General features: G+C 62.7%; 51 protein-coding genes and 1 pseudogene (2 of these 52 cut by a window edge). 37 read left to right on the top strand and 15 right to left on the bottom strand.

Annotated features, from left to right (window positions below):
- The 5 genes from nrdE to ACNAOU_RS11995 form a co-directional block, all read left to right on the top strand.
- On the top strand, nucleotides 1–492 hold the final stretch of the coding sequence (nrdE, locus tag ACNAOU_RS12015; RefSeq protein ID WP_026267172.1) for a class 1b ribonucleoside-diphosphate reductase subunit alpha. It extends 1629 nt beyond the left edge of the window; only the last 492 of its 2121 coding nucleotides appear in the window; its start codon lies beyond the left edge, outside the window; the stop codon is at nucleotides 490–492.
- A 120-nt stretch (nucleotides 493–612) separates the two neighbouring features.
- Entirely contained in the window at nucleotides 613–1587 is a 975-nt protein-coding gene (gene nrdF / locus ACNAOU_RS12010) for a class 1b ribonucleoside-diphosphate reductase subunit beta (protein WP_011775019.1), read from the top strand.
- Between the two features lie 274 nt (nucleotides 1588–1861).
- Nucleotides 1862–2920 (top strand): iron ABC transporter substrate-binding protein, encoded by a 1059-nt coding sequence (locus ACNAOU_RS12005; RefSeq protein ID WP_422757015.1) that lies wholly within the window; start codon nucleotides 1862–1864, stop codon nucleotides 2918–2920.
- 4 nt (nucleotides 2921–2924) lie between these two features.
- The gene (locus ACNAOU_RS12000; RefSeq protein WP_179128429.1) at nucleotides 2925–4523 is read left to right on the top strand and encodes an ABC transporter permease; all 1599 of its coding nucleotides are present in this window, start codon (nucleotides 2925–2927) and stop codon (nucleotides 4521–4523) included.
- Nucleotides 4520–5686, top strand: coding sequence for an ABC transporter ATP-binding protein (locus ACNAOU_RS11995; protein WP_179128430.1), 1167 nt, complete (start codon nucleotides 4520–4522; stop codon nucleotides 5684–5686). Before ACNAOU_RS12000 ends, ACNAOU_RS11995 begins: the two co-directional genes overlap by 4 nt.
- Nucleotides 5687–5691: 5 nt before the next feature.
- On the opposite strand, the pseudogene ACNAOU_RS11990 reads toward ACNAOU_RS11995, so the two are convergent.
- Nucleotides 5692–6988: pseudogene (locus tag ACNAOU_RS11990) on the bottom strand (HNH endonuclease).
- Between the two features lie 94 nt (nucleotides 6989–7082).
- The gene (locus ACNAOU_RS11985) at nucleotides 7083–8171 is read right to left on the bottom strand and encodes a PDDEXK nuclease domain-containing protein (RefSeq protein ID WP_422757014.1); all 1089 of its coding nucleotides are present in this window, start codon (nucleotides 8169–8171) and stop codon (nucleotides 7083–7085) included.
- Between the two features lie 60 nt (nucleotides 8172–8231).
- Between ACNAOU_RS11985 and ACNAOU_RS11980 the strand changes: the two genes are divergently transcribed.
- Nucleotides 8232–8723 (top strand): DNA alkylation repair protein, encoded by a 492-nt coding sequence (locus tag ACNAOU_RS11980; protein WP_039241721.1) that lies wholly within the window; start codon nucleotides 8232–8234, stop codon nucleotides 8721–8723.
- Nucleotides 8724–8790: 67 nt separating this feature from the next.
- Nucleotides 8791–10296, top strand: coding sequence for an FAD-dependent oxidoreductase (locus tag ACNAOU_RS11975; RefSeq protein ID WP_422757013.1), 1506 nt, complete (start codon nucleotides 8791–8793; stop codon nucleotides 10294–10296).
- Here ACNAOU_RS11975 and ACNAOU_RS11970 read toward each other — a convergent pair.
- Complete coding sequence (locus tag ACNAOU_RS11970; RefSeq protein ID WP_422757012.1) at nucleotides 10293–11273, bottom strand: hypothetical protein; 981 nt, start codon at nucleotides 11271–11273, stop codon at nucleotides 10293–10295. The genes ACNAOU_RS11975 and ACNAOU_RS11970 overlap by 4 nt on opposite strands.
- Nucleotides 11274–11365: 92 nt before the next feature.
- Here ACNAOU_RS11970 and ACNAOU_RS11965 point away from each other — a divergent pair, with 92 nt between their 5' ends.
- From ACNAOU_RS11965 to ACNAOU_RS11950, 4 genes are all read left to right on the top strand, one after another.
- Entirely contained in the window at nucleotides 11366–11842 is a 477-nt protein-coding gene (locus ACNAOU_RS11965) for a DedA family protein (RefSeq protein ID WP_422757011.1), read from the top strand.
- A gap of 31 nt (nucleotides 11843–11873) precedes the next feature.
- Nucleotides 11874–12677, top strand: coding sequence for a thioesterase family protein (locus ACNAOU_RS11960; protein WP_422757010.1), 804 nt, complete (start codon nucleotides 11874–11876; stop codon nucleotides 12675–12677).
- Nucleotides 12677–13426, top strand: a complete 750-nt coding sequence (locus tag ACNAOU_RS11955) for a lipoate--protein ligase family protein (protein WP_422757009.1) — start codon at nucleotides 12677–12679, stop codon at nucleotides 13424–13426. The genes ACNAOU_RS11960 and ACNAOU_RS11955 overlap by 1 nt, the downstream gene beginning before the upstream one ends.
- An 84-nt stretch (nucleotides 13427–13510) precedes the next feature.
- Entirely contained in the window at nucleotides 13511–15838 is a 2328-nt protein-coding gene (locus ACNAOU_RS11950; protein WP_422757008.1) for an FdhF/YdeP family oxidoreductase, read from the top strand.
- A gap of 9 nt (nucleotides 15839–15847) precedes the next feature.
- On the opposite strand, the gene ACNAOU_RS11945 is transcribed toward ACNAOU_RS11950, so the two are convergent.
- The 3 genes from ACNAOU_RS11945 to ACNAOU_RS11935 all read right to left on the bottom strand — a co-directional run bounded on the left by ACNAOU_RS11945 (nucleotide 15848) and on the right by ACNAOU_RS11935 (nucleotide 17968).
- Complete coding sequence (locus tag ACNAOU_RS11945; protein ID WP_422757007.1) at nucleotides 15848–16486, bottom strand: MBL fold metallo-hydrolase; 639 nt, start codon at nucleotides 16484–16486, stop codon at nucleotides 15848–15850.
- Nucleotides 16483–17568 (bottom strand): S-(hydroxymethyl)mycothiol dehydrogenase, encoded by a 1086-nt coding sequence (locus ACNAOU_RS11940; protein WP_018777779.1) that lies wholly within the window; start codon nucleotides 17566–17568, stop codon nucleotides 16483–16485. Before ACNAOU_RS11940 ends, ACNAOU_RS11945 begins: the two co-directional genes overlap by 4 nt.
- A 142-nt stretch (nucleotides 17569–17710) precedes the next feature.
- Nucleotides 17711–17968, bottom strand: a complete 258-nt coding sequence (locus tag ACNAOU_RS11935; protein ID WP_018777778.1) for a mycoredoxin — start codon at nucleotides 17966–17968, stop codon at nucleotides 17711–17713.
- Between the two features lie 168 nt (nucleotides 17969–18136).
- Between ACNAOU_RS11935 and ACNAOU_RS11930 the strand changes: the two genes are divergently transcribed.
- Nucleotides 18137–18883 carry an SOS response-associated peptidase gene (locus ACNAOU_RS11930; protein ID WP_018777777.1) on the top strand — a complete coding sequence of 249 codons (747 nt, stop codon included), beginning with the start codon at nucleotides 18137–18139 and terminating at the stop codon, nucleotides 18881–18883.
- Nucleotides 18884–18886: 3 nt separating this feature from the next.
- Here the strand turns inward: ACNAOU_RS11930 and ACNAOU_RS11925 are convergent, their stop codons facing one another.
- On the bottom strand, nucleotides 18887–19276 hold the full coding sequence (locus ACNAOU_RS11925; protein ID WP_018777776.1) for a hypothetical protein: 390 nt from the start codon (nucleotides 19274–19276) through the stop codon (nucleotides 18887–18889).
- Between the two features lie 59 nt (nucleotides 19277–19335).
- Complete coding sequence (locus ACNAOU_RS11920; RefSeq protein WP_055975987.1) at nucleotides 19336–19872, bottom strand: TetR/AcrR family transcriptional regulator; 537 nt, start codon at nucleotides 19870–19872, stop codon at nucleotides 19336–19338.
- Between the two features lie 58 nt (nucleotides 19873–19930).
- Here ACNAOU_RS11920 and ACNAOU_RS11915 point away from each other — a divergent pair, with 58 nt between their 5' ends.
- The 7 genes from ACNAOU_RS11915 (at nucleotide 19931) to pdxS (ending at nucleotide 29410) form a co-directional block, all read left to right on the top strand.
- On the top strand, nucleotides 19931–20986 hold the full coding sequence (locus ACNAOU_RS11915) for an FAD-dependent monooxygenase (protein WP_422757004.1): 1056 nt from the start codon (nucleotides 19931–19933) through the stop codon (nucleotides 20984–20986).
- Nucleotides 20987–21067: 81 nt separating this feature from the next.
- The gene (locus tag ACNAOU_RS11910; RefSeq protein WP_039241704.1) at nucleotides 21068–21400 is read left to right on the top strand and encodes a DUF6504 family protein; all 333 of its coding nucleotides are present in this window, start codon (nucleotides 21068–21070) and stop codon (nucleotides 21398–21400) included.
- Between the two features lie 3 nt (nucleotides 21401–21403).
- On the top strand, nucleotides 21404–24904 hold the full coding sequence (locus ACNAOU_RS11905) for a DNA polymerase III subunit alpha (protein WP_306877347.1): 3501 nt from the start codon (nucleotides 21404–21406) through the stop codon (nucleotides 24902–24904).
- Nucleotides 24905–25032: 128 nt separating this feature from the next.
- Nucleotides 25033–27042 (top strand): threonine--tRNA ligase, encoded by a 2010-nt coding sequence (gene thrS, locus ACNAOU_RS11900; protein ID WP_055975978.1) that lies wholly within the window; start codon nucleotides 25033–25035, stop codon nucleotides 27040–27042.
- Between the two features lie 18 nt (nucleotides 27043–27060).
- Entirely contained in the window at nucleotides 27061–27654 is a 594-nt protein-coding gene (locus ACNAOU_RS11895) for an HIT family protein (protein ID WP_026267169.1), read from the top strand.
- On the top strand, nucleotides 27644–28270 hold the full coding sequence (gene pgsA / locus ACNAOU_RS11890; RefSeq protein WP_422757003.1) for a phosphatidylinositol phosphate synthase: 627 nt from the start codon (nucleotides 27644–27646) through the stop codon (nucleotides 28268–28270). Before ACNAOU_RS11895 ends, pgsA begins: the two co-directional genes overlap by 11 nt.
- 213 nt (nucleotides 28271–28483) lie before the next feature.
- A complete protein-coding gene (pdxS, locus tag ACNAOU_RS11885; RefSeq protein ID WP_020608520.1) occupies nucleotides 28484–29410 on the top strand; it encodes a pyridoxal 5'-phosphate synthase lyase subunit PdxS in 927 nt (308 codons plus the stop codon).
- Nucleotides 29411–29469: 59 nt separating this feature from the next.
- On the opposite strand, the gene ACNAOU_RS11880 is transcribed toward pdxS, so the two are convergent.
- Nucleotides 29470–31482 carry a M3 family metallopeptidase gene (locus ACNAOU_RS11880; RefSeq protein WP_422757002.1) on the bottom strand — a complete coding sequence of 671 codons (2013 nt, stop codon included), beginning with the start codon at nucleotides 31480–31482 and terminating at the stop codon, nucleotides 29470–29472.
- A gap of 72 nt (nucleotides 31483–31554) precedes the next feature.
- Between ACNAOU_RS11880 and ACNAOU_RS11875 the strand changes: the two genes are divergently transcribed.
- On the top strand, nucleotides 31555–32820 hold the full coding sequence (locus ACNAOU_RS11875; protein ID WP_422757001.1) for a CapA family protein: 1266 nt from the start codon (nucleotides 31555–31557) through the stop codon (nucleotides 32818–32820).
- A 3-nt stretch (nucleotides 32821–32823) separates the two neighbouring features.
- Here ACNAOU_RS11875 and ACNAOU_RS11870 read toward each other — a convergent pair whose 3' ends face one another.
- Both ACNAOU_RS11870 and ACNAOU_RS11865 read right to left on the bottom strand, forming a co-directional pair.
- Nucleotides 32824–33597 (bottom strand): type 1 glutamine amidotransferase, encoded by a 774-nt coding sequence (locus tag ACNAOU_RS11870; protein WP_422757000.1) that lies wholly within the window; start codon nucleotides 33595–33597, stop codon nucleotides 32824–32826.
- Complete coding sequence (locus tag ACNAOU_RS11865; protein WP_422756999.1) at nucleotides 33594–34922, bottom strand: MurT ligase domain-containing protein; 1329 nt, start codon at nucleotides 34920–34922, stop codon at nucleotides 33594–33596. The genes ACNAOU_RS11870 and ACNAOU_RS11865 overlap by 4 nt, the downstream gene beginning before the upstream one ends.
- Nucleotides 34923–35024: 102 nt before the next feature.
- Here ACNAOU_RS11865 and pdxT point away from each other — a divergent pair, with 102 nt between their 5' ends.
- From pdxT to ACNAOU_RS11820, 9 genes are all read left to right on the top strand, one after another.
- Nucleotides 35025–35726: a pyridoxal 5'-phosphate synthase glutaminase subunit PdxT gene (gene pdxT / locus ACNAOU_RS11860; protein WP_422756998.1), complete on the top strand. Its 702-nt coding sequence runs from the start codon at nucleotides 35025–35027 to the stop codon at nucleotides 35724–35726.
- A 3-nt stretch (nucleotides 35727–35729) separates the two neighbouring features.
- Complete coding sequence (locus tag ACNAOU_RS11855) at nucleotides 35730–36485, top strand: YebC/PmpR family DNA-binding transcriptional regulator (protein ID WP_018777762.1); 756 nt, start codon at nucleotides 35730–35732, stop codon at nucleotides 36483–36485.
- 44 nt (nucleotides 36486–36529) lie between these two features.
- Nucleotides 36530–37099, top strand: a complete 570-nt coding sequence (gene ruvC, locus ACNAOU_RS11850) for a crossover junction endodeoxyribonuclease RuvC (protein WP_064722285.1) — start codon at nucleotides 36530–36532, stop codon at nucleotides 37097–37099.
- A 90-nt stretch (nucleotides 37100–37189) separates the two neighbouring features.
- On the top strand, nucleotides 37190–37834 hold the full coding sequence (gene ruvA / locus ACNAOU_RS11845; RefSeq protein WP_422756997.1) for a Holliday junction branch migration protein RuvA: 645 nt from the start codon (nucleotides 37190–37192) through the stop codon (nucleotides 37832–37834).
- A complete protein-coding gene (gene ruvB, locus ACNAOU_RS11840; protein ID WP_422756996.1) occupies nucleotides 37827–38903 on the top strand; it encodes a Holliday junction branch migration DNA helicase RuvB in 1077 nt (358 codons plus the stop codon). Before ruvA ends, ruvB begins: the two co-directional genes overlap by 8 nt.
- A 145-nt stretch (nucleotides 38904–39048) precedes the next feature.
- On the top strand, nucleotides 39049–39432 hold the full coding sequence (gene yajC, locus ACNAOU_RS11835; RefSeq protein ID WP_018777758.1) for a preprotein translocase subunit YajC: 384 nt from the start codon (nucleotides 39049–39051) through the stop codon (nucleotides 39430–39432).
- Between the two features lie 114 nt (nucleotides 39433–39546).
- Nucleotides 39547–41298, top strand: coding sequence for a protein translocase subunit SecD (gene secD / locus ACNAOU_RS11830; protein ID WP_055975962.1), 1752 nt, complete (start codon nucleotides 39547–39549; stop codon nucleotides 41296–41298).
- Nucleotides 41298–42287, top strand: coding sequence for a protein translocase subunit SecF (gene secF / locus ACNAOU_RS11825; protein WP_422756995.1), 990 nt, complete (start codon nucleotides 41298–41300; stop codon nucleotides 42285–42287). The genes secD and secF overlap by 1 nt, the downstream gene beginning before the upstream one ends.
- A gap of 162 nt (nucleotides 42288–42449) precedes the next feature.
- Complete coding sequence (locus tag ACNAOU_RS11820) at nucleotides 42450–44843, top strand: RelA/SpoT family protein (RefSeq protein ID WP_018777755.1); 2394 nt, start codon at nucleotides 42450–42452, stop codon at nucleotides 44841–44843.
- Between the two features lie 10 nt (nucleotides 44844–44853).
- On the opposite strand, the gene ACNAOU_RS11815 is transcribed toward ACNAOU_RS11820, so the two are convergent.
- The 3 genes from ACNAOU_RS11815 to ACNAOU_RS11805 all read right to left on the bottom strand — a co-directional run bounded on the left by ACNAOU_RS11815 (nucleotide 44854) and on the right by ACNAOU_RS11805 (nucleotide 47907).
- Nucleotides 44854–45465, bottom strand: coding sequence for a hypothetical protein (locus tag ACNAOU_RS11815; protein WP_110504694.1), 612 nt, complete (start codon nucleotides 45463–45465; stop codon nucleotides 44854–44856).
- A 93-nt stretch (nucleotides 45466–45558) separates the two neighbouring features.
- Nucleotides 45559–47046 (bottom strand): DUF349 domain-containing protein, encoded by a 1488-nt coding sequence (locus tag ACNAOU_RS11810; RefSeq protein WP_422756994.1) that lies wholly within the window; start codon nucleotides 47044–47046, stop codon nucleotides 45559–45561.
- A gap of 66 nt (nucleotides 47047–47112) precedes the next feature.
- Complete coding sequence (locus tag ACNAOU_RS11805) at nucleotides 47113–47907, bottom strand: peptidylprolyl isomerase (protein WP_422756993.1); 795 nt, start codon at nucleotides 47905–47907, stop codon at nucleotides 47113–47115.
- A 206-nt stretch (nucleotides 47908–48113) separates the two neighbouring features.
- Here ACNAOU_RS11805 and hisS point away from each other — a divergent pair, with 206 nt between their 5' ends.
- From hisS to ACNAOU_RS11790, 3 genes are all read left to right on the top strand, one after another.
- The gene (gene hisS / locus ACNAOU_RS11800) at nucleotides 48114–49469 is read left to right on the top strand and encodes a histidine--tRNA ligase (protein WP_018777751.1); all 1356 of its coding nucleotides are present in this window, start codon (nucleotides 48114–48116) and stop codon (nucleotides 49467–49469) included.
- A gap of 110 nt (nucleotides 49470–49579) precedes the next feature.
- Nucleotides 49580–51373, top strand: a complete 1794-nt coding sequence (aspS, locus tag ACNAOU_RS11795) for an aspartate--tRNA ligase (RefSeq protein WP_018777750.1) — start codon at nucleotides 49580–49582, stop codon at nucleotides 51371–51373.
- Nucleotides 51374–51459: 86 nt separating this feature from the next.
- Nucleotides 51460–52236: a GNAT family N-acetyltransferase gene (locus tag ACNAOU_RS11790; protein WP_039241683.1), complete on the top strand. Its 777-nt coding sequence runs from the start codon at nucleotides 51460–51462 to the stop codon at nucleotides 52234–52236.
- On the opposite strand, the gene ACNAOU_RS11785 is transcribed toward ACNAOU_RS11790, so the two are convergent.
- A complete protein-coding gene (locus tag ACNAOU_RS11785) occupies nucleotides 52200–52844 on the bottom strand; it encodes a Vms1/Ankzf1 family peptidyl-tRNA hydrolase (protein ID WP_051088496.1) in 645 nt (214 codons plus the stop codon). The genes ACNAOU_RS11790 and ACNAOU_RS11785 overlap by 37 nt on opposite strands.
- Nucleotides 52845–52885: 41 nt before the next feature.
- Between ACNAOU_RS11785 and ACNAOU_RS11780 the strand changes: the two genes are divergently transcribed.
- The 5 genes from ACNAOU_RS11780 to alaS all read left to right on the top strand — a co-directional run.
- On the top strand, nucleotides 52886–54328 hold the full coding sequence (locus ACNAOU_RS11780; RefSeq protein WP_422756992.1) for a replication-associated recombination protein A: 1443 nt from the start codon (nucleotides 52886–52888) through the stop codon (nucleotides 54326–54328).
- Between the two features lie 190 nt (nucleotides 54329–54518).
- Nucleotides 54519–55139, top strand: coding sequence for a 30S ribosomal protein S4 (rpsD, locus tag ACNAOU_RS11775; protein WP_018777746.1), 621 nt, complete (start codon nucleotides 54519–54521; stop codon nucleotides 55137–55139).
- A gap of 158 nt (nucleotides 55140–55297) precedes the next feature.
- Nucleotides 55298–55672 (top strand): DUF948 domain-containing protein, encoded by a 375-nt coding sequence (locus ACNAOU_RS11770; RefSeq protein ID WP_018777745.1) that lies wholly within the window; start codon nucleotides 55298–55300, stop codon nucleotides 55670–55672.
- A 22-nt stretch (nucleotides 55673–55694) separates the two neighbouring features.
- Nucleotides 55695–55925: a hypothetical protein gene (locus ACNAOU_RS11765; protein ID WP_026267164.1), complete on the top strand. Its 231-nt coding sequence runs from the start codon at nucleotides 55695–55697 to the stop codon at nucleotides 55923–55925.
- 114 nt (nucleotides 55926–56039) lie between these two features.
- A protein-coding gene (gene alaS, locus ACNAOU_RS11760; protein WP_018777743.1) for an alanine--tRNA ligase crosses the window boundary here: on the top strand, nucleotides 56040–57671 show its 5' portion. It continues 1047 nt past the right edge of the window; 1632 of the gene's 2679 nt are visible here — the first part of the coding sequence; the start codon lies at nucleotides 56040–56042; the stop codon falls past the right edge of the window.

Here is a 57671-nt window from a genome sequence, read left to right as displayed (position 1 = left end):
CGCGAGCTCTTCGCCGGCCACCACATCCCCACCCAGGATGACTGGCGCGAGCTGAAGGCATCCGTCATGGAGCACGGTATCTACAACCAGAACCTCCAGGCCGTTCCGCCTACCGGTTCCATCAGCTACATCAACAACTCCACCTCGTCGATCCACCCGGTGGCCGCCAAGATCGAAATCCGCAAGGAAGGCAAGATCGGCCGCGTCTACTACCCGGCTCCGTACCTGACCAACGACAACCTGGAGTACTACCAGGATGCCTATGAAATCGGCTACGAGAAGATCATCGACACCTACGCCGCTGCCACGCAGCACGTGGACCAGGGTTTGTCCCTGACGCTGTTCTTCAAGGACACCGCCACCACGCGTGACATCAACAAGGCTCAGATCTACGCATGGCGCAAGGGCATCAAGACGCTCTACTACATCCGTCTCCGCCAGCTCGCGCTGGAAGGGACCGAGGTTGAGGGTTGCGTCAGCTGCATGCTGTGATCGACCTTCAACGGTTGATAAATTGCGGCAGTTGCCGCGCTCATAACTGAAAGCACGACGGCGGGTCACCACCCGCCGTCGTACGCTTACCTTAAGAACCCAACGCTAAAAGGGGATGAAATGACCGAAAAGGTCAAGCTGCTGACACACGTCGAGGCCATCAACTGGAACAAGATCCAGGACGACAAGGACGTGGAAGTCTGGAACCGGCTGGTCAACAACTTCTGGCTTCCGGAGAAGGTGCCGCTGTCCAACGACGTCCAGTCGTGGCACACGCTCACGCCGGATGAGCAGCAGCTCACCATGCGTGTTTTCACCGGCCTCACCCTGCTGGACACCATCCAGGGCACGGTGGGCGCTGTCTCGCTGATCCCGGATGCGATCACTCCTCATGAAGAAGCCGTGTACACCAACATCGCTTTCATGGAATCCGTGCACGCGAAGTCCTACTCGTCCATCTTCTCCACCCTGTGCTCCACCAAGGAGATTGACGACGCTTTCCGCTGGTCGCTCGAAAACGAGAACCTGCAGAAGAAGGCGCAGATCGTCATGGATTACTACCAAGGCGACGATCCCCTGAAGCGCAAGGTCGCTTCCACTCTGCTGGAAAGCTTCCTGTTCTACTCGGGCTTCTACCTGCCCATGTACTGGTCTTCACGCGCCAAGCTCACGAACACCGCCGACCTCATCCGCCTCATCATCCGTGACGAGGCCGTGCACGGCTACTACATCGGCTACAAGTTCCAGAAGGGCTTGGAGAAGGTTTCCGAGGCCCGCAAGCAGGAAATCAAGGACTACACCTTCGAACTGCTCTTTGAGCTGTACGAAAACGAAGTCCAGTACACCCACGACCTCTACGACGGTGTCGGCCTGGCCGAGGACGTCAAGAAGTTCCTGCACTACAACGCCAACAAGGCACTCATGAACCTTGGCTACGAGGCCATGTTCCCGGCTTCGGTCACCGACGTGAACCCGGCCATTCTGTCGGCCCTGTCCCCGAACGCTGACGAGAACCACGACTTCTTCTCCGGCTCGGGCTCCTCCTACGTGATCGGCAAGGCCGTCAACACGGAAGATGAGGACTGGGAGTTCTAGTTCGTCCAAGTGATCGGAAATCTGCTCGGGATCAGCTGCGGAAGCGGCTGGTCCCGAGTTTTTTTGTGCTCTGAGCGGCCCGGTGACCGCCAAGCGTTTGAAGTATTAGGTCATGTAAGACTTGCGTAATTATGGTGATACTGATCACTTTTAGGCCATCCGGCTTTGCAGGTAGGCAAGCCTTACCTACTCTTACAGGAGCACGCCTTCCCAACACTCAGGCCTGCACGGACGAAGGTCCCCAAGAGTTTTTGTTCGCAGAAAGAAGTCCCCCATGAACATCCCCAAGAAAGCGCTGGCCGGAATCGCCCTTGCGGCAACCGCAGCACTTGGCCTCAGCGCCTGCGGCTCCAACGCCGGCAGTGCCCCCGCTTCTTCCGGTTCCGCCTCCGGAGGCGCAGTCTCCGGTGAAATCACCGTCTACAACGCCCAGCACGACACCCTGACCAAGGAATGGGTGGATGCCTTCACCAAGGAGACCGGCGTTAAGGTCACCATCCGACAGGGCTCGGACACGGAATTGTCCAACCAGATCGTCCAGGAAGGCCAGGCTTCCCCGGCTGACGTCTTCCTGACTGAGAACTCTCCGGCAATGGCGCAGGTAGAGAACGCAGGGCTTTTCGCCGACGTGGACAAGGCAACCCTTGAGCAGGTCCCCGCTGAATTCCGTCCGTCCACCGGCAAGTGGACCGGCATCGCTGCCCGCTCCACCGTCCTGGTGTACGACAAGAACAAGATCAGCGACGACCAGCTGCCCAAGTCGATGCTCGATTTGGCCAAGCCGGAGTGGAAGGGCAAGTGGGCAGCGTCGCCGTCCGGCGCCGACTTCCAGGCTATTGTTGCCGCGCTGCTTGAGCTCAAGGGCGAAGCTGCAACCGAGGAATGGCTCAAGGGCATGAAGGAAAACTTCAAGGCCTACAAGGGCAACAGCACGGCCATGAAGGCAGTCAACGCCGGTGAAGTCGACGCCGCGCTGATCTACCACTATTACTACTACGGCGACCAAGCCAAGACCGGCGAAAACTCAAAGAACGTCACCCCGTACTTCTTCAAGAACCAGGACCCGGGAGCTTTCCTTTCCGTCTCCGGTGGCGGCGTCCTCAAGTCCGCCAAGAACGCGGCCGCTGCCCAGGCATTCCTGAAGTTCATCACCGGCAAGCAAGGCCAGGAAGTCCTGAAGAACGGCACGTCCTTCGAATACGCCATCGCCTCTCAGGTGGATGCCAACGCCAAGCTCGTCCCGATCAAGGACCTGCAGGCTCCCACCGTGGACCCGGCCAAGCTGAACTCCGCCAAGGTCACCGAGCTGATGACCAAGGCAGGGCTCCTCTAGTTCTGTGATCACCGACCTCCCGGCTTCCCGACCACAAGGAACGGAAAGCACGACGACGGCGGGCAAGGGCAAACGCCCTCGCCCGCCTTTCGGCGTTTCCACCGTGTCCATCCTGGCAGTGCTGATAGCCCTGTTTTCGCTTCTTCCGCTGGGCTACGTCGTCTACATGACCGTCGCGACCGGCTGGGACACCGCCGTCCAGCTCATCGTCCGCCCGCGCGTGGGTGAGCTGCTGCTCAACACGATCCTGCTGACCGTCATCACCATCCCGCTGTGCTTGCTGCTGGGGGTCGGTGGTGCGTGGCTGGTGGAGCGGACAACGCTCCGGGGGCGCCGCTGGTGGGCCGTTGCATTGGCTGCCCCGTTGGCTATCCCTGCATTCGTCAACAGCTACGCCTGGGTTTCGGCCGTGCCGTCCCTTGAGGGGCTGTGGTCCGGGGTGCTGATAGCGACCCTTTCCTACTTCCCGCTGGTGTACATACCCGCCGCTGCCACGCTTGGCCGCCTGGACCCGGCGATCGAGCAATCCGCCGCCTCCCTTGGGCTGGGTCCGTGGGCAGTGTTCTTCCGGGTGGTCGTGCCCCAGCTCCGCATTGCCATGACGGGCGGGGCCCTGCTCGTTGGACTGCACCTCCTGGCCGAGTACGGCGCCTTCGCCATGATCCGCTTCGACACTTTCACGACGGCGATCATGGTCCAGTTCCAGTCGACGTTCAACGGTGCCGCCGGCAACATGCTGGCCAGCGTCCTGGTGGTGCTCTGCCTGTTCCTGCTCCTTGCTGAAGTGAAGAGCCGCGGAACGGCGCGCTATGCACGCATCGGATCGGGTGCCCAAGGCAAGACCACGCAGCTGCCGCTGGGTGGTTACCAGCTGCCGGCCCAACTGAGCCTCTTGGCGCTCACTGCGCTGGCATTCGGGTTGCCGCTCTGGTTTGTCCTGAAGTGGGTGATGGCAGGAGGCGCCGAGGTCTGGGAGGCGGAGGAATTCCTTCCGGCACTTCTTCAGACCCTCCTGTACGGGGCTGTCGGAGCGGCTGTGACCACTGTGGTTGCCTTCCCCATGGCTTATCTGGCTGTCCGGCACCCCAGCTGGTTCAGCAAGCTGCTTGAACTCTCCAACTACGTCACCAGTTCCCTTCCGGGAATTGTCGTTGGCCTGGCCTTTGTGACCGTCAGCATCCGGGTGGTGCCAGGTGTCTACCAGACGGCAGGAGTCCTCGTTGCGGCCTACGTGTTGCTGTTCCTTCCCCGGGCGTTGGTCAACCTGCGCTCCGGCCTCGCGCAGGCTCCCAAGGAACTCGACGAAGCTGCGCAATCCCTGGGCAAGGCCCCCTTGGTGTCGTTCTTCAAGGTGACGCTGCGGCTCACGGCCCCGGCCGCTGCCGGGGGAGCGGCCCTGGTATTCCTGGCCATTGTCAATGAACTGACGGCCACGCTGCTCCTGGCGCCCAACGGTACACGGACCCTGGCCACCGAATTCTGGAGCAAAAGCAGCGAGATCGACTACACCGGGGCAGCTCCCTATGCCTTGCTGATGATCCTGCTCTCGGCTCCCATGACATACCTGCTTTTCCAACAGTCCAAGAAAGTAGCCGGACAGTGACAGAACAAGCCCCTTCCCGACTGCCGTCGCCCCGGGTGGCACCCTCCGTGGCCCCGACCACGAACTCACACCTGGACATTTCCGAGGTCACCAAGAATTTCGGTTCCCAGGCTGTCCTTAAAGGAGTGAACCTCTCGGTCGCCCGCGGCGGGACCACCGCCATCGTTGGCCCGTCCGGCTCCGGTAAAACCACGTTGCTTCGGCTCATCGCGGGCTTCGAACATCCGAACACCGGTTCCATCAGCTTGAACGGCCTTCCCGTGGCAGGAGAAGGAGTCAAGGTCCCGGCGCATAAACGCCACGTCGGGTACGTTGCCCAGGACGGTGCACTGTTCCCGCACTTGACCGTTGGACAGAACGTCGCCTTCGGTTTGGATGCCGGCAAGCTCGACGGCGGCCGCCGGGCTGTGCGGGCCCGTGTGGAAGAACTGTTGGACATGGTCTCCTTGGACCCCGCCATGGCAAAGCGACGTCCGCATCAGCTCTCCGGCGGGCAGCAGCAACGCGTCGCCTTGGCCCGTGCGCTGGCACGCGAACCGGAACTGATGCTCCTGGACGAGCCCTTCTCGGCCCTCGACGCAGGCCTGAGGGTGGCCACCCGCCGTGCCGTGGCGAAAGTTCTCAACGCCGCAGGAGTGACCACCATCCTGGTCACCCACGATCAGGCAGAGGCCTTGTCCTTCGCCGACCAAGTGGCCATCATGCGTGGCGGGCGGCTGGCCCAGATCGGCAACCCCTTCGTGGTGTACACCCGTCCGGCAGACCGGGCCACGGCAGAATTCCTGGGCGAAGCAGTCATTCTCGACGCTTGGATGGAGGGCTCCCTGGCGACGTGTTCCCTCGGTGGCATTGCCGTCCGGCGACCACCGGCCCAGGGGAAGGTCCAGCTCATGCTGCGCCCGGAACAAATCCGGATTGCCCCGGATGGCCCGATCCGTGGCGTTGTGGTCGATACCGACTACTTCGGACCCGAAACAACGGTGCGCATCAAGCTGGGCGCTTACACGGCCCTGGATGGGGCCGGGCAGGGCCAAAGCCATCGCTACCCGGGCGGTGGCGAGATCATCACCATCCGGCACTGGAACGCGTCGATCACCAGGCCGGGCACGGAACTTTGCCTCCGTGTGGTGGGTGAAGGAGTGGCTTTCCCTGTAGGGGAGTAGCCAGCTCAGGTGCCACCTGCCGTGACACGCAGGTGGCCCGGCAGGGGAGGAGCCTGGGAACGGTAGCTATGCCCGGTGGGCGTCCGGACTTCCAAGGTATGGACGGAGTCGGTGTCGTTCCGGCCCGGCTCTGTTTTGCTGCTCCAACCCGGGTTTTCTTTAGTGTGGTTGCAGGCTTCGCAAAGTCCGGCGCCGTTGTCCAGCGAGGTGGATCCGCCACGACGCCAGGGGACTATGTGGTCGATGTGCCGAATGGGCGCGTCGCAGTACGGTGTCCGGCACAGGTTGTCACGAACCTCAATGAAGCGGCGCATTCCCTGCGGAAAGAAGCGGGACCGCGAGTCCTCGGCGATGAGCTCCCCGGTGCCGGGGGCTGTGTAGAGGCGGCGAAGCCAAACATGGAAATCACTGTCGGGATCGCCGAGGGTCTTCGTTGTGGATACAAGGTCTCTGGCCCACTGGGCGGGGACAACCCCATAGCCGGTCAGCCGCGCCGGTTCGGAGTCGTTGGCCAGGAGGGTGCGGTCTGTCATCACCAGCTGCAGGTCAATCCCGGAATAGCCGGCGGATGAACCGGTGATCCGCTCAACCAGGGTGTCGGCCATAACTTGGCCCCGACCGCGTTGCTCACCACCAGGACGGGACCGGGCTGAGTCGGCGGACCGCGTGAGTGCCGAGTAGGCTGCGACGCCTTGGGCTACAGGAAGCAGGGCGGTCAGGATGGTCATAGTGTCAGGTGCCGGCCGCAGACTCACGGTCCTCTCATTCGCGGCACGTGCAGCCCGCTGGGTTACCGAACGCGGATCACGGCGATAGGCTGCGGCTTTCGCAGCGGCAACGATGGCCTTGTCCCCGGCGCCTTCGAAGGTTCCGGTATCCGGCGCGAGCTCTTCATCCACGGCCGCCCGATCCTCAACGGACAAGCAGGCGGTCTCCTTGAGGAGGAGGGTGGCTCTCCACTCATTCAACGGTCCCGCATCCACGGCGGCCATGGTGTGTGGCATCTCCGTGACCAATGCCCGGGCCAAGCCAAGGAGTCGGGAGCCACGGTTTGGGGATTCCCGCCGGGCGAGCGCCACTTGCGCGCCTACACCCTTGCCACGTTCGGAAGCCGGGACTCCGGCCTCAGCCTGCTCAGCGCGTTGGGCAAGGTCGAAGCCACAGTGATTTTGGCCTGAAGTCCCGAGATGGCCGACTTCAGTCTTCCAGTAGCCGCAGTTGGTTGATCAGATCCCTGCTTATCGAGCTGGGAGTGGCTGAGCCTGGAACGGCGGGAAACTCCCGGTCAGACGGAACCGGCATCAGCGCGGCGCTGACTCCTGCACCCACTGGTGTCTCCGGCTTTCGTCCCGTGTTCCTACTCTGACAGGAGGCACCGACATTATTAGCCGACGGGCTAACCCCGTAGCCGGGCAGCGTCACTTGCCAGCTCGGCTTCCAAGGCCTCAATGCTGGGCAGGCTCGCAACCAACTCCTCGGGCAACGAGTCGGCCAGGGAAGTCCGCCACTCCGCGATGCCCACAGGTGCGCTGAAGCCGCGTAAGGCGTACTCGGCCACGACGCTGTTCTTCTCCTTGCACAACAGCAACCCGATCGTGGGTTTGTCGTCAGGGTGCGCCATGAGGTCATCCACCGCTGCCATGTACATACCCAACTGGCCGAGGAAGCCGGGCTCGAACTTCACGGCCTTCAGCTCGATCACCATGTAGCAGCGCAGTTTCAGGTGGTAGAACAGCAAGTCGGCGAAGAACTCGTCACCGGCAATCTCCAGACGGACCTGCTCGCCCACAAAAGCAAAACCCTGGCCCAGTTCCAAAAGGAATTTCTCCACGTGCTTCACCAACTGCAGCTCCAGGTCCCGTTCGGTGTGACGGTCAGTCATGGATAGGAAGTCAAAGACATAGGGGTCCTTGGTTGCCTGCTGGGCGAGGTCCGAGTCCGCGGGGACCATGGTGGCCTTGAAGTTGGTGATCGCTTGCCCTGACCGCTCGTGCAGGCGGGTGGAGATCTGGTGCGTCAGCACGTTGCGCGACCAGCCATGCCGGGCAGCCGCCGCTGCGTACCAAAGCCGCGTTGCGGCGTCGTCGAGCTTTTCGAGCAAGGCGATCTGGTGGTACCAGGGCAATGTTGCAAGCGGCGCTTGCAACATTGGAAAGTCGGGCCATGCCTGGGCGAAGCTCTTCATGTAGCGCAGGTTCCTGGGGGAGAAGCCCTTGGCTTCAGGGAATCTGGTGCGGATGTCGGCGGACAAGCGGGTGACCACCTTTGCTCCCCAGCCTTGCTCGGATTCACGCTCGGCGAGCTGGCGTCCGATGCTCCAGTACGAGTTCAGCAACTCCGAGTTGGCAGCGGCCTGGGCGCGGGTCCTGCCCACCCGGATTTCCCGGGCCACGGTGTTGAGCAGTGTGGGGTACCAATCGGGCATGGAGGACGCAGCCGGCACGCCTGGAAACGAGGCCTCGGTTGCGAGCTCTTTGGACGGCATGTTGCTCCTGTCGATTGCTGGTGTCATCACGCTAAGACCGGGCACTGACAAAATAGACGGGTGAGTGAAGCTGGCGAATTCGTGGACTACACCCTGCAGATGGAATCGACGTGGGAGCGGGCAGAAGAGGCCAGTGCGCGTCTCGGCGAAGCCTTGAAAGTGTATGGCGCCTCCGTGGGGGCCGTTCGCGGGACAATCCGGGATGCGCTGAAGCGTTACAAGAACCTCGGCCATGACGAGATCACGGCGCTCAGCTCCGAATTGTGGGAACAGCCGGTCTTTGAGCGCCGTCTGGCCGCGGTGGTGTTGCTGCAGAGCAAAGTAGGTGTCCTCATTAACACAGACCTCACCCGGATCGAAGGCTTTATCAGGCAGTCCGGCACCAGGGAGCTGGTGAACCCGCTTGCCACTGATGTGGTGGGTCCGCTGCTGGCACGGCTGGAAGGCCGGGCAAGGGAACGCGCTGAACGCGTGCTGGAGCGCTGGGCTGAAGATCCCGACCCTGAGCTTCGGCGAGCAGCGGCATTGGCCTCAGGTGCTGCCACCCCTTGATAAGCATCAGAGACCGGCCTAGCGTTTCCCTACCGCGTGCCAGCGGAATTGAGAGGCAGGTCGATCCATGAAATCGCTGTGGTTGGACAGGGAGTCCCGCTTTGCATCCGATGCCGTCCCCGAAGAAAAGCACTTTGACACGATAGTTGTGGGTGCCGGGTTGACGGGCATGGTGGCGGCTTTGTTGTTGTCCCGTTCCGGTCAGCGCGTGGTGGTCTTCGAGGCGCGCACCTTGGGGGCGGTGACCACCGGCAACACCACGGGCAAAGTGAGCCTCCTGCAAGGTGGGGCGTTGTCGGCCCTGCGCGGCCAATATCCGCTCAAAGTGGTCCGGGCCTATGTCGAAGCCAACAAGACGGGGCAGGCGTGGCTCACCCAGTACATGGAGCAGCAGGGCGTCCCCTTCCAGCGCCGGACCGCGGTCACCTTCGCCACCACCGACGACGGCGGCCAGCGGCTCCGGAAGGAAGCTGCCGTTTCGCGGGACGCGGGTTTGGATGTCCATTTCAGCCGCGATCCCGGATTGCCGTTCCCGGTTGTGGAGGCGCTGGAGCTGGAAGACCAGGCCCAGATCCACCCCATGGATGTCCTGGAGACCCTCGCCAGTGATATCCGGGAACACGGTGGCCTGATCGTCGAAGGCGTGCAGGTCCGGAATGTGGGCTCAGAACTGCCCCTTGGGGTTTCCACCAGCCGGGGCACGTTTACGGCCGACACTGTTGTGGTGGCCACGGGAACGCCCATCCTTGACCGCGGCCTGTACTTCGCCAAGCTGGAACCCAACCGTTCCTACGCGGCCGCCCTTCGCATGCCGGGCCACATACCCCAAGGGATGTACCTGTCCATCGACGCGCCCACCCGGTCCCAGCGTACCTATCCCGCTCCTGACGGCGAGTTGCTCCTGGTAGGCGGGTACGGCCACACCGCGGGCCGCGCGATGTCGCCGCAGTCGCATCTCGATGACCTGCTGGGATGGGCCAACCAGCACTACCCCGGCGCCGAGGTCACCCACAGGTGGTCGGCACAGGATTATCAGGCAACCAACCTCATGCCGTTCTTCGGCAAGCTGCCCCGTGGACGCGGAAGGATCTTTTTCGGCACCGGCTACAACAAGTGGGGGATGAGCAACGGCGTCGCCGCTGCATTGTCCATCACCTCTGACATTCTGGGCGGTCAGTCCGACTGGGCCACCACCATCCATCACCGGGTGACGTCACCCCAAGGGGCCCTTCAAGCCGTGAGGCTCAACGCCAGTACCGCGAAACGAATGATCGAAGATAAGGCGAAAGTCAGAAAGAACCCCGAAATTACAGACGAGACGCATCCACCCGAAGGGACCGGCGTCGTTGGGTTGTACAAAGGCGAACCCGCCGCGGTTTCCACCGTGGACGGCAAGGTCTGCATGGTCTCCGCCAGCTGTGCCCACTTGGGCGGCCTGCTGACCTGGAACGACGCCGAGAAATCATGGGACTGCCCGCTTCACGGTTCAAGGTTCACGCCCGAAGGGACATATCTTGAGGGGCCGGCAACCCATGACCTGGACAAGACGGTGGGCAAGAAGACGAAGGGCTAGCCAAGCCGGTCGACGCGGCGCTGGGCCTGGTCTGCGCTGCGTCGGAGTTGGGTTGCCGTCCTGACTGCGAGCTTCTTGCCGGACTCCGCGGAGTCCGCATCACGCGCAAGGCCAATGAGGTCGGCTTCCAGCGACGCCAGGCGTTTCTTCACCTCGGCAATTTCCGCCTCGACGTCCGAGCGCCGGCGAGCCAGCTCGTTGACGGCCTCCCACGCCGCGGAAGCCTTCTTCTCGGCGTCCTGTGCCTCCCTGTCGGCGGCCTGGAATTCGTCCTGGGCCTGCTTCAAGGCAGCCTGACGTTTTGCCGCGCGGCGATCGGCCAGGGAAGTTGCTTGTTCCTTGGGTGCTTGTTCCTTCGGTTCCTTTTCCTTGTTTGCCGCTTCCTTGGCAGCAGCTGCTTTCTTCCGGACTGGCTCCGCGGCCGGCCCTGCTTCGGTCCCCGCCGCGCTGCCGGAGCCAGCGATGTCCTCCGCAGAGGCCGCTGCGACGGCGTCCGTCAGGTCTACGGACTCGAAGCCACTTCCGCTCAGCCCCCGCACCAGCCTCCCCGTGCCTACGGCCCGCGCGGCTCCGGCGTCGGCCATGGCTGCCCTGAGTGTTTGTTCCACGTCCGATGCCGCGGCCGCGCTCAGTGGCGCGCCCAATTCATCGGCAAGTTCCTTTGCGGCGTGGACGGAGGACGTCAATTGCCCCTGCCGCTGCTGGCTGAGCTCGCGGAACGCCGCGGCATCCGATTCTTCCTGGGCGGCGCGCAGGGAGGCGCCGAAACGCACGACGCCGTCAATCACCTCCGGCCTGTGGGCTGCCAGCATGTTGATGGCCCAGGCGCCGGCGGCCGGCTTGGGCAGGCGGCCAATCTCTTGTGCGAGTTCCTTGTTACCGTCTTCTTTGGCCACGCGCACCAACGACGTTCGTGCGGAGGTGAAGTCGCGAGGCAGCACGGCATACAGCTCCTGGGCGGCCTCATGGAGATCCATGGATCCATCCTAGGGTTCCGTTACTGCCGTTGCCGTGAGCGAATCTTCAAAGCGCCGGGGCTTAGGGTAGCCTAAGTCGAGTGGACCAGATCATGAGTTTGCCCTTCGGCGTCGCCTTGGCAGCGCTGTTCGCCATCGTCATGATCCGTGTCAATGTCACGTACTGGATTGGTCGTGGGGCAGTTACCGGCTTTTCCCATACCCGTTTCGGCGCATCGCTGGAGCGGCCCAAAGCGGCCCGCGCCCAAGTCCTCATACAGCGATGGGGACCCTACGCCGTCGTGCTTTCTTTCCTGACCATCGGCCTGCAGACGGCCATCAACCTGGCCGCCGGAGTGGCGCGCATGCCGCTGAGGCGCTACCTGCCGGCCGCCATAGCGGGATCGATGATCTGGGCTTTCCTCTATGCGACCATTGGGCTCGCAGCGCTTGAGGCATGGCTGGCTGTCGCCGCAACATCGCCGCTTGGAGCGGCCATCGGCTTGGTTGTGGTGGCTGCCGCGGTTGTCTGGGTAGTTGTGATCCGCAGGCGTCGGGCGGCACGCAAATCACCGGATACAGTGGTCTGAGTTCTACTGCTGGATCGGCGAAAGGCTCGGATTGACTACTGCATTACCGGAACTGGCGGACGGTGATTTCTACTACGAATCATTGGGTGATGGCCGTTTCCGCTCGACGATCCACGCCCAAGGCGCCTGGAATCCGCACGAACAACACATGGCACCGGCCTCGGGCATCCTCGCCGATGCCCTGGTTCGGCATGAGCCCAGGGGCGATGTCCGTCTTGCCCGGATCAGCTATGAAATCCTGGGCCTCATCCCCGGTGGCGAGTTTCAGGTCACCACCTCGACGCTGAGGCCGGGAAAGACCATCGAACTGATTCAGGCTGAACTTTCAGCAGCCGGTCGCGTGGCCATTCGGGCTGCGGCCTGGCGGATGATCACCAGCGATACCAGCGCGGTTGCGGCGGTGGAGGACGAACCCCTGCCTGCCCCGGACGAATGCAAGCCCTGGGATGGTGCCAGCGTTTGGCCAGGCGGGTATATCCGGTCCCTGGAGATGCGTCTTGCCGAGGGGCACCGACCCGGTTCGGGAAAGGTCTGGATCCGGACGTCCCATCCGCTGACGGACCAGGCGGACAGCACGGACCTGGCCAGGCTGATGGGCCTCGTGGATACTGCCAACGGTATTGCGGCACGTGTTCCGCCTGGCGAAGACAGCTACATCTTCCCGAACGTTGACCTGCAGATCCACATGTATCGCTCGCCCTCCGGCGAATGGCTGGGCATGGACAACAAGGTCTCGTTTGGCGCCGATGGAATCGGGTTGACCTCCACGGTCCTTCATGACGTCCACGGGCCCTTCGGCAGGGCCGAGCAGATCCTGACGCTGAGGAAAAGCTGATGCAGGCAGCCGCCGAAACCCCCAAGCAACTCACGGTTTACCGGCAACAGGAATCCCTCGGAGCTGCCGGCGACCTCGATTTTGCCCTGGAACTGTTGAAGCGTGCCCGCGGTGGCCAGCTGGGCCCTTCCCTTCGCTTGTACCGTCCCGAACCCACGGTCGCGTTCGGCCAGCGGGACGCCAACCTGCCGGGATTCGCCGCTGCGGAAACAGCCTGCCGGGAGCTGGGCTTCGAGCCACTCATACGCAAGGCAGGAGGCCGTGCTGCGGCCTATCACCAAGGCAGCCTGGTGATAGACCACATCGAGCCGCATCCGGACGCCATTGTCCGTGCAAAGGCGCGCTTCTCGGAGTTCGGGGAGCTGCTGGCCAGTGCCCTTCGCAGCGTTGGCGTCCATGCCGCCGTCGGCGAGATCCCGGGGGAGTACTGCCCGGGTGAGTTCAGCGTGTACGGCGAGGACCCTGATTTTCCCGCCCACCGGATCAAGCTCATCGGCACCGCCCAGCGGGTGGTCTCCGGCGGCTGGTTGTTCAGTTCGGTGATCGTGGTGGAAAACTCCGGGCCCATCCGGGACGTGCTCACAGCCAGTTACGGCGCACTCGGCCTGGAGTGGGACCCGGCAACTGCCGGCGCTGCCAATGATCTGGTGCCGCATCTGGATGTCACCACCGTGGAGGCCGCCGTCGTCGAGGCTTACCGCGGTTATGCGGACGTGGTCGACGGCGACTTCCGCAGTCTTGCGGGTTGACCGCCTCAGCTTCGTTGAGCCTGTTGCACGCCGGGTTTAGGCTGGGGTGATCAATTACCCAATCACGCGAATCGCGGTGTAGCGATGGGCCGGAAACAGCATCCCATAGAGGATTCCGACGCGGAACTCAGCGTCGGTCCACCCAAACGGTCCGCTGGTGGTTTGCCGAGCTTGACTGAGACACTGCCGCACGCCATGTCGTCCATGGGGCCGGTGAGGGCCTGGAAGACACTCCGGGCTGTCAACCAAAAAGAAGGCTTTGACTGCATGAGCTGTGCGTGGCCCGATCCCCCCGAACGCAAACGTGCTGAATTTTGTGAGAATGGCGCCAAAGCCATCGGCTGGGAGGCGGAGCCTCTGAGGATCCCTGCCGCTTTCTGGGCGGAAAATACCTTGGCTTCGTTGGCGCACCGGCCGGAGTATTGGCTCGGCCAGCAGGGCCGTCTGGTGGAACCGGTGTACAAAGCTGCAGGCGCGGACCGGTATGTGCCCATTGGCTGGGACGAGGCGTTCGGAATCATCGCACAGGAGTTGAACGCCCTTGAGTCGCCGGACCAGGCTACGTTCTATACGAGCGGGCGGACCAGCAACGAGGCCGCCTTCCTCTACCAACTGTTCGTACGGGCTTTCGGGACGAACAACCTTCCCGACTGCTCAAATATGTGCCACGAGTCCACTGGCGTTGCCATGGGCGAGACGATCGGTGTAGGCAAATCAGCGATTACGTACAAGGATTTCGCGGCATCGGACTTGATCATCATCATGGGACAGAACCCGGGCACCTGCCATCCACGGATGCTGACCGCGTTGGAAGAGGCCAAACAGGCGGGCGCGAAGATCGTGGCCGTGAATCCCCTGCCGGAAGCGGGCCTGATCAATTTCCGGAACCCCCAGCGTCCCCGGGGCCTGGTTGGAAAGGGCACGGACCTGGCGGACCAGTTCCTGCAGATCCGCTTGGCCGGCGACATGGCGTTGTTGCAAGCAGTATCCAAGCGGGTCCTTGATGCTGAAAGCGCGGCGCCCGGGACAGTCCTGGACAGGGCCTTCATCGATACCCAATGCCAGGGTTTCGTGGGTTTTGCCGCGCACCTGGCAACACTGGGCGAAAGCGAAGTCCTTGCCGCGACAGGGCTGAGCAGTGACGAAATCGATGAACTCGCTGGAAGCTACCTCCACGCCGGAAAAGTCATCATCACCTGGGCCATGGGGCTGACCCAGCATAAGAAGGCCGTGTCCACCATCAAAGAGATCATTAACCTCCTGCTGCTGCGCGGTAACATCGGCAAGCCGGGGGCCGGTCCGTCTCCCATCAGGGGCCACAGCAATGTCCAGGGCGACCGGACCATGGGCATTTGGGAAAAGATGCCACCACGGTTCCTTGCCGCCCTGCGGGATGAGTTCGGCTTCGATCCGCCCCGGAATCCCGGCGTTGACGCAGTGGACAGCATCCGCGGTATGCGGGACGGCAGGATCAAAGTGTTGGTGGCGCTCGGTGGCAACCTCGTCCACGCGATTTCGGACACCGCGGTGGCGGAGGAAGCCGTCAGGCGGACGCGCTTGTCCGTGCAGATCTCCACCAAGCTGAACCGGTCACATGTGGTGGTTGGTGAGCAAGCGCTGATCCTGCCCGCTTTGGGACGCACGGAGATAGACCGGCAGGCTGGGGTTGCGCAGTTCGTCACTGTGGAGGACACGGTCTGCGCGGTGCACAGCTCCGCCGGTACGTTGGAGCCGATCGCTGCCGGCGTGATGTCCGAGGTCGCCATTGTTACCCGTTTGGCTGAAGCGGTCCTTGGCGGCAAGGTGCCGGTTGATTGGTCGGGTTTGCGGTCCGACTACGACGCCATCCGCGACCATATCGCGCACGTTGTGCCAGGTTTTGACGGCTTCAATGATCGTATTCGCCAGAAAGATGGCTTTGTTTTGCCGCACGGACCCAGGGACAGCCGGACGTTCCCGACCCCCTCCGGAAAGGCCATGTTCACGGTCAATGATCTGGAGACCATCGAGCTGCCGAAAGGGCGGCTGATTTTGCAGACCATCCGGTCCCATGACCAGTTCAACACCACGATGTATTCGTTGAACGACCGCTACAGGGGTATCAGGAAGGGGCGCATGGTTCTGTTCGTCAATCCCCAGGACCTTGGGGAGTTGGGTCATGAGGACGGCTCCTACGTGGACGTTCACAGCGAGGCCGACGACGGCGTGGACCGGGTTCTGCGTAAACTGCGGGTGGTTGCGTACCCGACCGCCAGGGGCTGCGCGGCTGCGTACTACCCCGAAGCGAACGTTCTCGTCCCGCTGGACTCGACAGCAGACGAAAGCAACACACCTGCTTCGAAGTCGGTGATTATTCGCCTTGAGCCGGCCGCCGCCCCGGAGTTCGAGGGGGCGGCCGGCAAGGAGGGTTGAGGCGCAGTGTCAGTGGCCGCGAGCTATCCATTCATCCAGGTGCGGTTTCTCCGCGCCGATGGTGGTGGTGTCGCCATGGCCCGTGCGGACAACGGTCTTTTCGGGCAGTGTCAGGAGTTTGGTCCTGATGGACTCGATGATGGTGGGGAAGTCGCTGTAGGAACGCCCTGTTGCGCCTGGTCCGCCCTGGAAAAGGGTGTCTCCGCTGAAGAGCGTGCCTTCGCTGGGCAGGTGGAAGGACACCGAGCCGGGTGAATGACCGGGCGTGTGGATTGCCGTGAGCTGTGTACCGGCCACAGTGAACTCCTGGCCGTCCGTGATGGCCGCGTCAGGGTTCTGCCCGGGGAACACCGTTTCCCACAGCATCCAGTCGTCCTGGTGCAGGTGGATGGGTGCTTTGACCAGTTCGCGGAATTCGCCTGCCGAGCTGATGTGGTCGTCGTGTCCGTGCGTGAGCAGGATTGCTGTGACCGTGCGGCCGTTCACGGCGTCCAAGATCGCGGCAGGGTTGTGGGCGGGGTCTATGACGATGCATTCGGAGTCGTCGCCGATGATCCAGACGTTGTTGTCCACGTCCCAGGTGCCACCGTCCAGGGAGAAAGTTCCGGACGTGACGACGTTGCTGATGCTGAGGTTATCGGTGCTCACAGTTCAACCACCGATCGCAGGACGGCGCCGTGGTGCATTTTGTCGAAGGCCTCTTCCACCTGGTCGATGGTGATGCGTTCGGTGACGAAGGCGTCCAGGTCCAGCTTGCCTTGTTTGTAGAGGTCCACCAGCATGGGGAAATCGCGGGACGGCAGGCAGTCGCCGTACCAGGAGGATTTGAGGGACCCGCCGCGGCCGAAAACGTCCAGCAAGGGCAGTTCGAGGGTCATCTCCGGCGTGGGAACGCCGACAAGGACGACGGTGCCGGCCAGGTCGCGTGCGTAGAAGGCCTGCTTGTAGGTTTCGGGACGTCCGACGGCGTCGATCACCACATCTGCGCCGAAGCCGCCGGTGAGAGCACGGATTTCCTCGACGGGGTCCCCTGCGGAGGAATCAACGGTATGCGTGGCGCCCAGGTCCTTGGCGCGTTCGAGCTTCTTGGCGTCGATGTCCACGGCGATGATGGTGGTGGCGCCGGCGAGCGCGGCGCCGGCGATGGCTGCGACACCCACGCCACCGCAACCGATGACGGCGACTGAATCGCCGCGTTTGACTCCGCCGGTGTTCAGGGCTGCGCCGAGCCCTGCCATGACACCGCAGCCGAGCAGTCCAACGGCGGCAGCGTCGGCGTCGGGGTCTACTTTGGTGCACTGGCCTGCGGCGACCAAGGTCTTTTCGATGAAGGCTCCGATGCCCAGCGCCGGGGAGAGTTCGGTGCCGTCTTCGAGGGTCATCTTCTGGGTGGCGTTGTGGGTGTTGAAGCAGTACTGGGCCTGACCGCGTTTGCATGCGCGGCAGTTGCCGCAGACGGCACGCCAGTTCAGGACAACGCGGTCGCCGGGGGCTACTTCCGTGACGTCAGGGCCGACCGCGCTGACCACGCCGGTTGCTTCGTGGCCCAGCAGGAAGGGGAAGTCGTCGCTGATGCCGCCGAGCTTGTAGTGCAGATCGGTGTGGCAGACGCCGCTGGTGAGGATGTCCACCAGGGCTTCGCCGGGGCCGGGTTCGGGCACAAGGATGGTTTCGAGGGTTGCGGGTGCGCCTTTGGAGCGGACGACGACGCCTTTGACTGCGTGGACCATTGGAGTGGTTCCCTTCGGGCTCGCGGAGGGCGGGCCCGGTTAGTGCAGCAGGGCCCGCTACGGATTCCCATTCTGTCTATCACAGGTGGCAGACAGTGTGCGGATTGTTCCGAGCGGGCCCAGCGGCCGTATGCGGATGGACCTAGGCGGCGAGGCGGCTTTCCACCTCGGACGCCGAGGGGTTGGTCGCGGCCGTGCCGTCCGGGAAGAGGACGGTGGGTACCGTGCGGTTGCCTCCGTTGAGCTGCTCGACGAGTTCGGCCGTGCCATCTACTTCTTCGATGTTGATCTCGGTGTAGCCGATGCCCTTGGCGTCCAGCTGCTTCTTCAAGCGGTTGCAGTAGCCGCACCAGGTGGTCGAGAACATGGTGATGGTGCCGGAGTCGGGAGTGAAATCCACAGAGCTCTCCTCAGTATTTGTCGTTTGCACGGAGTGGTTCGTTCGTAACAACGGTAACCCGGTGCCGAATAATTCCCGTCCGGCGACGAAGACGGGTTGCCTCACAGGCCCACGCTGGTGCGTTTTCCCGGGAAAGGGCAGACTGTTGCCATGTGTGGACGTTACGTAATGGCCCGTGCGGTGGGAGACCTGCTTGCCGATTTTGATGCCGAACTTGAGAACGAGATCGCCCTGGAGAAGTCCTGGAATGTTGCCCCGACGGACGCGGTTCCGATCGTTTTGGAGCGGTTGGTCGATGACAACGTCAAGAGGCAGCTCCATGTAGCCAAGTGGGGGCTGGTGCCTTCCTGGGCAAAGGATCCCAAGGGCGGGGCGCGGCTCATCAATGCCCGCAGTGAGACCCTTCTGGAAAAGCCTTCCTTCAAGAAGGCTGCTGTGGCCCGCCGGTGTGCGGTGCCGGCTGACGGCTACTACGAGTGGAAGAAGGGCGAGGGAAAGAACAAGCAGCCCTATTATGTTCATCCGGGCGACGCGCACGGTCTGGTGTTTGCCGGTTTGTATGAGTGGTGGCGGGACCAGGCGGCACCGGCGGACGATCCGGGCCGCTGGCTGCTGTCGATGTCCATCCTCACCGCAGACACTCCGACGGCGGACTCGGCCCGAACACGGCGCAGCGCCTCCGTGTTCGACGAACTCACTGCGCTCCATGACCGTGTTCCGTTGCCGATGAGCACAGAGACAATGGAGGCATGGCTGGATCCGCGGGAGAAGGACGCCGCAGGGCTGGTGGACATGGTCCGTTCGAGGGCGCACGATGCTGCTGCTGACTGGACGCTGGACCCGGTGGGGACCGCCGTCGGAAATGTCCGCAACAACTCACCGGAACTTATCGAACCGGTGGAAGGACTCTTCTGAGAGTCAGAGTGCTTCGTTCACCGGTACGCCGGACTGGAATTCCCGGCCGTCAGCTTCGCTGAAGGCGGTCATGACGTGGCCTTTGCTGAGTCCGTGGATGGCGGACATGGGGAAGTTCCCGGTGATGACGTTGCCGGAATGCTCCACGCCTTTGATGTCGTAGTTTTCCTCCGCGCTGAGCGAGTGGTTGAAGGAATAGAACGAAATCGCTTCGCCGTTCATGAACTCGATGCCGAGCCGGCGCTGTGAGGAGTAGTCTTCGCTGGCAGCAACAAGGCCCACGACGTAAGCGCCGGAGCCTGGTATGTTGCCGTCAATTTCGAATCGGGCCACGAGGTGGTCGTCCGCGGCGGAGATGTTGACCTGCTTCAGGAGTGCGTCATTGGTGCTCATGCCACAATCCTGCTCTGCGGACCGGCTGCCGTCCACCCCTCCGGGTCATCCAGGGCCGCTCACCCTTCCAGGAGCAGTTGGATGTTCTTGGCGACAGCTGCCTTGTCGACGCCTTTGCCCTTGCGTGCGGTGAGCAGGTGCAAGGCCAGGCCGTCGCTGTAATCGGATACCGCTTCGGCGCGGGCCCGGGGATCGGATAATCCCAGGCGTTCGAGCAGCTGCGCCAAAGCGGAGACCAGCCGCTCATGACCGGCGGCCACTGTTTCGGGCTGGTCGAGGGCGAAGACGAATCGCGCCCTGGTGAGCGGGGCGTTCGTATCGGTGAGTCCCATGACCGCAGCGGCGAGCTGCTCCGCCAAGGCCGCCGTCGTCGTCGGAAGCTCCCTGTGGTCACCTTGCAGCAGGAGGCTGTCCAGTTCTTCAACGCGGTCGACGGCGGCACCCACCAGGGCGGCGCGGTTGCGGAAGTAGTTCGACGTGGTTCCGAGGGCGACGCCGGCCCGGGCATCGACGGCACGGTGGGTCAGTCCTTTGAGGCCCTGCTCGGCGACGACGGCGAGCGCGGCGTCGGCTAGCTGGGTTCGTCGGTCGGCCATGGCCAAAGTCTAGCTTCACTCCCTGTTGTTACTACAAATGTAGTAGTATAGTGTGGGCATGAAAAAGGTGAACATCATCGGTGGGGGCATTGCCGGCCTGGCGCTCGCAGCAAGACTGGACCCGGGCGCGTTCGATGTCACGGTGTACGAACAAAGGCCCCAGCTGCCAACCGTGGGGACAACACTGGCCATGTGGCCCGGAGCCCAGGATGCCTTGTCGAAAATCGGAATCCTCGGTCCTGTGCGGAGCCGGGGATCCGTCATCACAGCCGGAGCCCTGCGCAGCCCCCAGGGAGAAGCGGTGCTGTCCATGGAAGGGGGAGGGCTGGTGGGCATATCCCGGCCCGAGCTGCTGAGGCTGTTGAGCACGGCGGTGCCGTCATCGGTAAGCCGCGTGGTGGGCAGGGTTGACAGTGTTCCGGGTGGAGCGTGGCTGACCGTGGGTGCGGACGGGGTCAACAGTGTGGTCCGGCGAAGCCATTGGGGCCAACGGAGCGCCGCCAGGCCAACCCCGTACCTGGCCGTCAGGGGAGTGGTCCCAAGCACGCCCCAGGCCGGTGATGTCGGCGAGTACTGGGGCAGGGGAGAGATCTTCGGCCTGGCACCAGCGGTAGGCGGAACCAACTGGTATGCCTCCTACCGGTCGGATCTTGGACCGGACAAGGTGGATGTCCTCGAAGCCCTGGACGTTACCCGGCGCCGCTATGCCGGATACTCGGAGGCCGTAAAGGCTGTTCTTGCCCAGGCGTCACCGGAAACCTCCCTGGCCCAACGCATCTGGACAACCCCGCCATTGGCCCGCTACTCCCGGGGCAACGTGGTGTTGGTGGGGGATGCTGCCCACGCCATGACACCAAACCTGGGCAGGGGCGCCTGCGAAGCGCTCATCGATGCCGTGACGTTAGGGGACCTGCTCAACGAACAACCCCTGGATTCCGCGCTCGCCGCCTATGGCAGAAAGCGCGTCCTCCGCACCCAGCAGCTAAGGCTCGCCTCGGCCCTTATGGGAAGAGTCGCGCTGGCGCAAGGAATGCAACCGTGGCGTGATGGCTTGCTGAGGCGGGTTGGAAAGCGTGTCTCCAAGGCTTCTGCACAGGCGGGAACTTCGAAGTAGGTTTTGCCCGTACGTCGGCGTAAACTGGAATTGTTCGAACATACTTTCGAATCAAACCGGACCGGCGTAACGAGGTGTGAAATGGGGCTGTTCAGCGAGTCCGTCGGAGTGATCTGCACGGAAACAGGCCAGCCACAGGAAGTTCAATGGAAAGGGGCGCATTACACCGTCACCAACGAGCCCGTCCGTTGGTTCGAACGCCGCCAATGGTGGGTCGAAGAAAACCGTGCACCCATCGGCGGCGGCGCAGGCCTGGTCGACCACGAGATCTGGCGGGTCCAGCTTCAACCACAACAGAGCGGCCAAGCCATCACACTGGACCTGGTTCGGCACCTCGGCAGCGGCCGGTGGAGACTGCTCCGCATCCACGACGCCGCCCCGGCCCGATCCGTCGAACCAGACGAAGCAGCGTGAACCTTGAGCTTTACCCACCTGCACGTCTCAACCGCCTTCAGCGCGCACTACGGCGTCTCCTGGCCCGACGAACTAGCCCAAACAGCCGCAGCCGACGGAGCAACGGCGCTCGCCTGCACAGACAGGGACGGCCTCTATGGCACCGTCAAACACCTCAAAGCCTGCATGGACGCAGGCATCGACCCCATCGTCGGCGTTGACCTGGCAGTCTTCGACGACGACGGCGACCACCGCACCCAGGTCGCGGGCCGCGTCGTCGTACTGGCCCACGGCCATAACAACGGTGCCGGATACCGGGCACTGTGCCGCTTGGTATCGGATGCCCACGCACGCACCTCGGGAAAAGCCGGAGGAGCAGTCCCCGTAGCAGTAACCAGGGGAGAACTTGCCTCCAGGACCCTGGACCCCACAACCCTCAAACCCGTCCTCACGGTCATGATCGGACCGGACTCCGATGTCGGAAGAGCCATGGGCGGACGAAAATACCTGAGGCCCAGAACCCTCTTCAAACAATGGATCGACGCCATGCCACCAGGCACCATCGTCGCTGAAACCGTGTCCCACCTCAGCGCACCGGGCGAACCCCTCAGCACAGCCCATGCCGTCCGCATGCTCAAACTCGCCCTCGAATACAACGTCCCGGCCATCCTCAGCAACGCCGTGCGCTATTGCGCCCAGGACGGCGCGGCAACCGCCGACGTCCTCGACTCAGCACGCACCCTGAAATCCCTCCCCGAGCTCTCCACCGCGCCCATGCTCCAACCCACCGGGCAGGGATGGCTGAAAAACCGCCACCACATGCTCCAGCTCGGCAAAGAAATCATGAACGCAGCAGGCCTTGGGCAAGCAGACTTGAACAAACTGCTCACCAACACTGAAGCGCTCGCCGACAAATGCCGGATTGACCCCGTTCCGGACATGGGATGGAAACAACCCGTCGTGCCCGAGGCCTCCATCATTGGCATCGACAACCACCCCATGGTGGAACTGACCCAACGCTGCGAAGCAGGAATCACCAGACGTTTCCCCGGCCTCAGCACGGAAGCGGAGAACCGGGTGCGCTCGCGGTTGGAGCACGAACTCGGGATCATTGGCAGGCTCGGCTTCGGGTCCTACTTCCTTACCGTGGCAGAGGTTTCCAAGATGATCCTGGACATGGGCGTCAGGGTTGCCGCACGTGGCTCAGGGGCCTCCAGCCTGGTCAATTACCTGATCGACATCAGCCAGGTTGATCCCATCCGCCACGACCTCATTTTTGAACGGTTTCTGTCCGGACGCCGGTCAACACTTCCTGACATTGACATCGACGTCGAGAGCGCGGAACGCCACAACGTGTACCGGAAGATTTTTGATCGGTTCGGGTCTGAACGGGTGACCCTCATGAGCATGCAGAACGGGTACAGGGCGCGTGGTGCTGTCAGGGATGCCGGTATGGCGCTGGGGATGGATGAAGGCGAAGTCAGCGATATCGCCAAGCAGCTCTGGAGATTCTCCGCAAGGAAATTCCGCGAAGCGCTGGTGGAAAAGCCTGAGCTTCGTGACTTTGCTGGCCGGGTGGAACGCGGAGGAATGGAGGAGAACCAGCAACTCGACCTCCTGGTGGACCTGACCGAAAGGCTGGACCGGCTGCCCCGGCACATTTCCATGCACCCTTGTGGCGTCATCCTGGGAGATGCCACCCTCCTTGACCGGACCCCTGTCCAGCCCAGCGGCCTTGGTTTGCCCATGAGCCAGTTCGACAAACACGACATGGATCCCATGGGCATGCTCAAACTGGATGTCCTGGGGGTACGGATGCAAAGCGCAATGGCCTTCGCCGTAAGGGAGGTAATCCGGCTGCATCCTTCCAAAGCCGAAGTGGTTGCTGCAGGAAGGCACCCGGCAGGACCGGAAGGCTCAGGGCCGGACTTCATTGACGAGGACGGGAGGATTGAGCTCAACGCCGTTCCTTTCGACGACGAGCCAACGTTTGAACTGATCCGCAGCACCCACACATTGGGGTGTTTCCAGATCGAGTCGCCGGGTCAACGGGAACTCATCGGGAAGATGGCCCCGCGTGAATTCAACGACCTCATCATTGATATTTCTTTGTTCCGGCCCGGGCCCATGAAGTCGGATATGGTGCGTCCCTTCCTGGAGCACAGGCACGGTTTTGCACCTGAGGTGTACCCGCATCAGGACCTCAAACCAGTTTTGGAGGAAACCCATGGTGTGACGGTGTTCCATGAGCAGATCCTGAAGACCTTCGATGTCATGACCGGGTGCGGACTGGCAAGGGCTGATGAATTCCGGCGGGCACTCGGTGATGAAGTCCGTGAACCCGAGGTGGAGAAGTACTTCCGTAGGGAAGCGATCAGGAACTACACCCCTGAAGTGGTGGACAAGGTCTGGGGCACGCTCAAGGCCTTTGGCAGCTTTGGGTTCTGCAAGGCACACGGGGCTGCCTTTGCTGTTCCTACCTACCAGTCGGCCTGGCTGAAAGCCCATCACCCCGAAGCCTTCCTGGCGGGCCTGTGGGAGCATGATCCCGGGATGTACCCCAAGCGGCTATTGGTGGCTGAAGCCCGCAGGCTCGGTATTCCCATCCTGCCGCTGGACATCAACCGGAGCCAGGCTGAGTACAGGGTTGAGAAAATCGTGGAAGGCCCGGACCATGGCAAACTCGGCATCCGGTTGAGCCTGTCGGGTATTTACGGGCTCTCAAAGGCTGAGCTGAAGAGGATCGTTGCCGGGCAGCCCTTCGATTCTTTGGCCGATCTGAGGACCCGGGCCAGGGTGAGCAAGCCAAACATCAAAAGACTGGCCCAACTCGGCGCCTTTGATGCCCTGCACAAAGACTCCGGTGGAAAGGCGAACCGTGCTGACCTTGTTCAGCATCTCCAAGCCATGCAGAACAATCCCTCAAAAAAACCGAACGGTGTCATCGAAGGGCAGTTGTCGTTTGCACTGGGAGATGTCGAGCTGAAGAACCTCGCCCCGGAACTTCCTCCCACCACAATGATTGAAAATGTCAGGGCAGAGCTTGACCTCATGGCCGTGGATGTCAGCGAACACTTGATGGAAAGCCACCGGCCCCTCCTGGCGAAATTGGGAGTGACGACGGCCGACCAACTCCTTGGCTTGCGCAACGGAACGGAGGTCCTGGTGGCCGGGGTGCGCGTTGCCACCCAAACCCCTCCCATGCGCGGTGGGCGGCGGGTGGTCTTCATCAGTATCGATGACGGCACTGGATGTGTGGATTCGGTTTTCTTTCACGAAGCCCAGGAAGAATCGGGACCGTTGCTGTTCGGCACACGCTTGCTGCTGATCCGGGGAACCACCAGGAGGACAGGTCCCAGGGGAATCAGCCTGAGCGCGAGCAAGGCCTGGGACCTTGGCCGGCCCGAATCGCTTCCTTATCCGGAACTCATCCGCGGCGGTGAAGTGCCGACAGACGAATACACGATTCCCGGCCCCCTCCACGGCATTTCACGGAACCTTGCCATTACCGGGCTGGGAAGCTGAACACCCTGAATCCCGGCCCGGCGTGCTGCTTTGGCCGCCCTCGCCGGAGCGGATACGATTGACGGTGGCTGGCTGTGGTCCCCGTACGCCACAAGCTATGAAGCCTTAACTATGAATAGGAGACACCCGTGTCAGATGCCCAACAGATCACCCTCATCGTCGATGGCGAAGAGACAAAGGTGACGGAAGGGACTACCGGCGCGGAACTCTTCTTCGAGCGCCGCGACGTCGTTGTAGCCCGTGTCAACGGCGAACTCAAGGACCTCGACCAGGTCCTCCCCCCCGACGCCGACGTCGAAGGTGTCACCATCGAATCTCCCGATGGCCTCAACGTCCTCCGTCACTCCACCGCGCACGTCATGGCCCAGGCCGTGCAGCAACTGCGCCCTGATGCCAAGCTTGGCATCGGCCCGTACATCACTGACGGCTTCTATTTCGATTTCGATGTCTCCGAGCCCTTCACTCCGGAAGACCTGCGCCAGCTGGAAAAGATGATGCAGAAGATCATCAACCAGAACCAGAAGTTCGTCCGCCGCGTGGTCACCGAAGACGAAGCGCGCGAAGCCATGGCCGGCGAACCCTACAAGCTGGAACTACTCGGCAAGAAGAACGACGCCTCCGACGCCGCTGAAGGCGTCAACGTCGAAGTCGGCGCCGGTGACATCACCATCTACGACAACGTGGACAGGAAGAGCGGCGAAAGCGTTTGGTGCGATCTGTGCCGCGGTCCGCACCTTCCGAACACCAAGATCATCGCCAACGCTTTTGCGCTGACGCGTTCTTCGGCCGCCTACTGGCTGGGCAACCAGAACAACCAGCAATTGCAGCGTATCTACGGAACCGCGTGGCCTACCAAGGAAGCACTGAAGGCCTACCAGGAGCGCATCGCCGAAGCTGAGCGCCGCGACCACCGCAAGCTCGGTGTCGAGTTGGATCTGTTCTCCTTCCCGGATGAACTGGGCTCAGGCCTCCCGGTGTTCCACCCCAAGGGCGGGATCATCCGCAAGGCGATGGAGGACTACTCCCGCCAACGCCACGTGGACGCCGGCTACGAATTTGTCTACACACCCCACATCACCAAGGGTCACCTGTACGAGGTCTCAGGCCACCTGGACTGGTACAAGGACGGTATGTTCCCTGCCATGCAGGTGGACGCCGAATTCAACGAGGACGGCACGGTGCGCAAGCCGGCCCAGGACTACTACCTGAAGCCGATGAACTGCCCCATGCACAACCTGATCTTCCGCTCTCGCGGCCGGTCATACCGTGAACTTCCGTTGCGCCTGTTCGAGTTCGGTTCGGTGTACCGGTACGAGAAGTCCGGCGTTGTGCATGGACTGACACGTGTTCGCGGCATGACACAGGACGATGCCCACATTTACTGCACCCGCGAGCAGATGAAGGACGAGCTCACTACCACGCTGAACTTCGTCCTCGGCCTGCTCAAGGACTACGGCCTGGACGATTTCTACCTGGAACTGTCCACCAAGAACGAAGAGAAGTTCGTTGGTGACGACGCCGCCTGGGAAGAAGCCACCCGTACTCTTTCCGAGGTTGCAGCCGCTTCCGGGCTGGAACTCGTGCCGGATCCGGGTGGAGCCGCGTTCTACGGCCCGAAGATTTCGGTTCAGGCGAAGGACGCGCTGGGCCGGACCTGGCAAATGTCCACCATCCAGCTGGACTTCAATCTTCCCGAACGCTTCGAACTGGAATACCAGGCGGCCGACGGAACGCGCCAGCGTCCCGTCATGATCCACCGGGCGCTCTTCGGTTCTGTTGAACGCTTCATGGGTGTGCTCACCGAACACTATGCCGGGGCCTTCCCGGCCTGGCTTGCTCCGGTCCAGGTAGTTGGCATTCCCGTGGCCGAGGCATTCAACGACTACATGTTTGACGTCGTCGGGCAGTTGAAGGCTGCAGGCATCCGTGCCGAGGTGGACATTTCCTCGGATCGCTTCCCGAAGAAGATCCGTACAGCCAGCAAGGACAAGATTCCCTTTGTATTGATTGCCGGCGGTGAGGATGCCGAAGCGGGCGCCGTGTCATTCCGGTTCAGGGACGGCAGCCAGGATAACGGTGTTCCCGTGGAAGAAGCGGTCCGCAGGATAGTCGACGCCGTAAAGAACCGCGAGAGCTGACGGAACGGAAAAGTGACGGTGCAGGAGAACACAGGCGCGGCAGCTGACCTTCCGGGCGACGCAGACGTAACCGATGATTTCGGACTCGCAGGCGTTCCGGATGCGTTTCAGCGCCTGTGGACTCCCCACCGCATGGCCTACATCAAGGGCGGGCAGGATCAATTCAAGAACAAGGATGACTGCCCGTTCTGTGTAGGGCCGACCCGCTCTGACGAGGAATCGCTCATCGTCCACCGGGGAAAGACCTGCTACGTGGTGCTCAACCTGTTCCCGTACAACCCGGGCCACCTGCTGATTTGCCCCTACCGCCACGTCCCCGACTACACGGATATTACGGTGGAAGAGACAGCGGAGTTCGCTGATCTTACCCAGACCGCCATGCGTGTGCTCCGGAAGGTTTCGAATCCCAGCGGTTTCAACCTGGGCATGAACCAAGGTGTTACCGGCGGCGCGGGCATCGCTGCCCATCTTCACCAGCACGTAGTTCCGCGCTGGGGCGGGGACGGCAATTTCTTCCCCATCATCGCCCAGACCAAAGCCATCACGCAGACCTTGGACGAGGTCCGGAAACTAGTGGCCGAAGCCTGGCCGGGGGAGTCGAATGCTCAATAGGCATGCGCGCGGCTTCTTCACTTCACTCTTTACCCCTTTGGCGCGCTGGCTCCTGAGGATCGGCGTGTCACCTGACGCGGTCACTATTGCGGGCACCGCCGGCGTCATCCTGGGCGGACTCATCCTCTACCCCTTGGGCCACTTGTGGTGGGGTTCTGTGGTGGTTGCGTTCTTCGCTTTCTCGGACGTCGTGGACGGCATCATGGCCCGGCTGCAAGGCAGAAGCGGCGGTTGGGGAAACTTTCTTGATTCCACGTTGGACCGCCTGGCCGACGGCGCCATTTTCGCGGGCCTCACTATCTGGTTCTTCACCGGAGGCAAGGACGCCGCAATCGGGACGGCCGCCGTCGTCTGCCTTGTCCTCGGCATGGTTGTCTCTTACGCGAGGGCCAAAGCCGAATCACTTGGCTACCACGCCAGCGTTGGGATTGCAGAACGGGCCGAACGACTCGCATCGGTCCTGTTGATTGCCGGGCTCACGGGCCTGGGACTTCCACCCGTGGTGCTGTTTGCAACCCTGGTCCTGCTGGCACTGGCCAGCGTTGTCACGGTAGTCCAAAGAATGGCTACGGTCCGCAAGCAGGCCATGGCAGAGGCCGAGGGAACTGGCATCTGACCAGAGTCGGCTCCCGCCGATTGTGCAGGTGTCCTACCACACCCCTGTTTGTTGCCCTGCAAGGCGGTAATGAATGTACTGCCGCCATGCAACGTGCGACTACTATTACTAGTACTTGGTCACCTTGACCTGAAACCCGGTGTGCGCTGAACGCGGTCGTGTGCTGCGCGTGCCTCCGGCAAGAAGGTCGTTTATCTACCCATAGGGGTTTTTGTGTCTACACCAGATGTAAGCAACGAAGCCGGTTCGTCCGCGAACAGCGTCACGGGCAGCAGCCGCGTTAAGCGGGGCATGGCTGAGATGCTCAAGGGCGGCGTCATCATGGACGTCGTTAACGTCGAGCAGGCCCGCATCGCCGAGGATGCCGGTGCCGTGGCTGTCATGGCGCTTGAGCGTGTCCCGGCTGATATCCGCGCCCAGGGTGGCGTGTCCCGCATGTCCGATCCGGACATGATCGATCAGATCATCGCTGCCGTGTCCATCCCGGTGATGGCCAAGGCCCGTATCGGCCACTTCGTCGAAGCCCAGGTCCTGCAGTCCCTCGGTGTTGACTACATCGATGAGTCCGAGGTCCTGACCCCGGCGGACTACATCAACCACATCGACAAGTGGAACTTCACTGTTCCGTTCGTGTGTGGTGCCACCAACCTGGGTGAGGCTTTGCGCCGTATCAACGAGGGCGCGGCGATGATCCGGTCCAAGGGCGAAGCCGGTACCGGGGATGTTTCCAACGCTACCGGTCACATGCGCAAGATCCGTTCGGAGATCGCCAAGCTCGCCGCCCTGCCCGAGGACGAGCTGTATGTTGCGGCCAAGGAGCTCCAGGCCCCGTATGAGCTGGTCAAGGAGATCGCTGCCACGGGCAAGCTTCCGGTGGTGTTGTTCACTGCCGGTGGCATCGCGACCCCGGCTGATGCTGCGATGATGATGCAGCTCGGCGCCGATGGCGTGTTCGTCGGTTCCGGTATCTTCAAGTCCGGCAACCCGGCAGAGCGTGCCGCCGCCGTCGTCAAGGCCACCACGTTCTACGATGACCCCGATGTTATCGCCAAGGTCTCCCGCGGCCTGGGCGAAGCGATGGTCGGCATCAACGTCGACGAAATCCCGCAGCCCCACCGCCTCGCAGAACGCGGCTGGTAACAGCTAACCGTACGGCGGCGGCCGGCCACCCCCTCAAGGGTGGTCGGCCGCCGTCGTTCCTAGTCGAGGCCGCGGCGCTTCAGGAGTGGTGCCAGTTCGGCGTCGCGTCCGCGGAACAAGCGGAATGACTCCAGAGGGTCACGGCTGTTGCCCCGGGAGAGCAGTTCGGACCTGAACCGGTCACCGTTGGCGCGGGTCAACCCGCCGTTTTCCTTGAACCATTCCACCGTGTCCGCATCGAGGACCTCACTCCAGATGTACGAGTAGTACCCGGCTGCGTAGCCCGCTCCGGCGAAGATGTGCTGGAAATAGCCGCTGCGGTAACGCGGCGGGATCAAAGGGTGGGCAATGGATGCCTCGGCAAGTGCCTTGGCTTCGAACGCCAGGACATCCCCGGGTACGTCGGCTTGGGAAAGCACATGCCAGAAAAGGTCTAGCAAGGCGGCGCCCAGGTATTCTGTCGTCGCGAAGCCTTCGCCCCACAACAATGAGTCGTTGAGCTTATCCACGATGACTTGGGGGAGCGCTTCCCCGCTGCTGTGGTGCCGGGCGTAGTTGGCCAGGACCTCGGGCCACATGATCCACATTTCGTTGACCTGCGACGGGTATTCCACAAAGTCCCGGGGCACGGATGTCCCGGAGAAGCGCGGGTACGTAACACTGGAGAACAGACCGTGTAGCGCATGGCCGAATTCGTGGAACACTGTCCTGACCTCATCCAGGGACAACAGCGTGGGCTCGCCTGGAGCGGGCTTGGTGATGTTGAGGTTGTTGATCACCACGGGGCGCGTACCCAAGAGGCAGGATTGTTCAACGAGGGAGTTCATCCACGCCCCGCCACGTTTGCTCTCCCTGGTGTAGTAGTCGCCAAGGAAGAGGCCGAGGCCAGTCCCGTCTTCGTCGCGGACTTCCCACACGCGCACGTCGGGATGGTATCCCTCGAGGTCTTCGCGTTCATGGAACGTAATGCCATACAACTGGGTCGCAGCGTGGAAGACGCCGTCGTTCAGCACGCTTTCCAGGGCGAAGTAGGGGCGGATCGCCTGCTCGTCCACCTGGAATTTTTCCTTCCGGACCCGGGCTGAGTAGTAGGCCCAGTCCCACGGCTCGAGGTGATGTCCCGCGGTTCCGGCCAGGGCGTCGGCCTCGGCTTGTGCGTTGCGGACGGCTGCGGGTGCCAACCGGCGCAGCATGGCCTGGACATCGCTGAAGTCCGGCGCGGTCTGTTGGTCCACCACGAGTTCGGCAAAGTTGGCGAAGCCGAGCAGGGCTGCCTTTTCCGCACGCAACCGCACGGTCGCCGTCACAATTTCCCGCACGTCCAGTGGTCCGCCATCAGTGCCGCGCGACAGGGACGCTTCAAACAAACGGCGGCGGATGGTCCGGTTTTCGAGGGACGCGAGAGCGGGCTGGTTGCTGGGTTGGATCAAGGTGAGGAGGTACTTGCCGTCGTGACCGGCGGCCTTCGCAGCTTCAGCGGCTCCTGCGACGTCCTCTTCCGGCAGGCCGGCAAGGTCGGCCGGGTTGTCGAGAAGCAGGGCGGAGGCTTTCATGGCTTCCTTGGTCCGCTGGCCGAATTCAGTGCCCAGCCGGGAGAGTTCGGCGTTGACTGTACGGAGCCGGTCTTGTCCGGCGTCATCGAGCTGGATGCCGGATTGGCGGAACTCCTTGAGGTATTCCTGCACCAGCCGGACAGACTCAGCATCGAGGCCGTCGACGTCGATGGCAGAGAAGCGTTCGTAGAGGCCGCGGTTCATGTATACGGCGTCCTGGTGGGCCGAAAACCTGGGGGAAAGTTCAGTTTCAAGCGCCTTGATGTCATCGCCCGCATCCGCTGAGACAAGGGTGAAGAAGGCCGCTGCTGCCCTGTTCAGGAGAAGGCCGGAGCGCTCCATTGCCACCGCTGTGTTCAGGAAGGTGGCAGGGGCCGCATTGCCGGTGATCGCGTCTATCTCCTCCAGGTGAGCTGCCAGCCCGGCCTCCACTGCCTCGGCATAGTGGGCCGCAGAGATGTGCGCAAAGGGCGGCAGTCCGTACGGCAGGGGGCTGGGGTCAAGCAGGGGATTGGTCATGAAGTGACTCTTTCACGTAAGAATCGTGTCCTCAAGAGCGGCACGCCTGCTTCGGCACGACTTCGCCGTAGGATGAAAATCATGGGGAATCTCACATCTGCGACGAGATGGATCCGGCTTCGCCGATTGGCAGCGCCTGCCATGGTGGTCGCCCTTGCGATGACCCTTGGCGCCTGTGGCGTCGTAGCCGAGAACACAGATCCGGACCGGAGCACCGCAGCAACGTCGCCCGCGGCGGAGTCGCCGATGCCCACACGTACGCCCGCTCCGAATCCAACTCCAGGCAAGGGACCTGCCTGCCCTGAACTCCGCTGTACCTCCATCACCGTGACGGGCGACATGCTGGTCCACACCCAGTTATGGCAGCAGGCAAGGGCAGACGCCTCCGCCGCTGGCTTGCCCGGCTACACCTTCGTCCCGCTCCTCGAAGGACAGCGGCGCTACGTCAACAGCAGCGACCTCGCCATCTGCCACCAGGAGACCCCGGTGGCAACGCCCGAAGGGCCTTTCTCGGCCTACCCGTCGTTCAATGTACCGCCGCAGATTGTCACCGCTTCGAAGGACATTGGCTACCAGGCCTGCACCACCGCGAGCAACCACACCATTGACCGCGGCACTGAGGGTCTGCTCAGGACCCTTGATGCCCTCGATGCCGCAGGGCTGAAGCACACCGGCTCCTACCGGACGGAGGCTGCCTCCAAGGAAATCCTGATGCTTCAGACCGACGCGGCCAAGGTCGCGGTCATCATCGGAACCTATGGCCACAACGGACAGATTCCGGAATACCCCTGGCTTGTGGACGAACTCGACCCTGCAACCATGATTGCCAAGGCGACCCAAGCCAGGGCCCTCGGTGCTGACATTGTCCTGGGAGTCATGCACGCGGGTGACGAATACGCGAGCGAACCCAATGCCCAACAGCAGGATGTGGCGCATGCACTCGTGGACAGCGGGCAGTTCACCATGATCTACGGGCATCACACCCACTCCGTGCTGCCCATCGAGAACTACAAAGGCACCTGGATCGTGTACGGGCTAGGCAACGGCATCACGGAATTGTCACCGTGGTACGTGGTCAACAACGAAGGGCTGCTGGTCAGGGCACAGTTCAGCCAAAACGCTGCAGGCACCTGGACTGCCTCCGACCTCGCGTGGGCGCCCTCGGTGATTGTCCGGGACCCCTACCGTTGGTGTTCAGTGGCCAGCGATGCCCCGCAGGGCGTGTGTGCCACACCCGCGGCCGACGCCGAAACCCGCCAGAGGACCCAAACCGTTGTCGAATCCATGGGCGCAGCCAGTGCAGGTGCACATGAACTGCTGATCACCAAGGAGAAATAGCCCCTAGCGGGGACGGCGGGCGGCGTGTTCCCGCGCGAGGCGGGCGTAGTCGTCGTCGGGCGATCCCGGCACGAAAGTGCCGAACTTGCGCTCCGCAGCCGTGCGGATCAGGAAGTCGGCGATGGCCGGGTTCTTTGGCAGCAATGAACCGTGCAGGTAGCTGGCCACAACGTTGTTGTACCTGGCGCCCTCATGGCCGTCCTTGCTGTTGTTGCCCGCACCTTTGGTCACTGTCCCCAGAGGTTGTACGCCAGGACCCAAGGTGGTCTGACCGCTGTGGTTCTCGTAGCCCATGATGTCGCCGAATTCGGCGGACTTCATGATCACGTTGCCGATGAGGCGTTCATCCGTACCCTGGGTTTCGACATCCAGAATCCCGATCCCGGGGATAGTGGGTCCGGTGCTGGTCTTGAAGAACTTTCCAAAGAGCTGGTAAAGGCCGCAGATCACCAACATTGGGGCGCCGTTGTCGGCCAGCTCCCTCAACTGCTCCGCGCGCGCCTGAAGGTCGTCCTGGATGACAAGTTGGCCGCTGTCCTGCCCGCCGCCGCCCACAATGATGTCGACGTCGTCCGGGAAATCATCTCCCACGTTGTACTCCAGGAGCTCCGGCGTGTAGCCATGCCACTTGATCCGTTGCTTCAGCACCAGGGCGTTGCCCCAGTCGCCGTAGATGTTCATTTCGCGCGGGTACAGCTGGAGGACGCGGATAGTGCCCTTGGTGGACTGGCCACGCTCCTCCGGTGAATGGGCGGTGGGCTGGGTTTCCGAGGTCATGAGACCACCTCAACTATGGTGATTTTGGCGAGTTCGCGGCGGATGGCCAGCATTGATGTGTACGTGCAGAAAATGCGCTTGGGCTTGCCGCGGGAGCCGTCGATAAAGGTCCGAAGTGCTGCTGTTATATCCGGCTCCACGGCGCCGAAGGGCACGTCGTCGTACTGCAGCCGGAGGGCCATGTCGTAGGCCCTGACCCCCGTAAGAACCTCTACTCCGCCTTCGCGCAGGGACTCGAACTCCACGTCCCACAGCCACGACATGTCCCTGCCGTCGGCATAGTTGTCGTTGATCGCGATCATGGTTGCGTAGCCGCCGGCCGGGAACGACTTCAGGCCGAGCCGGAAACCGCTGGGATTCTTTACCAGCACGAGTTCGAGCGGTTGGCCATCCACCGTGAGGCTTTCACCGCGTCCGAATGCAGGGGCGACGTCGCCAAGGGCTTTGACGAGCTTTGGGGTGTCAATGGGGCCGGTTCCCAGAACTGCGCGGGTCAGCGACAACGCCGCGGCAGCGTTGAAGATGTTGTAAACGCCGCGCAGCTTCATCGTTGTGGTCACGGTCTTGCCGTCGAACTCAAAGTCTGCGTCCTGGGCACCTACCCGGCGAAGCACGACGTCGGCATCCGGCAAGTCGACTTCCTCACCGGACGCTGCGGCCACGGACGTGCCGGACGGTGAGGGTCCACTGCCTGTCCGCATTTCGTCGTCGTTCGGGAAGGTGCTGCGGAGTGACTCGTCCAGACCGAAGTACCGCACCTCGGGGTGATGAACGGCATCGAGGCTGTTGACGATGTTGGCTATCCGCGCAACACGGGGGTCTTCCCGGTTCAGGACGACGGTGTCGGTGGTCTTGGATGCAATGTGCTCCAGGAGCCGGGCCGTTTTGTCGATCTCGCCGAACCGGTCCAGCTGATCCCTGAGGACATTCAGCAGCAGGCTGTAACGGGGAGGAACCTTGTTAACGAAGTGGACGGAATGTGCTTCGTCGAGTTCAAGAATGGCGATATCGGCGTCAAGCCGTCCCCGCCAATCGACCTCTCCGAGCAGGGACGCAGCTACTCCGCGGGTGAAGTTGCTGCCCGAACGGTTCGTGAAGACCTTCAGGCCCTGGCTTTCGAGGAGTTCCACCACCATCTTGGTAGTTGTGGTCTTGCCATTGGTGCCGCTGACAACAGCGACACCGTGTGGCAGTGACGCCAGCGTTCGCTGCATGAACCGGGGGTCGATCTTCTCGACCACAAGCCCGGGAAACGCCGACCCGCCGCCCCGCAGCCGGGACAGAGTGCGGACCAGCTTGCCGAGGGGAACGCTGAAGGAAAGCATGCTCTGTAATATATCCCAGACGCGGCATGGAACCCGGGTCGCCTCAGATCGCAGAGCACTGACCAAAGCCGGCCGCGCGGGCGGGAGCACTATGATGGTCCAATGACCAACCCCCTTTCCGACGCTTCGTCACGCGTGGGTACAGGCCTCCGGATCGGCGTCCTGGCACTCCAGGGCGATTTCCGTGAGCACATTCATGCCGTCGAGTCCGCTGGAGCTGTAGGCGTGGGTATCCGCCGGCCTGCCGAGCTGGACGGGATCGACGGCCTGATCATCCCCGGTGGCGAATCCACCACCATCGACAAACTGTCCCGGATCTTTGAACTCCGTGATCCCATCCAAAAGCGTATAGCCGACGGCCTTCCGGTCTACGGCTCCTGCGCGGGCATGATTCTGCTGGCCGAAGAGATCGCAGACCCTGCCACCGACTTGCAGGGAAACCCGCAACAGACGTTTGGCGGCATGGATATCACCGTTCGCCGCAACGCTTTTGGACGGCAACGGGAATCCTTCGAAACGGACCTCGATTTCAAGGGACTGGAGTTCAGCGCCGACGAGGACGGAGTGGACCCTGTCCATGCCGTGTTCATCCGCGGACCTTGGGTTGAGCGGGTAGGTCCTGGAGTAGACGTCCTGGCACAGGTCGATCCTGACCATGCCGGCCACACCGCCGCTTTGCATGGAGTGGCTAGAATTGTTGCAGTGCGCTCCGGCCATTTGCTGGCCACCTCCTTCCACCCGGAAGTGACAGGGGAGAAGCGTGTGCATGAACTCTTTATTCGAATGATCAGAGGAGAAGCGTAAAGCATGTCAGGCCACTCCAAATGGGCGACCACCAAGCACAAAAAAGCCATCATTGACAGCAGGCGTGCAAAGTCGTTCGCAAAACTGATCAAGAACATCGAAGTTGCTGCCCGCATGGGTGGACCGGACCTGGCCGGCAACCCGGGCCTGGAACTCGCCGTGACCAAGGCCAAGAAGACGTCGGTGCCCAACGACAACATCGACCGCGCCATCAAGCGTGGCGCCGGCCTCACCGGCGAGGTCGTCGACTACACCGAGATCATGTACGAAGCCCGCGGACCGCAGGGCTCGGCCTTGTTGATCGAGTGCCTTACCGACAACAAGAACCGTGCGGCCTCCGAGGTGCGCCTGGCCATCTCGCGCAACGGCGGGACCATCGCCGACCCCGGATCCGTCAGCTACTTGTTCGCCCGCAAGGGCGTGGTGGTTCTGCCGAAGAACGGTCTCAGCGAAGACGACATCCTGATGGCCGTCCTGGACGCTGGTGCGGAGGAGGTCAAGGACAGCGGGGACAACTGGGAGATCCATTCCGAACCCTCGGACCTCCAGGCCATCCGTGATGCCCTCAAGGAAGCCGGGATCGACTACGAAACCGACGAAGCAGAGTTCGTTCCCTCCATGCAGGTGGAGTTGGACGTCGATGGTGCCAAGAAGTTCATGAAGCTCGTCGACGCGCTCGAGGACCTGGACGATGTCCAGAACGTCTACAGCAACGCGGACTTCAGCGAGGAAGTGCAGGCTGCCCTCGACGCCGAGTAGGCGTGGCAGCACCCGATTTTGATGACAAACAGGAAGGCCCGGACTTGACTCTTCGCGTATTGGGAGTCGATCCGGGCCTTACCCGTTGCGGCATCGGTGTAGTAGACATCGAGCGGAACCGGCGGGCCACCATGGTCGCCGTCGGAGTGGTGGGTACGTCCGCTGAACTAACGCTGGACAAGCGCCTGCTGGTCATAGCCCACGCCATCGATGAGTGGCTTGACCTGCACAAGCCGGACGTCGTCGCCGTCGAACGGGTTTTCTCCCAGATGAACGTCAGCACTGTCATGGGCGTTGCGCAGGCCTCCGGGGTCGTCATTGCCGCCGCGGCCCGCCGCGGCATCCCTGTGGCGTTGCACACCCCGTCGGAAGTAAAAGCTGCGGTGACCGGCAGCGGTACAGCCAACAAGGACGCAGTGACCAAGTTGGTGACCAAGATCCTGCGCCTGGACGCCCCGCCCAAGCCGGCAGACGCCGCGGACGCACTCGCGTTGGCTTTGACGCATGCCTGGCGTGCAGGCAACGGAATGGGTGCTGCGTCCGGCACCGGATCCCTGACGCCGGCGCAAAAAGCATGGGCAGACGCCGAAGCGAAAGCGCGCCGCAAGCGGTGATTGCCGGCTGCGCTTGCTAGGGTATTCGTAGATATGTTCGGATAGTCCGCTTTAGCCGCAATAACGCTGCAATAACTCAGGAGCCGGGTCTTGATCAGTTTTCTTCGTGGAACCGTTGCCCACGTTGGTTTGTCCACCGCCGTCATTGACCTCAACGGTGCCGGCATGAGCGTCTACGCCACACCACAGACCTTGAGCCACCTCCACGTGGGCACTGAAGCCAAACTTTTTACCTCCATGATCGTCCGGGAAGACTCCCTCACGTTGTTCGGCTTCGCGGACGACGACGAACGCGAAGTTTTCGATGTCCTGCTTAGTGTCAGCGGGGTCGGCCCGCGTTTGGCCCTCGCTGTTCTGGCGGTGCACGAGCCCGAAGCCATCCGCGTCGCGGCGCATACCGGCGACAGCAAGGCCTTCACCAAGGTGCCGGGCATCGGACCCAAGGTTGCGGGCAGGATTGTCCTTGAACTTGCCGGGAAGCTGGTCCCGCACGGTACCGGAAGTGGTGCTGCTCCGGAATCCGCCATCAAGGCTGAGTGGAAGCCGCAGGTTGTTGCTGCGATGACCAGCCTGGGATGGTCGGAGAAGGACGCCAACGGAAGCATCGACAAAGCCATGGCTGATTCGCCCGAACTTGTGGAGGCCGGCAACGTCGCGCAGATCCTCCGGGCCACCCTGCGTTGGCTTGGCCAGGACGGTGCACGCGCCGGTAACCGCGTAGGCTCCCGTGGCTGAGCAGTCACTGGTCAGCGGGGGAGAGGAGCCGGAAGAGCGGGTCATTGAGGCCGCGCTCCGTCCGAAGAACCTGCATGACTTCGTGGGCCAGCACCGGGTCCGCAAACAGCTTGCCTTGGTACTCGAGGCGTCCAAAATGCGTGGACGCAGTGCCGATCACGTGCTCATGTCCGGTCCACCGGGCCTGGGCAAGACCACCTTGGCCATGATCATCGCGGCGGAAATGAACGCGCCGCTGCGTATCAGCAGCGGTCCGGCCATACAGCATGCAGGTGACCTGGCGGCCATCCTTTCCTCCTTGTCGGAGGGCGAGGTGCTGTTCCTTGACGAAATCCACCGTATGTCCAGGCCGGCAGAAGAAATGCTCTACATGGCCATGGAGGATTTTCGTGTGGACATCGTGGTCGGAAAGGGTGCCGGCGCTACCGCCATCCCTCTGGAGCTGCCGCCCTTCACCCTGGTGGGTGCCACCACGCGGGCAGGGCTTCTCCCCGGCCCGTTGAGGGACCGTTTCGGTTTCACCGGGCACCTCGAGTTCTATTCCGTGGCTGAACTTGAGCTTGTCCTCCGCCGGTCGGCCGGTTTGCTGGACCTCAAGGTCAATTCGGCCGGGTTCACGGAAATAGCAGGCAGGTCACGCGGTACACCGCGTATCGCCAACCGGCTGCTTCGCCGGGTCCGCGACTGGGCTTTGGTCCACGGTATTGATCAGATCGACGCCCGGTCAGCGTCCGCTGCATTGGATATGTATGAGGTGGACCAGCGCGGCCTTGACCGCTTGGACCGTTCCGTCCTGGAAGCCCTGATCACCAAGTTCAACGGCGGCCCCGTGGGACTGTCCACCTTGGCGATCGCTGTTGGTGAAGAACCGGAGACTGTCGAGACAGTGGCGGAGCCGTTCCTGGTGCGGGAAGGGCTGCTGGGGCGGACACCGAGGGGCCGGATCGCCATGGCTTCGGCCTGGACCCACCTGGGGTACGCGGTACCGACCGGCGTGTTCGGACAAGAGACGCTTGCGCTCTTTGACGTGGACGAAAACCACGCCGAAAGCATCGATACAGCCGGTTAACACGCTGTGTTCAGCTTTTCCCTCTAGACTGGTATGACGCTCGGCACGTTCGAGTCCTTGATCCATGCGCCAGCCTCGCGGATCTGCCAGGGACGTTGCCGTGGACCAAAACGTAAGTACAGAACGGAACTTCCCTGTGGATCCAATGACCATATTGCTGTTCGTCATGCTTGGACTTTTTGTCTTCATGATGTTCCGCCGCAACAAGAAGACCCAGCAGCAGCAGGCTGAGATGCAGTCCAAGTTCGCTCCGGGCGTCGACGTCATGACCAGCTTCGGCCTTTTCGGCCGGATCGTGTCCATCGACGAAGCGGAAAACAAGGTCGTTATCGAGCTTTCGCCGGGCAACCAGGCCACAGTCCACCGCCAGGCTGTCACCAAGGTGGTTGAGGCTGCTCCTGAGGAAGCCCCGGTGGTTCCCGATGACGCTTCTTCCTTGACCGTTGCGGGTACTGAAACCCCTTCGGCAGTCGAGACTCCGGAAGAGACCATCGCGCGCCTCAACAAAGAGGACAAGAAGGACAACTAGCACCGTCAGTCGCGGCATCACCGCGCAAGGAAACTTCTACGGCAGCGGAGAGCCGCCGGCAGACGCTTACCAGCGTCCGCCGGCGGCTGTCCGGCGATAACAGGAAGATCGATAATGGCACGGACCGGCCCCAAAAACTCAGCCCGCAGGGTGCTGACCTGGCTTGGAGCAATTTTCGTTGTACTCACCGCTGTCCTGGCTGGCGGGGTGATGACCGGCCATGCGAGCTGGGCGCCCAAGCTCGCATTGGACCTCGAAGGTGGAACCCAGATGATCCTGGCACCCCGGGTGGAGGGTGCAAGCGACATCAATGAGGAGCAGCTGAATCAGGCTGTGGCGATCATCCGCCAGCGTGTTGACGGTTCCGGCGTCGCTGAGGCCGAGATCAGCACGCAGTCCGGCCGCAATGTGGTGGTCAGCCTGCCAGGCACTCCCTCAAAGGAGACCCGGGACCTCATCCAGGCATCCGCGGACATGAACTTCCGCCCCGTTATCGCCGCTGGTGACCCCGCCGCCGTTCCCGCAGAACAGCGGACACCGGATGACAAGCTGCCCAAGCCGACCGCAGAACCGGCCAACGCCAGCGACAACAACTGGGTCACGGGCGATGTCGTCAAGGAATTCGAAGCGCTGGACTGCGTCAATCCCTCCACGGAGAAGCGCGACCGCTCCGATCCAGCCAAGCCGCTGGTGGCCTGTGAGCCTGCCACTGACAAGACTCCCGCCGTCAAGTACATTCTTGGCCCGGTAGAGGTCAAGGGCCAGGACATCAGCGATTCCACCTTCTCCCAGGTTCAGGGTGCACAGGGTTCGGTGACCAACTCCTGGGGTGTGAACATCGTCTTCAACGGTGACGCCACTGCGAAGTTCAAGGCAGTCACCGAACGGCTCAACCAGTTCTACGTGGCCGCCCAGGCGCAAGGCACGGAAGACCCGAAGTCCCAGTTCGCCATTGTCCTCGATGACAAAGTGATTTCAGCACCGCGTGCCCTTGCCGTCATCACCGACGGAAAGCCCCAGATCACCGGCAACTTCACCCAAGCCAGTGCCAAGGCCCTGTCCGACCAGCTGCGCTACGGTGCCCTCCCGATCAGTTTCGAGATCCAGTCCCAGGAGCAAATCTCGGCCACCCTTGGCGGGGATCAGCTCCGTCTTGGCTTGCTTGCCGGCATGATCGGCTTGCTGCTGGTGGTTGTCTACTCGCTCTTCCAGTACCGGGCTTTGGGACTTGTTACCATCGCTTCCCTGGTAGTGGCCGGGTTGCTGACGTACCTTGCCATCGCAATCCTCGGCTGGACCGAGAACTACAGGTTGTCCCTGGCAGGTGTCGCAGGTCTGATTGTGGCTATCGGTCAGACCGCCGACTCGTTCATCGTCTACTTCGAACGTATCCGTGACGAACTGCGCGACGGGCGCGGACTGGTGTCCGCCGTCGAGAACGGCTGGAAGCGCGCCAAGCGCACGGTCCTGGCTTCCAAAGCCGTCAACCTTCTGGCCGCGCTGGTCCTGTACTTCGTGGCTGTCGGAAACGTCCGTGGCTTTGCCTTTACCTTGGGCCTGACGGCCCTTGCCGACCTCCTTGTTGTGTTCATGTTCACGCACCCGATGCTGCAGGTCCTGGCCCGTACCAAGTTCTTCGGCGAAGGACACCGGTTCTCCGGACTGTCGCCCGACCGCCTGGGCGCGGTACCGCTGTACCGGGGGGCCGGACGGCTCCGGACCCCGGATGACAAGCCGACGCCGGTCCGCCCCCGCAACGCCGGGGCGGCCGCTGAAGCGGAACGACGCATGACCATCGCCGAACGGCGGCTTGCCGCGAAGGGCCAACTGACTGGTTCTTCCAACGGCAGCAAGGAGGAGAAGTAATGACTACGAGCTTCGCAACCTTCGGCCATGAGCTCTACACAGGCAAACGTTCCTACAACTTTGTCAATTCAAAGAAGATCTGGTTCATCATCGCGGCCGTCGCCGTGGCGTTGTCCATCCTGATCCCGGTGGTCAAGGGTGGCTTCAACCTCGGTATCGAATTCCGCGGCGGTTCGGAGTTCACGGTTTCAAACGTGAGCACCACAGACGCAGCGCTGGGGGAGCGGGCAGTCCACGATGTCGTGCCTGATGCCATTCCGCGTGTCGCAAACGTGGCCGGCAACACCATGCGCATCCAGACGGACCAGCTGACCGATGACGAGACCAACCGCATCAAGGACGGGCTTACAAGCGCCTATGGTGTGAGGGAGAACGAAGTCACCTCCAACTTCGTCGGACCGACTTGGGGCCAGGATGTGACCCGTCAGGCCCTCATCGGCCTGGTGGTCTTCGTCGGTTTGGCCGCGGTCCTCATGGCCCTGTATTTCAGGACCTGGAAGATGTCCTTGTCGGCCCTCGTCGGCATGCTCGTCACGATGTTCACCACTGCGGGCGTCTACGCCCTGAGCGATTTCGAAGTGACGCCGTCGGCGATTATCGGCTTCCTGACCGTCCTGAGCTACTCGCTCTACGACACCGTGGTGGTCTTCGACAAGATCCGCGAAAACACGTCGGACATCACGACGTCCACCCGCCGTACCTTCGGCGAAGAGGTCAACCTGGCCGTCAACCAAACACTGGTCCGATCCATCAACACCATGATGGTGGCTGTCCTTCCGGTGGCCGCGATCCTCTTCATTGGGGCAGGACTCCTGGGCGCGGGCACCCTGCGCGACCTGTCGCTGGCCTTGTTTGTGGGTATCCTCATTGGCACTGCGGCAACGATCTTCATCGCGGCCCCGCTCTACGCCTGGCTGCGCCAGGGCGAGCCTGAGCTCGTCAAGCAGGCCAAGAAGGTAGCCCACCGACGCGCCGAAGCCACCGTCTAGGCGGCAACGGAGCTGTATTTGTCCAAGGGAGCCGGTCACCGCCACAGTGCGGTGGCCGGCTCTTTGACTTGCCGGCCCGATCGTCATGTGCTGTCCAGTTGCAGAAGCATTCGCTTCCGGGAATAGACTGGGAGAATTAAATCGGTTGTGAGGGGTACTTCTGTGGAAGAACGTGCGACGTCGGCACCACCAGCGGGCGGGGAAGACGACCGCAAAGCTGTGGCGGTCCCTGTAACGGGCGTGCCCGCCCGGGCCTCCGGCGCAGTGCCGGTGGACATGCCGGGAGCCCGTCCCACGTTTCCGGGCCGGCGGGAACGCACGCGTTCGCGCCTCGCGCGCCTGACCGGGCGGGGCGTAGCTCCGTACTCTCCGATCCTTGAGCCGCTGTTGCGGACCGTCAGGGCCAACAACCCCAAGGAAGATTTTGACCTGATCCAACGGGCGTTCGCAGTCGCCGAGCGCAGCCACCAGGGACAGAAGCGCAAGAGCGGTGATCCTTACATCACCCACCCCGTGGCCGTGGCGACCATCCTGGCTGAACTTGGCATGACAGGCACCACGTTGGCCGCTGCCCTCCTCCATGACACCGTGGAGGACACTCCATACACCCTGGCGGACCTGACACGGGATTTTGGCCCTGAGGTTGCCATGCTGGTGGACGGCGTTACCAAGTTGGACAAGGTCAGCTTTGGCGAGGCAGCCCAGTCTGAAACCGTCCGCAAAATGGTCGTGGCCATGGCCAAGGACATTCGGGTCCTCATGATCAAGCTGGCCGACCGCCTGCACAATGCACGCACTTGGCGCTTCGTTTCAGCCGAGTCTTCCTCCCGCAAGGCGCGTGAAACGCTGGAGATCTTTGCCCCGCTGGCTCATCGCCTGGGCATGAACACCATCAAGTGGGAGCTTGAGGACCTGTCGTTCGCAGCCCTCTACCCCAAGGTGTACGAGGAAATCGTCCGGATGGTGGGGGACCGCACGCCGGAGCGCGAGAAGAGCCTGAGCGTCATCCGGAACCAGATCGCCGACGATCTCCGGACTGCCAGGATCAAAGCGACCATCACGGGCCGTCCCAAGCACTACTACTCCATCTACCAGAAGATGATCGTCAGGGATAAGGATTTTGACGACATCAACGACCTCATGGGGGTCCGGGTGCTGGTGGACTCCGTCCGCGACTGTTACGCGGCCCTTGGCACCCTGCATTCGCGCTGGAACCCTCTGCCAGGCAGGTTCAAGGACTACATCGCGATGCCGAAGTTCAACATGTACCAATCTCTGCACACCACGGTGATCGGTCCGGGCGGCAAGCCTGTTGAGATCCAGATCCGCACGCACGAGATGCACCGCCGCGCAGAGTATGGCGTGGCCGCCCACTGGAAGTACAAGGACCAGCCCAACCGGACGGCACAGGGCCCGGGCAGCCCTCGCGACGGCGACATGGGCTGGCTTCGTTCCCTGGTGGACTGGCAGCAGGAGACCTCCGATCCGGGCGAGTTCCTGGATTCCCTGCGTTACGAGATCAACGCCCGCGAAGTCTTCGTATTCACACCCAAGGGCGAAGTCATGGCGCTGCCAGCGGGTTCAACCCCTGTGGACTTTGCGTACGCCGTCCACACGGAAGTGGGACACCGCACCATCGGTGCACGGGTCAACGGCAAACTGGTGCCGCTGAACAGTGAATTGAACCATGGCGACTGGGTGGAGATCTTCACCTCCAAGGCCGAAGGTGCCGGGCCGAGCCAGGATTGGCAGCACTTCGTCAAATCCGCGCGTGCCCGCAACAAGATCAGGCAGTGGTTCACCAAGGAGCGTCGCGAAGAAGCGATCGACCGGGGCAAGGACATGCTCACCCGCGCCATGCGGAAGCAGAACCTTCCCCTGCAAAGGCTCATGACCCATGATGCTTTGTCTTCCGTCGCCGAGGATTTCCACTACGTCGACATCTCCGGACTGTATGCGGGCGTTGGTGACGGTCATACCTCGGCCCAGTCAGTCATGGAAAAGCTCATGGAGCAGTTGGGCGGCCATGAGACTCCGGATGAGGATCTTGACGAAGTCAGCATCCCCACCCAGGTAGCGAAGTCCAAATTCTCGGACTCTGGCGTCATCGTCAGGGGCGTGGGTGACGTATGGGTCAAGCTGGCCCGGTGCTGCACACCTGTGCCTCCGGATCCCATCCTTGGCTTCGTGACGCGCGGTTCCGGTGTCTCCGTGCACCGGACAGACTGCACCAATGTCTCGGGGCTGCGTGACCAGCCTGACAGGATCGTCGACGTCGAATGGGCACCTACGCAGTCCAGCGTGTTCCTGGTGGAGATCCAGGTTGAAGCACTGGACCGCAAATCGCTTCTTTCGGATGTGACGCGGATCCTCTCGGAGAACCACGTCAACATCCTTGCTGCATCGGTCCACACGTCCAGCGACAGGGTGGCGATCTCGAAGTTTGCCTTCGAGATGGGTGATCCCAAGTACCTTCACCACGTGTTGAATGCTGTGCGCCGCATTGACGGTGTTTTCGACGTCTACCGCACCACGGGTAACCGCCGCCGGAGCTAGAGGTTTGCTGCTAGCCGATAGCATTTGCCGGCATCAACTGTGCCAGGGTGGCCAGGGCGCGCTTCTTGTGGGGGACCCGGGGAGCTGCCTCGACTGCCAGGACAAGAAGTCGCAGCCGTACACCCAGTTCCTGTCTGTCCAGGAGCCGACGCAGCACCGGCAGGGCACGTTCAGACTCGACGTGGAGCGCAATGTCCGCCGCGGTACGCAGCGGGGTGCTCACCAGCATCCCGCCGAGACTGACGACATCCATCTGCCCCAGCCGTACTTCATGGAGGCTGCAGGGCAGGGTGCCGCGAAGGCTGGAAATGCGGTGCTTGGCATCCACAAGCAGGGACAACTTCTCCGGCGGTTTGGCACAGCCATAGATCCAGGCGGCAGTGAGCCTGCCGGCCACAACTTTGGTGCGGATACGTTCAGGCACGCTCAGTGCGGCTGCGCGGGCGCGCAGCCGGTGGGTGATGGCCACACCAGGGGAGGAATAGTTCTTGCCGTAGAGGGGCATCAGGATGCCGTCGAACGCCATGCCCTGCAGTTCATTCCACGTGAAGATGCGGCCAGGGGCATAGAGCTCCGGAATAACCGGGTCCAGCAATTGCGGGGATGTGAGAGCGGGGACCATCCACCGATCATTTCGTGGGGCCCCCTACGAGTACAGGCTCCGATCCGGCTATGTGGATAACCGGATCGGAGCCTGCAACAGCGTCAGAAGGAATTATGCGAGGTCGCTGGCCGAACGCTGGATCTGGTCGAGCCAGGCCTGGCGTGCTTCCAAAGCTTCACGAGCAGCCTTGATGCGTCGCTGGTCGCCGGCCTTTTCAGCCTTGTCAAGGTCGTCCTTGAGGCCCGCGATGGCTGCTTCGAGCTGCGTCAGGGCACTGTTCGTGCGTGCCTTGGTTTCCGGGTTGCTCCGGCGCCACTTCTCTTCCTCGGCTTCACGGACAGCATCCTCCACCTTGCGAAGGCCTGCCTCGATCCGGCCCATGTCAGCACGCGGGACCTTGCCGGCATCTTCCCAGCGATCACGGATGGACTGGAGGGCCTTCTTGGCGGCGTTGAGGTCCTTGATGGGCAGCAAGCCCTGGGCCTCGACCACGAGTTGTTCCTTGACGGCCAGATTCGCTGTGTATTCCTGGTCAATCTGTTCATTGGCGGCCTGGCGATTGCTGAAGAAGACATCCTGGGCGGCACGGAAGCGGCCCCACAAGGCGTCGTCATCCTTGCGGCTGGCGCGCGGGGTGGCCTTCCACTGGTCCATCAGCCTGCGGTATTCACCGGCGGCGTAGCCCCAGTCAGTGGACGAGGAAAGAGCCTCGGCCTCTGCGATCAGGGCCTCTTTGGCGGACTTGGCAGCAGAATTGTTGCTGTCCAGCTGGGAGAAGTAGGCGCGGCGGTGGCGGTCGAAAACGGTGCGGGCCGAGCGGAAGCGCTTCCAAAGTGCGTCCTCGTTGCTGCGGCCGAGCCGGACGCCGCTCTTCTGTGCGGACTTCCAGGATTCGAACAGCTCGTTCATACGCGCGCTGGAGGTCTTCCATTGGATCTGCGCAGGATCCTGACCGGCAATGGTCTCCGCCTCGGCCACGATGGCCTCCCGCGCGGCAAGCTCACTGGCCCGAACGGCCTCGTGGGCAGCCTTCTCAGACTTCTCCAATTCCACGATCTGCGTTGACAGGGCATCCAGGCGGGCCTCGGCGGAACGGATATCGCCCACCATGTTGCGCTCGGCCAATTGCTCGCGCAAGTGCGTGACCGTCTTCTGCATGTCTGTTGCCGGCGCCTTGGACTCCACCCGGTGCTCCAGGAGGACTACCTGGGCGATGACGTCGTCGAACTTCCGGGCGAAATAGCCCAGGGCTTCGTCGGGGCTGACTCCCGGGTACTGTCCGACGGCGATTTCCTCACCATCGAGCGTGAGGAAGACGTGGCCGTCGCCTTCTGCCCGTCCCCACTTTGCTGCTTCTGCCAGCGACGCGGCAGATACTGCGGGTGCGGCAGGAACAACAGCAGCGGGTGCCTTGGGGCGTGCCGCAAAAGCCGCGGGCGACGGCGCTGCCGACGGCGCGGGGCGGGGTGCCGCGGGTTCATTGGGAGCCGAAGCGGGGGATGCTTCGGGGGAAGCGCCGGCATCCGTGGCTTCGATCACCTCGACCGCTTCATCGTTGGCCACTGCTGCTGTTTCGTCGGATTTCTGACTGTCTGTCACCGCTAAAAGTCTTTCGCTTGGAGGGACTGCTAAGGCAATGCACCCCGGGCCTGGGCCCGGGGCTGGTTACTTCAGAGAAAACGAGTCTATCGTGACAGGTGCCACAGGGGCGCCGTCGCTGCTGTTTCCGCCGGCTTTGAGGCCGGCAGCGGCGATCTTCGTCACGACGTCCAACCCGCTGGTGACCTTGCCAACAACGGTGTATCCGCCAGCCGTGTCGGCCGGGATGGTGGTGTCCTTGTAGACAATGAAGAACTGGTGCCCGTTGCCGTAGGCATTGTTGCCCGTACGGGCGACGGCGATGGTTCCGGCAGGGTACTTGTTGTCTGCCGGCGTGTTTTCGAGTGGACCCCAGCGATAGTTGGGGTCGTCTGCGCCGTCCTCTGATTTAGCGCCGCACTGCAGGAGGCCAAAGGTCTCGGAGGTGGTCAGCCGGTGGCAGTTGGCCCCTGTGTAGTAACCGGCATCAGCGAGCGACTTCAGGACAGCAGCCGCCTGTGGTGCCGCTGTACCGTTCAATTCGACTCCCACGACGCCGCTGTTCAAGGCAAGCTCGCCCGTGAACGTTTTGCCGGCTGCTGTATCCGGGCTGGGAATGTCGGCACCGTTGGACGCTGCTGGGGATGCCGACGGCGAATTCAGGCCCGCCTCCGCGGCAGCGAACTCGTCTTCCGTGGGGTTGGAGCTGAAGACGGTCAGCTGGAGCACCACGGCAAGGACCACGGAGGCAGCACCGGCGCCGATGGCAATGATGTTGTCGCCTTTGCGGCGCTTTCCCTGTTCCTGCCGCAGGGCGCGCTTGGCTTCCATTTGCCTGATGCGACGTTTCGCTTCGCGGTCATCCCGCGACCTTGTTGCCAAGAGTCCTCCTGATTGTGTCCGCTTCGGATGGCTGCCGACAGGAACCCGGCATGCTGCATTAGATGTGCACGCGCGGAAAGCATAAACTGGCTGCCGCACATAGTTTATGCATGACCGGCTGGACGCCCGCCCTCTAAACGCCGAACGGGCGCTTAAAGCATGGCGTCGAGGCCCGGGTCAGCTTTCTTTGAGGAGACAATTCCACCATGGCACGTACCGCCTCCCTGTCCGGATTCCCCGAGTGGCTTCCCCAGGAACGGTTGGTGGAACTCCATGTGCTGGATACGCTCCGGAAGACATTCGAGTTGCATGGTTTCTCTTCCATTGAGACACGCGCGGTCGAAACGGTCGGCCAGTTGCTCCGCAAGGGCGAGATCGATAAAGAGGTCTATGGCCTGAGCCGTCTCCAGGATGATGAGGGCGAGGCTGCGAAGCAGGGCAGTTCCGATAAGTCCGACCCCAACGCGCTTGCACTGCACTTCGATCTGACCGTTCCGTTTGCGCGCTATGTCGTGGAAAACGCCGGGTATCTGGCTTTCCCGTTCCGCCGCTACCAGATCCAGAAGGTGTGGCGCGGTGAACGCCCCCAGGAAGGCAGGGCCCGCGAGTTCACCCAAGCTGATATCGATGTGGTAGGCGACGGCGAACTGCCGTTCCGCTATGACGTTGAGATTGCGCTGGTCATCGCTGAGGCCCTGAGCGCCCTTCCCATTCCGGACTTCCGGCTCCGGATCAACAACAGGAAGCTGGCCGAGGGTTTCTATCGCGGCATTGGCCTGACGGACACCGCCGGCGTGCTGCGCAGCATCGACAAACTGGAAAAAATCGGTGCCGACAAGGTAGCCGGTTTGCTCAAGTCTGAGCTCGGCGCCACGGATGAGCAGGCGGCCCTGGCCCTGCAACTCGCCACGATCCGCACCGAGGACACCTCCTTCGTCGAGCAGGTCCGCGCACTCGGGGTGAAGGATGACCTCCTCGAAGAAGGCCTGAGCGAGCTTCAGCAAGTCATCGAAGCAGCCGTTCAGCGTGCCCCGGGCAAGGTGGTCGCTGACCTGAGCATTGCCCGCGGCCTGGATTACTACACCGGCACCGTCGTCGAGACCGTCCTTGTGGGACACGAGCAGCTCGGTTCGATCTGTTCCGGCGGCCGATACGATGCCCTGGCGAGCAAGGGCAACCGCAAGTTCCCCGGCGTCGGGCTTTCGATCGGCGTGACGCGCCTGGTGTCCCGCATCCTCAGCCAGGAACTTGCCACGGCCTCACGCGCTGTGCCGACTGCAGTGCTGGTTGCTTTGAATAGCGACGACAGCTGGTCTGCGGCCCAGGACATCGCGGCCCAGTTGCGTGGCCGCGGCATCGCTACCGAGGTCGCAGCCAAGGCCGAGAAGTTCGGCAAGCAGATCAAGTTCGCCGACCGGCGCGGCATCCCCTTCGTCTGGTTCACCGATGACGACGGAAAACACCAGGTCAAGGACATCCGTTCCGGCGAGCAGGTTGATGCCGATCCCACGACCTGGACTCCTCCGGAGGAAGACCTCCATGTCCGGGTGACCACGGCCTGATCCGACCATAGCTTCTCCCGCCCTTGGCGGGAGCCGCGGCCGGGGCGGGTAAACTCGGACGGGACCGCCTTTGCAGCGGTCCTTCTAAATTTCATGCTGAAAGGAATGCTGTGCTGCGCACACATGACCTCGGATCACTTCGTTCCGAGCACATTGGACAAACCGTTACCCTTGCCGGCTGGGTGGGCCGGCGCCGTGATCACGGTGGCGTTGCATTCGTTGACCTGCGCGACGCGTCCGGCGTTGCCCAGGTGGTTGTCCGTGAGGAGGAGGTCTTCCACGGCCTCCGGAACGAGTACGTCCTCCAGGTGACGGGCACGGTCAACAAGCGTCCCGAAGGCAACGAAAACCCTGCCCTGGCGACGGGTGAAATTGAGGTCATCGCCGACAACGTGGTTATCCTCAACACTTCCGAGCCCCTTCCGTTCCAGATCGACGAGCACGTTGAGGTTGGCGAGGAAGCACGTCTCAAGCACCGCTACCTCGACCTTCGCCGCCCCGGCCCGGCCCGCAACATGCGCCTCCGTTCGGAAGCCAACCGCGTAGCGCGTGAGCTCCTCCACCAGCGTGGTTACGTCGAGATCGAAACACCCACGCTGACGCGTTCGACGCCGGAAGGCGCCCGTGACTTCGTTGTTCCGGCCCGCTTGGCCCCGGGTTCCTGGTACGCCCTCCCGCAGTCGCCGCAGCTTTTCAAGCAGCTTCTCCAGGTGGGTGGCTTCGAGAAGTACTACCAAATCGCCCGCTGTTACCGCGATGAGGACTTCCGCGCAGACCGCCAGCCGGAGTTCACCCAGCTGGACATCGAAGCCAGCTTCGTGGACCAGGACGACGTCATTGAACTCGGCGAGGCAATCGTCAAAGCACTGTGGCAGCTGATCGACGTCGAAATCCCTACGCCGATCCGCCGCATGACGTACCTGGACGCCATGGCCAAGTACGGCTCCGACAAGCCGGACCTGCGTTTCGGTGTTGAGCTGACTGAACTGACCGACTTCTTCAAGGACACCAACTTCGGCGTCTTCAAGGCCCCTTACGTTGGTGCTGTCGTGATGCCGGGCGGCGCGTCCCAGCCACGCCGTACCCTGGACGGCTGGCAGGAATTTGCCAAGCAGCGCGGTCACAAGGGCTTGGCCTACGTGCTCTACAAGGAAGACGGCGAACTGGCCGGTCCGGTCGCCAAGAACCTCACCGAAACCGAGCGTGCAGGCCTGGCGGACGCTGTTGGTGCGAAACCGGGAGACTGCATCTTCTTCGCAGCCGGCGAGAAGTCTGCCGCCCGGGCACTGCTCGGTGCCGCGCGCGTTGAGATCGGTCACCGTACCGGCCTCATCGATCCCAACGACTGGGCCTTCGTATGGATCGTGGACGCCCCGATGTTCGAGCCGGCCGCCGCTGCTGTCGCTTCCGGTGACGTGGCAGTTGGCGGTGGCCAGTGGACAGCAGTGCACCACGCCTTCACCTCGCCCAAGCCCGAATTCCTGGACACGTTCGACAAGGACCCGGAGTCGGCCCTGTCCTACGCCTACGACATCGTCTGCAACGGCAACGAAATCGGCGGCGGTTCCATCCGTATCCACGACCGGGCCGTGCAGGAACGGGTGTTCCAGCTCATGGGCCTGGACAAGGAAGACGCTGAGACGAAGTTCGGCTTCCTCCTGGAGGGCTTCAAGTACGGCGCACCTCCCCACGGCGGAATGGCGCTCGGCTGGGACCGCGTCGTCGCGTTGCTCGCCGGTGTGGAGTCCATCCGCGACGTCATCGCCTTCCCGAAGTCGGGCAACGGCTATGACCCGCTGACTGCGGCGCCTGCTCCGATCACGGCACAGCAGCGCAAGGAGGCAGGCGTCGACTTCAAGCCGGAGGCCAAACCTGCGGCCAAGCCGGCAACCGCGTCCGAGTAAAGTCCTGGCCAAAAGGCTCTCCACCATGGTGGGGGGCCTTTTGGTGTTCGTGCCACATAATTTCCCGCATATGAGAGGTGCCGCAGATGATGGAGCAAGCACTCCTTGAAGACCTCATGGATAAGGCCTGGCCTGCCCTTGACCGGGAGGAGACGGGGGAGTGGGTGCTGCGCGCTTCGGAGGGAGTGACGCAACGGGCAAACTCAGTGTGGCCCAGGGTGTCCCACCAGACCGGACACGACGGCATCAGCCGGTCGGTCCAGGCCGCCGCGCGCTGGTACCGGGACCGGCGGCTTCCCCTGATCTTCCAGGTCTTCAACGATCCCCGCAGCGAAGACCTCAATACCGTCCTGGACGAGCAGCGCTTCACCCGGCAGTCAGAAACCAGGATCATGGTCAGGGACGCTGCCGGGACATCCGCGGCTGCCCCCGGGCCTGGCGTAGAACTCAACGACCATCCCACCCGGGAATGGTTGGACCTGTGGTGGTCGGTGGATGGCCGCGGCGGCGAGGCAGAGCTGTCGGTCGCCCACAGAATTCTTGCCGCCTGCCCCTCGCTCTACGCCCTGCTGAGGGACGACGACGGCGTTCCCGCCGCCGTCGGGCGTCTCGCCTTGGTGGACGGCTGGGGCGGTATCTACAGCATGGCGACATCGCCGGCGCACCGCAGGCGTGGATACGCTACAAGGATTCTGGATGCGTTGTTGCGCGCCGGAAGCCAACGGCGACTCGAAGGGTTCTGGCTGCTGGTTACCGCGGCCAATCAAGGAGCCCGGGACCTCTACTTGCAGGCGGGTTTTACTGACCAAGGTGGCTATCTTTATCGTCAGGCGCCGCTGAAACGAGCGCCCGGCGGCTGCTGAGGCGGTTGCTGAACAGGTGCATCCGACACCGTAATCCGGACGGAGCAGGCGTCAGCTGCAGCTTTTGGCAGTACGGCTGACTTCGGTTCCTGGACATCCAGGAAGGCGAGCCTTGTCCGGCCGGCAACTGCCTTGAGGGATGCGTGGGCGAGGACCTGGTCCACCAAGGTCCGGTCACCGCCGGGAACGATGTACTCAATCCTGTGGCCGGAGAAGATCCGTGCGGCGTGTTCCGCCGTGGTTTTGGCGTCGATAAAGCGCGAACCGCTTTTCGAGGCCAAGATGGTGGAACCGCTGGCAGCAGCCAGGGCGTAGCCACCCCTCCGGACCAGCAGCAGCCCGAGACCGCGCTCCTGGGTGGCGAGCGAGGCGAGCCGGTCCAGCTCTGTCGCCCCGCGCCCCGGCCTTCCGTCAGCAGGCCACGGCGGTCGCAGCAGGGCCTCACTTCCGTCGGCCGCCCGCAGCAGCAAGCCGCCGTCGTCCAGGTCTTCCTCAACCGGGCCGTGGCTTGAGGCGAACCGGGCCACCCACCCTTGCAGCCTTTCCCCGGGCACTAAGGCGGTCCTGCTGCCGCCCCTGCGTTGCGGGGCTGATGCTGGGCGGTGCACGTCGATGTCTCCTTTGCTGGAACTATGAGTAGCCTATCCATGTGGAAGATCTCTTTGGTGCCGGCGCAGTGGACGACGACGAGTCGGAGGAGCAGCCTGCCGCAGGGGGACCCTCGGACGCCAACTGGATGGCGTCCCAACGCAGTCCGCTGGCAGTGCGGATGCGGCCACGGACCTTGGACGACGTTGTGGGACAGCAGCACCTGCTCGGGCATGGTTCCCCGCTCCGGCAACTGGCGGCCGGCGCGGAGGCTGCCGGTCCGGCCGGCCCCAGCTCGGTGATCCTTTGGGGGCCGCCTGGAACAGGAAAGACCACCCTGGCGCATGTGATCGCCCGCGGTCCCGGCCGGAAGTTTGTTGAGTTGTCTGCGATCACCGCCGGCGTCAAAGACGTACGCCGGGTCATGGACGAGGCCCTGACGGCCCGTGACCTGTACAAGAAGACCACTGTCCTGTTCCTGGACGAGATCCACCGCTTCAACAAGGCCCAACAGGATGCCCTCCTGCCGGGGGTTGAGAACCGCTGGGTCGTGCTGGTGGCAGCAACCACGGAAAACCCGTCCTTCTCGGTGGTCTCGCCCCTGTTGTCGCGTTCACTGCTGCTGACGCTGAAGCCGCTGACTGACGATGACATCTCGGGACTGCTGCAGAGGGCAGTGTCCGACGCCCGCGGACTCGCAGGCCGCGTTGAGCTCAGCCCGGAAGCGCTGGATCATCTCGTGCGGCTGTCCGGAGGCGACGCCCGGCGTGCGTTGACGGCATTGGAAGCCGCTGCCGGGGTAGCTTTCGGTGACTCAACCGCCGTCGACGACCCGGCCGCCGTCGAAGCCGAAGCGCCGGACGCCGCGGTGCTGGTGGAACTCCGCCACACGGAACGGGCCTTGGACGCTGCGGCGGTGCGCTATGACCGCGCGGGGGACCAGCATTATGACGTCGCCAGCGCGTTCATCAAGTCCATCCGCGGCTCGGATGTGGATGCGGCACTGCACTATCTGGCCCGGATGCTCGAAGCCGGGGAGGACCCGCGCTTCGTGGCCCGACGGATCGTGATCTCCGCCGCCGAGGACATCGGCATGGCCGACCCCACCGCATTGCAGACCGCCGTGGCAGCGGCGCAGGCTGTGCAGTTGATCGGCATGCCTGAGGGCCGCATTGTGCTGGCCGAGGCCGTGGTGCACCTTGCAACGGCGCCTAAATCCAACGCCGCCTACATGGGCTTGAACAAAGCGGTGGCGGATGTGCGTGCAGGCTATGGCGGCGGCATTCCGATGCATTTGCGGGATGCCCACTATCCCGGTGCCAAGCAACTGGGCCACGGCACCAGCTACAAATACGCCCACGATGAGCCGCACGGGATAGCCACCCAGCAGTACCCGCCGGACGACCTCGTCGGCAAGGACTACTACCAGCCCACCAACAACGGCGCGGAGCGGGATATTGCGGCCAGGTTGGAGCGGCTCCGGAAGATCGTCCGCGGCGAGTAGCGGAGGCAGGGCGGTTCCAACGCCCGTGGTAGCATTGATCCTTGTCTGGCATGACCCGACGCCAAATCCCTTGAAGATTTCTTCAACGGTGCTGCGCGCCCGGGCCAGTAGCAAGAGGCAGCGGTTGGCCGATGCTCTCCCTGATGGAGGCCAGTAACACAGATACACCGCAGTAATTGGAAGGACACAAGTGGCTAACAACACTCGTGCTCGCCGTACCGCACGCCTTTCGCGTGCACTCGGCATTGCTCTGACCCCCAAGGCCGCCAAGTACATGGAGCGCCGCCCGTACGGCCCCGGTGAGCACGGCCGTGCCCGCAAGAAGCAGGACTCCGACTACGCCGTACGTCTGCGCGAAAAGCAGCGTCTGCGCGCCCAGTACGGCATCCGCGAAGCCCAGATGACCCGTGCCTTCGAAGAAGCACGCCGCACCAAGGGCCTGACCGGTGAAAACCTGGTCGAGCTGCTCGAAATGCGTCTGGACGCCCTCGTGCTCCGTGCAGGCTTTGCCCGCACCATCGCACAGGCACGCCAGCTCGTCGTGCACCGCCACATCATGGTTGACGGCGTCCGCGTGGACCGCCCGTCCTTCCGCGTTGGCGAAGGCCAGCTCATCCACGTTCACAGCCGCTCCGAGGTCATGGCACCGTTCCAGGTCGCCGCTGCCGGTGCACACGTCCTGAACAACGTGCCCGCATACCTGGACGTCAAGATCGACGCCCTGCAGGCACGCCTGGTTCGTCGCCCGAAGCGCTCTGAGGTCCCCGTGATCTGCGAAGAGCAGCTCGTCGTCGAATTCTACGCTCGCTAAATTCAAGCAGCACAGACAAAGAAGCCCGTGGCAACCGCCGCGGGCTTCTTTGTCTATAAGGTACCGGGCCACTATAGGTAAGGTACTGGGGGAGGCCTTGGCCAAAGCCGCGATGCGGCTGGTGCAAGGCAGCGCAACGATCCTAGGAGAAGTGTTCTATGTCTGGTGGCGACATTGCCGGCCTCATCGCAGCAGGAGTCTTCGCGCTCCTGGTTCTGCTGTTGGCTGTGCCCATTCTGAAGTTGGGCGGCGTTTTCGATGAGGTCCGCACCTCCATCCGTTCCATCAGCGACGGCGCCACGCCTTTGATGGACGAAGTGACTGCCACGGTCACTACCACCAACCAGCAGCTGAAGAAGGTCGATGGCATCGCCTCCAACGTCTCGGACGCGTCAGCCAACATCTCCGCGCTGTCCTCGCTCGTGGCCGCCACGGTTGGGTCGCCGCTGATCAAGGTGGCTGCTTTCAGCTACGGAGTCCGCTCGGCTTTCGCCGCACGCCGGACCCCTTCCTCCGGCCGTCGCAGCCGCTGAATCAACGGGAGACCATAAACCGATGAAGAGAATTGTTTGGATGGGCATTGGCGTCGCAATCGGCGTCATCGCCTTCCGTAAGATCACCGAGGCACAGGCAAACCTGGGCCCCGAAGGTTTGAACCGTGCGGTTGGCCGGATGGCTGACGGGCTGTTCGACTTCGCCGACGCAGTGCGGTCCGGCATGCACCAGCGGGAAGAGGATCTCCGCGCAGCGCTTGGAATTGACGACGCCGTAGCAGGCGGACGGTAGCGGAGCGGTTCGCTCCCAGGCCCTCAACAGGGCAGAATGGAAAGCTGCGGAACGGCACCAGCCGGTACCGCGCACATCGTGTGCAGTGAATTGAGAAGGGTAAGTAATCAGCTAATGAAGTCGCAGGAGATCACCAAGCGCTGGGTGGACTTTTTTGTCAGCAAGGGCCACACCGCCGTTCCCTCCGCGTCGCTCGTTTCCAGCGACCCGTCACTTCTCTTCACTGTGGCCGGAATGGTGCCGTTCATTCCCTACCTGACCGCCCGCGAAGAGCCGCCCTACAGCCGTGCCACGAGCGTCCAGAAGTGCATCCGCACCGGTGACATCGAGGAGGTAGGCAAGACTGCCCGCCACGGAACGTTCTTCCAGATGTGCGGCAACTTCTCCTTTGGTGATTACTTCAAGGAAGATGCCATCAAGTTCGCCTTCGAACTGCTCACCACCAGCGTGGACGACGGCGGTTACGGACTGCCTGCCGAGCGCCTCTGGGTGACGGTCTACGAAGAGGACGACGAAGCCAAGGAACTGTGGCTCAAGAACACCGGCATCCCGGCTGAGCGTATCCAGCGCATGGGCAAGGCTGACAACTACTGGTCCACCGGGCAGCCCGGCCCCGCCGGCCCATGCTCGGAAATCTACTACGACCGCGGCCCGGCGTACGGCATCGAAGGCGGCCCGCTGGCCGACGAAACCCGGTACATCGAAATCTGGAACCTTGTGTTCATGCAGTACCAGATCGAAAACGTCCGTTCAAAGGTGGACTTCGATATCGTCGGCGAGCTGCCGAAGAAGAACATCGACACCGGCCTGGGCATGGAGCGCCTGGCGATGATCCTCCAGGGCGTCGAGAACATGTACGAGACCGACCAGGTCCGCCCGGTCATCGACAAAGCTGCCGAACTGTCCGGCCGCGAGTACACTTCGGCCGAGTCGCCGGAGGACCCGCACCACACCGATGACGTCCGCATGCGCGTCGTCGCGGACCACATCCGGTCCGCCCTGATGCTCATTGCCGATGGTGTGGCGCCGTCCAACGAAGGCCGTGGCTACGTGCTGCGCCGCCTCATCCGCCGGGCTGTGCGCGCCATGCGCCTCCTCGGTGTCGAGAAGGCATGCCTTCCTGACCTTCTTCCCGCCTCCCGCGACGCCATGAAGGGCGTTTACCCGGTGGTGGAAACCGACTTCGCGCGCATCAGCCGCATTGCTTACGCCGAGGAGAAGGCCTTCCTCCGCACCATTGCTTCGGGAACGGCCCGCCTGGAAGACGCTGTGGCCGAATCGAAAGCTGCAGGAGTTCCGTTGTCCGGTGCCGATGCCTTCGCGCTGCACGACACCTACGGCTTCCCGATCGACCTGACCCTGGAAATGGCCGAAGAAGCCGGCCTCAAGGTTGATGAGGCAGGCTTCCGCGCGCTCATGCTTGAACAGCGCCAGCGCGCACAGGCTGATGCCAAGGGCAAGAAGGGCGGCCACGCCGACCTCAGCGCCTACCAGGAGCTTCTCGGCAAGGGTGAGACCGTCTTTACGGGCTACGACGAACTTGAGGGCGAAGCAAAGGTCCGGGGCATCGTCAGCGCAGGCCGTGCTGTCGCACATGCCTCCACGGGTGACGAAATTGAGCTTGTCCTCAACGAAACCCCGTTCTACGCCGAAGCAGGCGGCCAGTCAGCAGACACCGGCCTCATCACCGGTGACGGCTTCGTGGTGGAGGTCCTTGACGTCCAGCGTCCCATCAAGGGCCTGAGC

The sequence above is a fragment of the Paenarthrobacter sp. C1 genome (assembly GCF_049315185.1).
Lineage (GTDB): Bacteria > Actinomycetota > Actinomycetes > Actinomycetales > Micrococcaceae > Arthrobacter > Arthrobacter nicotinovorans.
This window is presented reverse-complemented; position numbering and strand designations above follow the sequence as displayed.

Bases quoted from the DNA above. Each gene is read 5' to 3' on its own strand.
- nrdF (WP_011775019.1), top strand. From the start codon at position 613: ATGACCGAAAAGGTCAAGCTGCTGACACACGTCGAGGCCATCAACTGG.
- ACNAOU_RS12005 (WP_422757015.1), top strand. From the start codon at position 1,862: ATGAACATCCCCAAGAAAGCGCTGGCCGGAATCGCCCTTGCGGCAACC.
- ACNAOU_RS11985 (WP_422757014.1), bottom strand. From the start codon at position 8,171: ATGCCGTCCAAAGAGCTCGCAACCGAGGCCTCGTTTCCAGGCGTGCCG.
- ACNAOU_RS11975 (WP_422757013.1), top strand. From the start codon at position 8,791: ATGAAATCGCTGTGGTTGGACAGGGAGTCCCGCTTTGCATCCGATGCC.
- ACNAOU_RS11970 (WP_422757012.1), bottom strand. From the start codon at position 11,273: ATGGATCTCCATGAGGCCGCCCAGGAGCTGTATGCCGTGCTGCCTCGC.
- ACNAOU_RS11965 (WP_422757011.1), top strand. From the start codon at position 11,366: ATGAGTTTGCCCTTCGGCGTCGCCTTGGCAGCGCTGTTCGCCATCGTC.
- ACNAOU_RS11955 (WP_422757009.1), top strand. From the start codon at position 12,677: ATGCAGGCAGCCGCCGAAACCCCCAAGCAACTCACGGTTTACCGGCAA.
- ACNAOU_RS11950 (WP_422757008.1), top strand. From the start codon at position 13,511: ATGGGCCGGAAACAGCATCCCATAGAGGATTCCGACGCGGAACTCAGC.
- ACNAOU_RS11940 (WP_018777779.1), bottom strand. From the start codon at position 17,568: ATGGTCCACGCAGTCAAAGGCGTCGTCGTCCGCTCCAAAGGCGCACCC.
- ACNAOU_RS11930 (WP_018777777.1), top strand. From the start codon at position 18,137: ATGGCCCGTGCGGTGGGAGACCTGCTTGCCGATTTTGATGCCGAACTT.
- ACNAOU_RS11925 (WP_018777776.1), bottom strand. From the start codon at position 19,276: ATGAGCACCAATGACGCACTCCTGAAGCAGGTCAACATCTCCGCCGCG.
- ACNAOU_RS11920 (WP_055975987.1), bottom strand. From the start codon at position 19,872: ATGGCCGACCGACGAACCCAGCTAGCCGACGCCGCGCTCGCCGTCGTC.
- ACNAOU_RS11915 (WP_422757004.1), top strand. From the start codon at position 19,931: ATGAAAAAGGTGAACATCATCGGTGGGGGCATTGCCGGCCTGGCGCTC.
- ACNAOU_RS11910 (WP_039241704.1), top strand. From the start codon at position 21,068: ATGGGGCTGTTCAGCGAGTCCGTCGGAGTGATCTGCACGGAAACAGGC.
- pgsA (WP_422757003.1), top strand. From the start codon at position 27,644: ATGCTCAATAGGCATGCGCGCGGCTTCTTCACTTCACTCTTTACCCCT.
- ACNAOU_RS11880 (WP_422757002.1), bottom strand. From the start codon at position 31,482: ATGACCAATCCCCTGCTTGACCCCAGCCCCCTGCCGTACGGACTGCCG.
- ACNAOU_RS11875 (WP_422757001.1), top strand. From the start codon at position 31,555: ATGAAAATCATGGGGAATCTCACATCTGCGACGAGATGGATCCGGCTT.
- ACNAOU_RS11870 (WP_422757000.1), bottom strand. From the start codon at position 33,597: ATGACCTCGGAAACCCAGCCCACCGCCCATTCACCGGAGGAGCGTGGC.
- ACNAOU_RS11865 (WP_422756999.1), bottom strand. From the start codon at position 34,922: ATGCTTTCCTTCAGCGTTCCCCTCGGCAAGCTGGTCCGCACTCTGTCC.
- pdxT (WP_422756998.1), top strand. From the start codon at position 35,025: ATGACCAACCCCCTTTCCGACGCTTCGTCACGCGTGGGTACAGGCCTC.
- ACNAOU_RS11855 (WP_018777762.1), top strand. From the start codon at position 35,730: ATGTCAGGCCACTCCAAATGGGCGACCACCAAGCACAAAAAAGCCATC.
- yajC (WP_018777758.1), top strand. From the start codon at position 39,049: ATGACCATATTGCTGTTCGTCATGCTTGGACTTTTTGTCTTCATGATG.
- secD (WP_055975962.1), top strand. From the start codon at position 39,547: ATGGCACGGACCGGCCCCAAAAACTCAGCCCGCAGGGTGCTGACCTGG.
- secF (WP_422756995.1), top strand. From the start codon at position 41,298: ATGACTACGAGCTTCGCAACCTTCGGCCATGAGCTCTACACAGGCAAA.
- ACNAOU_RS11815 (WP_110504694.1), bottom strand. From the start codon at position 45,465: ATGGTCCCCGCTCTCACATCCCCGCAATTGCTGGACCCGGTTATTCCG.
- hisS (WP_018777751.1), top strand. From the start codon at position 48,114: ATGGCACGTACCGCCTCCCTGTCCGGATTCCCCGAGTGGCTTCCCCAG.
- ACNAOU_RS11790 (WP_039241683.1), top strand. From the start codon at position 51,460: ATGATGGAGCAAGCACTCCTTGAAGACCTCATGGATAAGGCCTGGCCT.
- ACNAOU_RS11770 (WP_018777745.1), top strand. From the start codon at position 55,298: ATGTCTGGTGGCGACATTGCCGGCCTCATCGCAGCAGGAGTCTTCGCG.
- ACNAOU_RS11765 (WP_026267164.1), top strand. From the start codon at position 55,695: ATGAAGAGAATTGTTTGGATGGGCATTGGCGTCGCAATCGGCGTCATC.